A 57405-nucleotide genomic window follows, 5' to 3' on the forward strand; every position below is an offset into this window, starting at 1 on the left:
TTCTTCGTGGTGAATACGAGACCGTGTCCAGTCTCCTTCCAGTTGTCCCCCGCTGCCTTCTTGTCGGCGATCTGCTGGGCACGCTGAGCACGAAGTGCAGTCACACACTCGGCAGGCAGGGCCACGCGGCGGGCCGAGCGCTGGGTCTTCGGTGCGACGATCAGCAGTTCGCCGCCGACCCGTTGGAGCGCCTGTCGGACGGTTAGCACTCCTTCGTAGAGATCCAGGTCCGACCAGCGCAGGCCCAGCAGCTCACCGCGCCGCAGGCCGATGCGGACCGCCAGCTCGTACGCGGCCCACAGCCGGTTGTCACGGGCCGCCATCAGGAGCTGCCGCCCCTCCTTGGCCGTGAGCGGTTCGATCTCGCGCTTCGTCCCCATGCTCAGCTCCACGTTCCGGGCCACGTTGCGCGGCAGTTCGTCCTCACGTACGGCGTGCTGAATGGCGGCGCGCAGGATCACGAGCAGGAAGCGGACGGTCCGATCTGACGGGAGTTTCTTGCAGCACTTGCCGAGGGCGCAGCAGCGCCGCTTGTGCTCCGGGCGGTTCTTGTCCTTGCCCTGGGCGCAGCACTGGCAGGTGGCCGCCGTCTTGGTGAGAAAGGCGCGGATGTCTCGGGCGGTCAGCCGCGTCAGTTTCTTCTTGCCGAACTCCGAGGTGACGTAGTTCCGGACGAGGGACTCGTAGTTGACGTAGGTCGTCCGGCGGACCTTGCCCTTGGCGACGTTCGCCAGCCAGTACGCCAGGTACTCGCTCAGCGTCATCTTGCTGGTGGCTATCGGGAGACCGCTCAGGGAGTCAGCCTTGAGCTTGGTCAGCTTCTCGTGTGCTTCGTCCCAGGTCTTGCCGTAGACGCTGCGCCGCTTGTACGTGCCATCCGTCGTGAGGACGTACGCGCTGCCCTCCCAACGGCCGTCCTTGCGCTGGTAGATGGTGCCCTCGTTGTTGGCGTTCTTCTTCGGCTTGGCCATCAGGCGGCTTCCTGTTCGGTGCGGAGGGATACGTAGGCGTCCACGGCGGCTTCGCTGATGCGTCGGCAGCGGCCGATCTTGAAGGAGGCGAGTTCGCGGGAGCGGATCAGGTCGTGGACCTTCAAGCGGCTGATGCCGAGACGCTCGGCGACCTGGTCCACGGTGAGCACGGCCGTCGTCATGCAGGCAGCAGTCCTTCTTGCTTGAGGCGTTCGGTGTGGGCTCTGTCATGGCGGACCTGGGCGGCGAGGAGTTCTTCGCCGGGGCGGTAGCCGCTGCTGAGGTAGGTCCACGAGGAGGCGGTGACGAGGGTGGTGTTCTCGTCGTCGACCGGAAGGCCGGCCCGGACACGGGCAGCTTCGGCCTGAGCCGTGCGCCAGGCACGGCGTACGTCGCGGAGTGCGCCGAGGGTGGTCGAGTAGGCGCGGGACTTGCTGGAGAAGTGGCCGCGGAAGCCGAGCATGTGGGCCCACTTCCAGAGCTTGAGGTGGGCGAACTCGGGGAGGTGGCCGAGTGCCCAGGCGGTGCGGATCATCTGCCGGGCGTGCTGCTGGACGGCGAGGTTGGTGAGGGGTTCGGCTTGGCCGGTGCCGTCGCAGTCCTCGCACAGGTCGCGGAAGCCGTCGGGGCCGCGTACGTAGCCGCGTCCGGCGCAGGGACGGCATACGAGAGTGCGGTCCACCGCGCCCGCGCCCTCGGCGTTCTTGGTGGCGTACTTGGCGACGTAACCGGCGACCTTGGCGTCCGTGAGTTCGCCGTCCCCCAGGGCCGAGATCTGATCCACCTTGAAGCGGTCGCCCCACCGGATGACCCGTTCGCCGACCGCGTCCGATTCGACGATGAGCCGGGCACGTTCGACCGCCAGGCCGACGGCCACGTGGAGGGCGTCGAAGGTGGCCCAGGCCGGGGGCGCGGTGGTGTGGCCGTCGGGACCGTCGAATCGGACGACCGCGTGGAAGTGGACCAGGCCCCGCTGTTGGTACTCGGCGACTTTGGCGAAGGAGACGCGGAGGGCTGCGTTGAGTGCCTTCTGTGTCATGCCGAGGTGCTCGGCGAGGGCGCGGCGCAGGTAGGTGGTGAAGCGCGCCCACAGGGCCCCAGCGTGGGCGTTCCACAGCACGGCGCCGCTGTAGTCGTAGCGTGCCGGGCGTAGTGGGGTGCCGAGTTCGGGAGCGTCCTGGGTGTGGCTTTCGCCGCAGGAGCAGGGGCGTGGCTTGCCCGCGCTGGTCGTGGGGCGGTTGTGGACGGGGCCAAAGGACGGGGCGGTGAGGGTGACGAAGGCGCGGGGGTGGTCGCGGACGGTTTCGGCGACGTTCTTGCCGCCGGACAATCCGGCTTTGATCAGGTGGTAGGTGTCGGCGGCGTAGAGGCGGGAGCAGGCGGGGCAGCGGGAGGCTCGGCGGTTGCCGCAGGTGGTGAGGAGGCGGCCGGAGGGCTCGTCTTCGGAGTGGTAGGAGCGGACCACTTGCTTGGTGGTCTGGTCGGTGGTGATCGTCCAGCCGTGCAGGTTGACCGGGCTGGTGCAGCCCCGCAGGTCGCGGACCTGTTCGGTGACTCGGTCGAAGTTGTCGGTGTTGGCCAGTTCGACCAGGTCCCGCAGACCGGGGCTGATGACGTGGCGCAGGTCGAGGGGGCGGCGCATGGGTGGCGGGGTGTCCCTTCTGGCACGAGGGTGAGCCCTGCGGGCAGCAGCGATTCAGTGCGCTCGGGCTGCTGCCCGCAGGCATGGCAAGGCGGGCCCAGGGGCGGGCGGTGGTGGGAAGTGGCGGAGCAGCCGGCGGAAGGGGGTGGTGCTACAGAGCGGCGTGAAGCGCGGTGGCCATGGGCAGGCCGATCCCGAGTCGCGTCTTGAGCTGGGCCGCCGTGATCGGTTCGCCGTGCTCGGTGTGGTGGGACGTGGCGATGGAGCGTGCTTCGGTCAGCAGCGGCTCAGGCACCTTGACCGCAGGCGAGGCAGGAGCCGGGGCCACGTGAGGAGCGATCGGGGCCGGGGCCGGAACGGTGAGAGGCACCGCAGGGCGGGGCACTTCAGAAGTTGTCGCAGGCTCCGACTCGATCTCGTCCGGCAGGGCAGCCGGTATGGCGGGGTGCGCAACGGTGTGGAAGGCGCGCAGGAGCTGAGGGCCAACAGCACCCCAGCCGAGGAGGAGCAGCGGGGCCACCGCGTCGACGGCGGCGCGGCCGTAGTGTCCGGCGACGATCGGTTCTGCGACGTTGAGGGCCAGGGTCAGCAGTCCGGAGAAGTGCATGAGTCGGTTGGCGGCCGTCATCTGTTCGGCGGGCAGCCCGCGCAGGGAGAGATAGCGCAGGGCGACCAGAAGGCCGACCACGGAGAGGTCCACCATCGGAGCGATCAGCGGTGCGATCGGGCCGGGGACGCCGAGGCGGAGTGCGAGGGACCAGACGTTGCCGAAGGAGAAGACGAACGCCAGCGCGGCAATGACGATCATGACGGCGGTGATCGTGCGCTGGGTGATCCGGTCTTCTGTCATGAGTTTTCACCCCCTCTCCTGAGGTGTCGGGAACGTGCGAGGCGGTGGGGCGACCTGCTCAGGCGTCGAGCTTCGTCAGATCCACGTCCGTCGTGCGAGGGCCGATAAAAGCTGCCAGCAGGGTCGATGGGTCGATGGTGAGGTTCGCCGTCTCTTCGGCGATGCGAGCCGCTTCCGCGTCGGGTACGTAGGGCGTACGAATGCGGGTGAAGCCGGGTTGCGACTGGTGGTTCATCGACGCGACGCCGACGTAGGTGGGGTCCTGGAGGTTGATGGGGTTGGCGTCCGGCCATTCGCGGATCTCGTCACCGAGAGCGGCCACGGCGGCTTCAGCGGTCTTCTGGGCGAAGCTCAGGCCCACGGGGCACACGTCGCGGATGAAGGTGGGTATCGCGTCGCCCGTGGACTTCTGAGTGGTGAGGATGACGAGCAGTCCCACGGACCGACCCTTCTTCACCAGGTCTTCCACGAGCCGGGCGTTCTCGGCGGCGAGCGCGGCCAGCTTCTTTGTCTGTTGGTCGCTTCCCTTGTGGTCGCGGAAGTAGGTGTGCGCTTCGTCGATGATCAGCACGACCAGGGGCCAGCTCTCGGAAGGACCGATGTCCCACATGGACTTCACCCCGAGTACCTGGCGCACCGATGCCGACCGGGCGCGGCGCAGTTCCACGAGTTGCCGGAACAGCTTGTTGGCCTCTTCCAGGTCATCGCCCACGAAGGCGAACATGCGCTGCACCCAGTCCGCGTAGTCACCTTCGTACGCAGCCGACACCTTGCCGTCCGCGCAGGCGAACTGGACTGCGGGCGAGGGCGCCCAGTCGGCGAGCAGCCGGTTGATCAGGCTGGTCTTGCCGAAGCCGGGGAGGCCGGCCACGGTCACGCCGGGTACCTGGGTGAGGTTCACGGACACGGGTTGCGCGTACTCGTCGAGGCCCAGATCCCACTGGGCTGTCTCCTCCGGAGGCTCACCCGTGGGGTGGTGCTCGGTGGGGAACTTCAGTGGGTCCAGTCGCACACCCCTGATGAGGACCTGCCCGGGCTTGTCCTGGGTGACCGCGACCCGTGTGCAGCGCCAGGCGTCTGCGAGGTGTGGGCCGGCCTTCTGGAATTGCTGGAGACCGACGCCGGGCAGGCACTGTGCCCGCGCGATCACGCCGTACGCGTCGTGCTTCACCTTCAGGGCGGGGATGAGGACGCGCGGCTTGATGGGCTTGCCGTTCGTGTTCGCCAGTGACGCCAGCGCGGTCGGGGTCTTGTCCGTGGCCGACAACTTGAGCATCGGTGCGAGCCGCTTCCAGCCCCACCGCACGCGTATGGCCTGCCGTATGGACTGCCGGGTCATGGCATCGGCGCGAACGTAGCGGACTATCCACCAGGCCGCCCATCCGGCGAGCATGGCGAGCGCCAGGGCGACGACGAGCGGGACTTGACCGAAGATCCCTTGCGTCGGGGCGTTCGGATCCTTCATCTGTGACTCTCCAGCGGGTTGTAGAGGAAGGCCGTGAGGGCCGATTCGAGGGCCGCCCGATCCGCCGATGCGTCGAGGCGGGGGAAGCCGTAGGCGACGAGCAGGGCCGCCACCGAGGTCACGAGTGATTCGGTGAACTGGGCACCCGGCACGGCGTGAGGCAGCGGGTAGCTGCGCTCAGCGCCGGACCGGAAGGCGGTGCCGCTCACGCCGCCTCAGCGGCCGGGGCCACCAGGTCCAGTCGGCCCGCGCGGTAGGCGATGCCGTCCGAGAGCGAGCCGTTGAAGATGCGCGCCCACGGAGTGGCGAACAGCTCCACCGGCATGACCGGGACACCCGGCCGGAGCCCGTTGGGCAGACCGGTTTCCGGAACGGTGATCTTCAGAGCCTCGGCACGGTCCTCCTCCATGAAGAAGAGGGTGATCGTGTAGAGCTTCGCGCCGGTCTCACGGTCGGTGGCGAACTGCGTCTTCTCCTGGTCCGCGTACTTCGGCACCGGCAGGGTGCCGACCATGAACGAAGAGGTGGGGAGCAGGCCAACACGGATGCGTGCCATGGAAGTTGATTCCTCTCGGTTGCGCTCCACCGGGGCGGTGGGGCGTGCTCTCCATTGAACATAGCAGACCTAGCAGAGTCAAGTGAATCGGGTGAGCTAGCTACCAACTGACATAGGCCACCTATGTCAGTGGGGTGTGCTAGGGGTGCTAAGAATCGCTACTCTTGGGCCATGAGCCCCGCGCCAGACAGCCAGCAGGACCGCCGGCCGCCGTATCAGCACGCTGCCGACGAGCTTCGGCGCGACATCTTGCAGGGACGGATCAAGCCGGGCGAGCAGATGCCGGCCATCCGCGAGCTACAGGAACGCTTCGGTGTGGCCAACATGACCATGAGGTCTGCGCTCAACGTGCTGCGGGACGAGGGCCTGATCTACACGATCCATGGTCGAGGAAGCTTCGTCGCAGACCATGACGGTGGGGGTGAGTTCTCTGCGAACTACACCGCGCCAGCTTGGTACTTGTCGAAGAAGGGCGAGAAGCCAGGCCAGGCAGAGCCAGGAGCGGGAAGGCCCGACGACACTGAAGCCGCCGGGACCACCCTCACCGAAATGCTCACAGCGCTACGCGACGAAATCCGTGCCCTCAGCGCTGATCATCAGGAACTGCGCCGTGAGGTCGAGGAGTTGAAGGCAGCTCAGCAACCGAAGCCGTAGTCCTGAGCTGGGCCACTTCCTCCCGCAACTCCCTGGTTTCCCTGCTGAGGCGAACGACCATGGCCCGCATCTCCTCGATCAACGCGACTACTTGATCCGTGTCCCCGACCTGAATGCTGGTCGACCCCATTTCGTTGTCCGGTATGTGCTCGGTCATCGCTCTCCGCTTGCTGCCGTGCCGTCGTTCCGTGCCGCACTTGCTCGAACCGTCGGGGCATGCCCACGGCATCCGCGCCTCTCCCAGGTTGATGGACCGCTGCCCAGCGTGCTGTTCAGAGTTTCTTTACTGGATCAAGGCGGCCCGCCTACGGCGTGCCGCGCGCGCTGGCGGCCACGGGCCGCCGCCGCTCCCTGTCTCCGCCACCGCTGCGGCGGCCCCCGGCCACTCAGCGCGCAGCACCGCCAAGGCAGACAGCCAGGCCAGGAAGCAACTTGCCCAGCCCGAGCACCAGGACGACGAAAAGGAGCAGGCCGAGCCCGGTTCCGAACGACCCCGCCGTCCGGGTGGCCGTCGTTTCGGAACTGGGAAACGTGGCTGATGCCGGTACGGGGTTGCTGGAGACATACGTGACGGGTGCCCGTTCGGCGCACTCGCCGCTGTGGCTGACTTTCGGTGGTACAGGTCAGAACTGTGCTTCCAATGACCGTCTTCAACCGCCGTCCTCTCCAACTCAACAACAGCTGACGGGGGTTGTCGCCGCACCCGAATCCGAGCACGCCGACCACCCCGGTACCATCGGCACCGGGGTCCTGATCAGGGCTTCCACGACCGGACCACCCGGAATGCTGTCCAGGCTGAGGGGTGGTCCGGTCTTTTGTTGTCGGCGTCCGCGCACTCCTGACGCGAGACGGGCCGGGCTTTCGGGATCAGGTCAGGGCTTTGATCACCTCGGAGAGGGCGGGCCGATCCCCCGGTGCATGACTGAGCATCGCGTCGACCAATTCGCCCAGCTCACCGGGCACTTTCACGGGCCGACGTCGACCGTTGGCCACTGCCTCTCGCTGCACAGGTCGCGGAGCGTCGTCCGGGTACTCGACCGCCCGCCAACCCGTGGCGGAGATGAGCAGCGAGGCCCCGAGCGCGTAGACGTCGGCTGCCTGTGTCGGCTCGGCTTCCCCGGTGTCGAGGACGCTGCGCGCGATCTCCGGTGCTTCGTAGTGGACGAGGCAGCCGCGGAACGGGAAGTCGTGCCCCTCGGGCACATGACCGCCGTGGGCAAGGGCGAGGTCGATGAGGTGTGTTCGTTCCGGCCCGATGATGAAGTGGGCGGGCTGCACATCACCATGTGCCCAGCCTTTGGCGTGGAGTTCGGCCAGTGCCTGGACGCATTCCAGCGCCTCGCCGGTGTCCGGTGTGATGGATGAGTCTTTCCTGCGGCAGCGCTCCCACAGCCGGTACAGGTCCGGCCCCTCGTGCCACGGCTGGAAGTTCCATGTGCCGTGCTCCCATTCGCCGTACGCGATCCCCTCGACGCCGAGGCGAAGCAGAACGGCACCCTCGCGCGCGGGCGCGAGCGCAGTCCAGGGCTGGGCGGGCCAGTCGGCCGTAGCCTCGATCGGACGGCCGAGCTTCACGGCGTAGTGGCCCCGGTGGCTCTCCACCTCCCAGACCGTGGAGCCCCGACGGTTGATGACCATGCGCTGAGTCGTGGGCATGAGTGCGTCGAGCACCACGATCGGCAGTTCAGGGGTTGAGCCGGGCAACGTTTCTTCTCCTTCCAGGCGAGCGCGGCCGGCCACGAGTTCGGGCCGACCGCGTCGCTGTTGTCGTGTGCTAGGCCTGACCGTACGGTCGGCCGCAGTCCGAATCGCACTGCGCGAGATTCACGCCGTTCACGGTCCACAGGTCGTCGAAGACCATGAACCCGGCCGCCTTCATGGCGCGTGCCGAGGCGGCGACCATCTCCGGGTCACGAGCGCCTCCACCCGGCTTCGGGTTGTGGTGCAGGAAGCGGCCCGCGTATCGCTCGCACAGCGCGGCGTACTCCTTCGTGTGCAGGATGAGCGCGTGGAGGCCGAGGTCCACGTCATCGGACGGGACCATGGGAACGGTGGCGGTGGCCGCCGTGACCAGGAACGCAATCGCCTGGTCCGCGATCCGCTCCGCGCGCTCGGCCGACTGTTCGTTGTGGATGACCACGAAGCGGGCGAGGCTCTCGAACAATTCCTCACCAGCCACCGCGCGACCGGTCCGCTGATCGTTCGCCGTTGCCGTCATGTGCAATCTCCCGGTGTGAGGTGGTGCGTGACACGTGAATGCCGCCCTGATCGCCGAGCTGGGCTCTAGCAGACGATCAGGGGCAGGCTTGGAGGCCGGCCACGAACGGGGAGTGGGGGAGCCGGGGAACTGGCACACGCCCGGGGCGGCCGGTCTACTGGCTGATACCGAGAGCCGCGCCGATCACCAGGCCGCACGAACCGCTGATGCAGGTGATGAAGAGGAGGCCCGCGTACCGGCCGATGGCGCGCATCACAGCCCACCCAGACTGTTGCCGTTCTTGATGGTCAGACGTGCGCTCAGTTCTTCCCGCGCGCTGAGCGCCACTACGTCGTCCGGAATGGCATCCCACTCCAGGCCGCCACGGATCGGCCGCATCTGCACACGGCCCCCGCACTCACCCATGACGACGCCGATACGGTCCCTGACGCTGTCCTTGGCCAGTTCACCGATGCCTGGTCTGGTCTGCTGATTGCTCGCCATGCACACGAGCATCGCGAACCGGGTACCCCCGCCAAAAGGTCAGGCTGATTACCCAACTTGGGTAACATCGCGACAAGTAGAGAATCAGCGACGTTGCGTAGCCCTCGCAGTGTGGGAGCTTGCCCGATGCCCGACGCCGACCGACCGCAGGAACTGCCTGCCAGGCTCCTCACCGATCCCGAGATGATCAACGCATGCCGGGTACGGGACTTCGGCAGAGTCTTCCGGCTGGTCAAGACCAGGGCAGGCATCTACCCGTCGATGATCGCCAGGCGATGCGAGCTGACCCCGAGCCGAGTCGGTGAAGTGATCGCCGGGCAGCGCCAGTTGCTGCACATGGACGTCGTCGAACGCATCGCGGACGGTTTGCGCATCCCAGGGCACATGCTCGGGCTTGCCCGTCGTGGCTGGGAGACGCCCCAGGCTCTCGTGGTCACCGAGCGCGAGGCACCGCAAGCGTCGGAGCCAGAACAGCAGAACCCCGCGTCTCTGCCGGGGCCGGACGTAGACAGCATCCTGGCTCTGGCCACACGAACGAGCCTCAGCACAGCCACACTTGAAGCGTTCCGATCCTCCATTGAGGACTACTGGCGACGGGACGACCAGCACGGCGGCGAGGCTCTGAGGCCGGCCATCGTCGGTCAGCTCCGGCATGTCGTGGGCCTGTTGAAGGAGAGCCGACCGCCGTCCATCCAGAACGGCTTGTACGGAATCGCGGCCGAGTTGGCACGGCTCACCGGCTGGACCTACTTTGACGCCCGCCAGTACAACCAGGCCCGCGCGTACTTCACCGAGGCCCTGCAACTGGCCAAGGAGATCGACGATCGTCAGTTCATGGCCAACGTCCTGGCCTGTATGAGCTTGCAGGCCACGTACCAGGACAGGCCGGGGGACTCTCTGGCACTCGTGACCGCAGCTCAGGACCAGGCCCGCCCAGCTCTCGGCACCACGCCGCGCGTCATGTCGATGCTGTCCATGCGCGAGGCCTTCGCCCATGCCACCCTCGGCGACCGGGACTCCACTCACCGGGCGATCGGGGAAGCGCACCGCCACTTCGAGCAGATCCAGGCGAATGACCCTGACCCGTCTTGGGTGACCTACTTCGACGAGCTGAAGCTCATAGTGGACACCGGCATCGCTCACGGCCGACTCGGGGAGGCCGCGACCGCTGAGCCCTTGATCGCGGATGCTCTGCGGCGGGAGAACAGCACCAACCAACGTGGCCGCGCGTTTCACGCGTTCTGGCTGGCTCGTACGCAGTTGGACCAAGGGAAGCTTGCCCAGGCGTGCCACACGGCCACGCAAGCTCTGGAACCCGCTTCGGCGGTGTCTTCCGAGCGGGTGTCGGGCCATCTCCGGGAGTTCTACGAGCAGTTGGCCCCGCACAGGCGGGAGCCCGTAGCCCTGGCCTTCGAGGCACGGCTACGGGAACTCCTCCCACCGGTCAGCGGATCGCTTCGTCCATGAGCACGTAGAGGAGGCCGACGAGGGATCCGCTGCTCACGATCTCGCGGCGGTCGATCATCCCGCGAACCTCGCTGAGGGGGATCCACTCGATGCGGTCGGACTCGTTCTTCTCGGTGGGCGGACCGTCGTAAGTCGCGCCGTCCGCACGGAAGACGTGGTGCTGCGAGTCGGTGATCCCGTTGGCCGGCTCAGCGTAGATCAGGGGCTTGATGGGACCGGGGCGCCAGCCCGTCTCCTCCAGGACTTCACGGGCCGCCGCCTCCTCCGGGGACTCGCCCTCCTCGACCAGGCCCATGGGCAACTCCCAGGCCCACGAGTCGGTGATGAAGCGGTGCCGCCACATCATCAGCACCTCTTGGCGGTCGTTGACGACGGCGGCCACGGCCAGGTGCCGGAGGCGAACGACGTGGTACTCCCACCTGCGCCCGTCAGGCTGCTGGACGTCGACCAGACACAGATTCACCCACTTGTTCGTGTAGATCTGTCGCTCGCCGTGGGTCTTCCACTCCATGCCTTCGGCCCCTCTCGATCGGACTCCAGGATCTCAGACCAACACAGCCTGCCATGCAGGATCGATGAAGATTCATGTCAGAGTGACGAAAACCCTCCGATGGGTCGGCCAGGTGCCACCTGTACGCAGCCGCCGCCAGCAGCGGCTGCGTTGCGAACTGGATCAGCACACGTCAATCCCGCCCCTCTACCGTTAGCCTCGCGCTTTCATGAAGCGGGCTGTCCGATAGGCGGTCAGGCAAGCAGAAAGTGCCTCTGACCAGCAAGAATGAGGATTGTCTAGGTCCTTGTTCCCGCTGAAACCAAAGGCACTTTCCAGGTGAAGAAGCCTATCGGGTCCTACCCCCGTGTCCGTATCCGGGAGGACGGCCGGGCCGTGGTCTCGCAGGCCGGTTCGGTCCTGCTGATCGAAACTGTCCGCAAGACCGGTCTTGACCAGGCCTTATCCGCAGCCCTGACCTTGTGGCGGAAGCCGCGGGCCGTCCACGACCCCGGCAAGATACTCGTGGACCTCGCACTGGCGGTCGCGCTGGGCGGGGACTGCCTCGCCGATATCACCCTGCTGCGGTCCGAGCCTGCCGTGTTCGGGCCGGTCGCCTCCGACCCTACGGTCTCCCGGCTGATCGACACCCTTGCCGCCTCGGGCGAGAAGGCGCTGACCGCCATCCGCGCCGCACGTTCCGAAGTCCGCCGACGCGTCTGGGAGTTGGCCGGCAACCGGGCTCCGGACACCGGCGGACAGGTGACCGTGGACCTGGACGGGGTCCTGGTCGTCGCGCACTCGGACAAGCAGGACGCGGCCCCGACCTGGAAGAAGTCCTACGGTCATCACCCGCTCATGGGGTTCGTCGACCACGGTCCGGGAGGGACCGGTGAACCCGTCGCCGCCCTGCTGAGACCCGGGAACGCGGGCTCGAACACGGCCGTCGACCACATCGCAGCCGCCCGCCTGGCCCTCGCTCAACTGCCCAAAAAGTACCGGCAAGGACGGCGGACGCTGATCCGCTGTGATTCTGCGGGCGGCACCCATGAGTTCGTGGCCTGGCTCGCCCAGCGCGGGCGTTGGCTGTCCTACTCGGTCGGCATGGTGATCACCGAGGCCATCCACCAGCACGTTCTTCAGATCCCCGCATCGGCCTGGACGCCCGCGGTCGAGCCGGACGGCGAGGTTCGTGACGGGGCCTGGGTCGCCGAACTCACCGGAGACCTGCTCGACGGCTGGCCGCAGGGCATTCGGTTGCTCGTCCGCAAGGAACGTCCCCACCCCGGAGCCCAGTTGCGGATCACGGATGCGGACGGCATGCGTCTCACGTGCTTCGCCACCAACACCGCCGACCGGCCGATCGCCGAACTCGAGCTCCGTCACCGGTTGCGGGCTCGCGCGGAGGACCGGATCCGAGCCGCCCGGGCCACCGGGCTCCGCAACCTTCCCCTGCACGACACCGCGCAGAATCAGGTCTGGCTGGAGACCGTCCAGATGGCGCTCGATCTGCTGGCCTGGATGCCCATGCTCGCCCTGACCGGCCAGGCGAGACTTTGGGAACCGCGTCGCTTGCGGTTCCGCCTGTTCTCCGCGGCCGGCCAGCTCGTCATCACCGGCCGGCGCCGCCTCCTCCGCCTTGCCCGCCACTGGCCCTGGACCCGCGAGATCACAGACGCCCTCGAACGGCTCGCACTCTTGCCGAACCCCGGCTGACCAGCAGCTTTCCCACCCCTACGAGCAGCATCACCCTCACCCGGAACAGTGGAAACCGGCGTCCACCCGAGACGACACCCGGGCCCCCGGCCTGCCCGGTCTCGGCCATCGACAACGAAATGGGCCGCCGACTTCGTCGACGGCCCATCAAGAAAGATCGAGGTTAGCTCACAGCGACCGGTATGCCTCAGCCTTCCGACATCGCGCGGCCCACCAAAGCCGTCAATGCGTCCTGTGACCGGCTCGGCTAAAGATCTTCAGCGTGATGTGATTAATGGCTTTCAATCGAACTGCATCCAGGTACATTCTATGATGCCGACGTTGAGTTGAAGAGCGATCCGTGGTTGGCGGAGGGGAAGTGCAGGGCATGAGAATTTCCAAGCTGCGGGTCCAGAATTTTAAGAGCTTTGCAGATACCGGTGAGCTCGAACTTGCCGGTATTAATGTTTTGGTGGGACGTAACAACAGTGGAAAATCCGTCATCCTGCGATCTATCCACACGATGCAGGAGAACGGGCATCCAAATCCTGAGCATGTCAGAATTGGCACAGATGCCGCTTCGGTGAAATTTGAGTTCTCTGGCGATTGTTTGGGGGACGCGCTTGAACGGCATTTTGGAGTATCAGCGCCTGATGCGGAAAATGCCAAACTTAATTTTTCATTCCAGCGTACGGATGATATGCACAATGGTCTCTCTTTGAATGAGGATAGAAGGATCACGTTCGGAAGTTCCGTAGCTATGAGTGATGGTAGCCTCGGACGGAAAACCGGCAATTCTGGCGTGCGCGCTATCCGTTCGAGCGAGCCCAGTAATTTTATTTACACCTACTTCTCTAAGCGTAAAGTCGCGCATTTTGAGCGCATTGTTGACCTGACGCGCACCCTGGCGATTGAGAATGATCTGAGGAATCTTGTTGCCAAGGTAACTAGATTGGCAAACCCTGATTACGAAGGTGCGCAAGAGTACGAGGCTCTCTGCAATAATGTGCTCGGATTCCGGATCAGTTCCTATGCTTCGGCTGGTGGTCAGCAGGCAGGAATCCCGGTTGGACGCTTCGACCATATTCCCATTGAGTCAATGGGTGAGGGCGTATCCAGCATGCTAGGTCTTATCGCCGACCTATGTATGGGGGACGGAAACCTTTTCTTGATCGAGGAGCCAGAAAACGATATTCATCCCGAGAGTTTGAAGACTCTCCTCAGGGTAATTGTCGATAAATCCAAGAATAATCAGTTCATTGTAACGACGCACTCGAACATTGTTACGCGCTACCTAGGTGCGGCTGTAGATTGCAAAGTGTTTGAGGTGACGATGAACCATCAGCGGAACACGACGCCCACCTCAGAGATTCAAGAGATCGAGAGGACGGCCGAGGCGCGCATTGAAGTTCTGCGTAGCTTGGGATATGAGCTTTCTGATTTCGACCTCTGGGACGGATGGCTCATCTTGGAGGAGTCTAGCGCCGAGCTTGTCATTCGATACTTTGTCCCCTGGTTTGTTCCAAGGCTTGCACGGGTGCGGACAATTTCGGCAGGTGGAGTTACGAAGGTGGTACCGACCTTTGAGGACTTCCGGCGACTGTTTCTGTTTGCTCATCTTGAGCCGCAGTATAAGGGTCGTGTTTGGGTCATCGTGGATGGAGATGATCCCGGGAAGGAAGTAGTTAGCAACCTTCAAGGCAGTTACAAGACATGGCCCGGCGGACACTTTCGCACATGGACGCACGGAGACTTCGAACATTTCTATCCGTCGCGTTTCTTCGAACAGGTTTTCGAAGTCTTGGCCAAGTCGCACGACGAAAAACGTGAAGCGAAGAAGCGTCTTACGCGCGACGTCAGAAGGTGGTGCGATGAAAATCCCGAAGCAGCTAAAGCGGCATTTAAGGAGTCTGCGGCAGAGGTAATCGAAATGCTCCAAGAAATCGACAAGACCTTGTTTGGGTCGGAAGAATAAGAGGCGTCCGTTATGCGGAATGATAATGCTTTGGACCGAGAAATCGCGCGCGTGCGGACGTTTACTCGCTCCATGCTTGACGAGTACGGCGCTTGGGGGAGCAAGATCACCGTGGGTGAAGTTCAGTATGGTGCCTATGGTGACATTCTTGATTTTCTGAACTTTCGCATGGAGACCGCCGACAGCTGCCTTCTCCTTATTGAGAACGGGAAGGTTGCTGATTCAATTGGGCTGAGTCGTTCGCTGCTTGAGCATTACCTGCTGTTCATTCTCATGTGTCGTGGTCGGAAATATTTCCGCATCCAGGATCTCTCGGCCTCCATGAATGAGCGGGAGTTTAAAGAACGCCTCAAGGAAGTGCAGAATCAGGTTGAGGAATTGCAGGCGAAGGGAGGTGGGCAGTGTCTTGAGGTGAGGAAGGCTCCTCGTGTCAGTCGACGTCTCATGTACGTCTTCGAAGGACTCAAGAGCCAGGACGATCCGGACTTCATGATTCCTGTCCATTACTTTCAATTTCAACAGTTTCGACCGGAGATGATGCGCCTTAAAGATGAGGATTACTTTCAGTATTACGAGCATGAGCCTGAGACAAAGAAAGTTCTCAAGGGGCATCGCGATGAGGCTGCGCTGAACTATAAGTTTTATCTGTCGTATGACGGCCTACTTGAATGTCTAGAGTTGAACGACGTCATTGATTCGGCCGTAATTGCCAGAATTGAGGCTCACTATACATTTCTGGGTAAGTTCCTGCACCCGACGCACAACGCTGCTCGTGACTTGCATGATCAGAACAACGTGTACAGCGGTGGGACCGTAATCGGCATGAGGCAGCCTTACTCGAAGGTTGCAGTATTGCTTGCATCGCTCTATGTCTGCTATACGGTAGCTGGCTTGTTGGATGAGGCTGCAACGCTGATCGAGGGTGCTCCTGAGAAATACATCAGTCGCGCAGGGACGGAGGAGATCCGCAGGCTGACAGTGAGTGTCAGTGAGAGCTTCCCGTACTTCTGGTTCCTGTTCAACGATCCGCCACTGTGGGATCGCTTCAACTATTGCGTTCACCATGCGAACGATGATGAGCTTCGTGCCTGGGGAGGATATACAGGAGTGCCAAAGGAGCGGGTGCCTTTCGATCAGCACATTTACTCTCACCTTGAACGTGCTGTTGGTGGGGCGAGTAATGTGCGATGTGGCGTATATCAATCGCCAATCCTGCGTGGCTGATTAACGATGCGCGAGCGGAAGCTTTGCGGCGAACCGTGGCGGTGCCGCGTAAGAAATGCGTGAATGTGCACGCCAAGACAGGTGGGTCAGCTTCACCGAGATCCCCCTGGAAGCTGTCCTGCGGTGACCCATTGCTCGGAGTTGACGGCAGCTCTGACGGCAACGACGGCACACAGACACATATGATCGCCAACCCGAGCGATGGAGCTCGGAGACCGTTGTCCCTTCCCCTGGTGTCCTGCCCGATCCTACGGATCAGAAGGTTGCAGGTTCGAATCCTGCCGAGTGCACAGCAGACCAGAGGGCCCCGTGGATCACCACGGGGCCCTCTGGCGTTCGTGCTGCCGGTCGTCGTCATCGGCAGGACGAACGCGGCGCACGGGTGTGACGCTGCTCGGGTGAACCTAAGTTGTGGTGCGAGTTTCTTATTAGTAATTCTTTATGGAGTGTGAAGAATGGCGTCGTCTCTGACCGAGGTGACGTGACAGCGGAAAGAAGTGCACGGAAAGCGTGCTCGTTGTCCTGTCTCTCCTGACCGATAGGAAGGTTCCAGTGAACCGTAGGACGAGCCGAATTTCGCATCTGAAGTCCGCGGGAATGGTGTCGGTGGGTGCGGTCGCCGTGGCGCTCAGTATTGTGCCGAGCACGGCGGCCGCCGCCGACGCGATGCAAAAGCCCGGCGCCGGTGGTGCCGCGGCTCAGCCGAGTTCGAACAGCGCGCCTTCGGCGGCCATCGCCGATGCGATCCGCAGGGCCGGCGCGCAGGGTCAGGCGACGCTGTACCCGGACGGCGCCCCGTCGGCCGACGACCGGAACAACCGCCCCCACCCCAAGGGCGAGCGGGGTCCGCAGGGCAAGCCGGGCAAGCCCGGCAGACCGGGTAGGCCGGGTAGGCCGGGCCCGCAGGGTCCGCAGGGCGAGCAAGGTGAGCAGGGCCCGCAGGGTTTCCAGGGCAACCAGGGTGCCGCGGGCACGCTCGGCAGCTCGTACGTCGTCACCGCCAGCAGCCCGGGAACCTCGGGAGGAACGACGTCGGTGAATGTTTCCTGCGGTCTCGGAGACGTGGCCACCGGCGGCGGAGTGTCCTCTACCGGCGGCGGCGCCATCAGGGACAGCTCGCCGCTGGGGGGCACACCCACCACGCCTCCCACGGGGTGGCAGGCCAGCATCAACGGCAACAACCAGCTCAGTGTCTACGCGGTCTGCGCCGACCTGACGCCGTAACTCCCATGTGAGCGGTGATGCGTGGCGAGTGCCCATGAGGCTTCGGCCTCATGGGCACCGTCCGCGTGAGAAAACGTCGATTCAACCGCTGGATTTCATTTGCCGCCGATAAACTCACCCAATCGGAGGCAAGGCCAATCCGGTGCCGGTGACGGAATACCTAGACCAGCAGCGGCCCGCCGCACCGTTCGGCGCCGTCCTTCATTGCGATGAGGTTGGCGACCACGTACGAGATGTTCTTCTCGGAGTGCCACTCGGACGGGAAATAGGTCGCCAGCCGTGAACTCTGGAACCGGGCCTCGATCTCGGGCACGAAGGTGCGGTACTGGTTGTCCGTGTAGTACCAGAAGGAGTTCTCGTTGTAGTACGCGACGTGGGTCGGGTCCTGGTAGGCGCCGCGGCCGTCGGAGCTGGGCGTCGTGCTGAGGAGCATGCCGCCGGGTACCAGCAGCCGGTACAGCTCGTTGATCAGAGGCACCTTCGCGGGCACGTGCTCCAGGAAGTCCACGGCCCGCATCAGACCGACGGAGTCGTCGGGCAGGTCCAGTCTGCCGGGCAGGGTCGCGACGATGTCGACGCCATCACCCGGGTACTGGTCCACGCCCAGGTAACCGGGCGGCTTCCGGTGCGCGGCGCCGAGGTCCAGGGCGAGCAGCCCCCTCCGGTGCGTCCAGGCGAGGGCGTTGGCCTCGATGTACTTGTCGTACAGGGCGACCGTCTCGTGCTGGATGTGCGCGTTGATCTCCGGGGCGCGTTGCGTGTTCGCGGGGTGCATCCGCTGGAGGTACAGACAGCGGGGGATGTGGTGGAAGTCGCCGACGTGGAACAGCCGGCACATCAGATCCTGGTCGTCCAGGACGGTACGGGTGGCGTCGTAGCCTCCCGCCTGCACGTAGGCCTCCTTGCGGAACGCCCGCACGTGGTTGGGCGCGTACCAGATGTAGGCGACGTTGTGCGGAGTCGGCGCCATGGACCTGACCTGAAGCAGCTTGCGGCCGTCGACGCGCACGTCCTCGTAGTGCCAGCCGTGCGCCTCGTTGAACCGGCTGTCGTCCCGTCTGCCGTCCTCGGTGATCTGCGCGGTGTTGCTGTAGACGAAGACGACCTCGGGGTGTGAGTCGAACGCCTTGCCGAGCTCCGCCAGGCACGCCTTCGCCAGCAGGTCGTCGTGGTCGAGTTCCACGAGGATCTCGCCGCGCGCCAGTTCGCACGCCCTGCGCTTGGCCGCTCCGACGCCGACGACGTCGTCCGCGATCTCCACACGGACCCTCGCGTCGGGGCGCTCCGGTCTCCACCGGGCGCCGTTGTTGAGCAGGACGATCCACTCCCAGTCCGGGCAGGTCTGTGCCTGGAGGGTCGCCAGGCACTCGTCGAGGAAGCGGGCCTGGTGGCTGGGGGTGAAGACGGAGAACCTCGGGGTGGCGGTCGACGTCATCTGGTGCTCCCTGCTTGGCTCGATGTCGATGAGGGCTCAGGGCCCGGGGCGGGCCACCGCCAATTTCCGCCGACGTTACGAGTCCGCCTCGACGACCGCGCCGCATGGCAGGCGGTCGGGGCGTACAGACCACCCGAATGTGCCAAGGCCCCGGGGGCGCCGTCCCTCAGCCGCCCAGGACGGGATATCGGGCGAACTGCCCCCTCAAGTACCGGTAGTGAGGGTGTATCACTTCCATAACGCCTGATGGTTGAGATGTGAACTTTGGGGCGGGTGGGTGTGAAGATCCTCTTGGTGGTCGAACGTTTCTTCCTCCCCCACGCGTACGTTCCCGAAAGGGTCGAGAGCCCTCCATGCAGTTGCCGCAGTTGCCAGACCGCGCCGCAGCCGTGCCCCGCAAGCGAGTTCAGGCCATCGCCGTCTCTCTCGCCACCGCGGTCACCATCGGTGGACTCGTCGTGATTCCGGCCGTCACCGCGCAGGCGGCCGTCTCCTGTGCCACCGGTACGTGGACCGAGCAGTTCTTCGCCAACGCCAAGCTGTCCGGTGCGGCCAAGAAGACCGTCTGTGATGCCGCCATCAGCGAGAACTGGGGGGCCGGGCGTCCCGCCGTCTCCGGGATCGCCAAGGACAACTTCTCCGTTCGCTGGACCCAGGTACGGGACTTCGGCGGCGGCGGGCCGTTCAGCGTGACCGCCGCGAGCCAGGACGGCGTACGGATATACGTCGACGGCAAGAAGATCCTGGACACCTGGAAGGACGTCACGCGGACCCGGACCAAGACCGTGGCGCACACCTTCGCCAAGGGGCGCCACACCCTGCGCGTCGACTACTTCGCCGGCCGGGGTTCCGCCAACGTCTCGGTCAAGGTGACGCCCGCAGCCAAGGACAAGGTCAAGCCCAACGCTCCGGTGGGCGTGAAAGCCTCGTACGCCTATCCGACCGCCAAGCTGACCTGGACCAGGAGCCCCGAGGCCGATCTCGCCGGGTACCGGGTCTACCGGTCCACCAGTTCGAACGTGCCGGTCGTTCCCGCCAACCTCATCAGTGGCAGCAAGCTCGTCACCGCCACCTCGTACAACGACAAGCCCGCCGCCACCGGGGCGCGTTACTACTACCGTCTCGTCGCCGTCGACAAGTCGGGGAACGTGTCGGGCGGTTCGTCCGTTGTCAATGTGACGTCCAAGGACGTCACCGCACCCACCGCGCCCACGAACGTCACCGTGACCGCGAGCGGCACCGGCAACACCGTCGCCTGGGGCAGGCCCACCGCCGACACGGTCAAGTACCGCGTGTACCGCGCCACCTCGGCCACCGGCACCGGCGTCACCAAACTCGCCGACACCACGGCGGCCAGTTACAACGACGCCTCCGCCGCCGAGAAGGCCACCTACTACTACGCCGTCGCCGCGCTCGACGCCGCCGGGAACGAGGGCGCCCGCAGCGCCTACGTCTCCGGCACCCGGCCCGACACCACCGCGCCCGCCGCCCCCGCCGACCTCACCGCGACCGGCATGCTCGGCAGCGTCGAGCTGACCTGGACCTCCGGCGATTACCCGGACACGGTGGCCTACGAGGTGTGGTCCTCGGACTCCGCCGACGGGACGTACCAGAAGCTCGTGTCGACCGACGAGGGCTGGTACATGGACATCTCCGCGCCCTATGACTCCGCCACGTACTACAAGGTGTACGCGCTCGACGCCGCCGGGAACGTGTCGGCCGCCGCGACCGTCTCCGGCAGTGCGCTCACCCCGCCCGACACCACCGCGCCGGACGCGCCCGGCGGCCTCGCCGCCGTCGGCGGGGACCGGGAGATCAAGCTGAGCTGGACCGCGCCGGCCACCGAGGCCGGCCCCAGGTACCGGATCTACCGGTCCACCAGCCCGGCCGTGGCGCTCACCGGCGCGAACCTCGTCGCCGCCGGGCAGACCGCCACCTCGTTCACCGACACGAACTTCGACGTCGACGGGGTGACCTACTACTACGCGGTCACGGCGTACGACGCCGCCGGCAACGAGTCCGTGAGCAGCGGCTCGGCCGGGGCCACGACCCTGTACTTCGCCGCCGATCTCGTTGTGGGGAAGGGTGGGTACTCCACCATCCAGGCTGCGCTCAACGCGGCTCCGGCCGGGGCTACGGCGGATGTGACCATCCTGGTCAAGCCGGGGACGTACACCGGGTCCGTGGTTGTCGCCGAAGGCAAGACGCATCTCGTCGTCGTGGGCGGGACGGGCGACGCGGCCGACACCGTCCTCACCCAGGCGCGCGGTGTGAGCGACGGCAGCACCGCCGTCACGATGGAGTCGTCGGCGACCGTCTACGCCGACGCCTCCGATCTGACGGTCAAGAACCTCACCATCGCCAACGAGTACGTCGAGGACCCGACCAGCAGCAACAACCAGGCCGTCGCGCTGCGGACCACCGGTGACCGGCAGGTCTACGACAACGTGCGGCTGCTGGGCAACCAGGACACCGTCTACATCCGCGAGCCCGACAGCCGGGTGCTGATCCGCAACAGCTACCTGGAGGGCGACACCGACTGGCTCTACGGCGCCGGTACCGCCGTCTTCCAGAACGACGAGATCCACTACACCGGCAGCCGGGGCAAGAACGGCGGCTCGATCACCGCCGCCAGTACGAAGGCGGGTTCGGCGTACGGCTTCCTGATCACCGACAGCGACATCACGCTCGACGCCGGGATCACCTCGTACTACCTGGGGCGGCCCTGGCCGCAGTACTCCAGCGACTACCAGCCCCAGGTGATCGTCCGCGGCACCTCCATCCCGAGGACTCCCACCTCGGCGTGGAAGGACTGGGACGCCAGTCATGGTTGGAAGAACGCGCGTTATGCGGAGTACCGGAACACCGGCGTCGGCGCCGACAACAGCGGGACGAACGCGAACCGGCCGCAGCTGAGCGACATCGAGGCCCGGAAGAACACGGCCGCGCGTTTCCTGCGCGGCACGGACAACTGGGACCCGACGGGCACGCTGGCCGCCGAGGACTTCGTCGTCCCGGACGCGCCGACCGGTCTGACGGCCGCGGCCACCGCCACCGGGATCGACCTCGCGTGGACCGCAGCGACGGACAGTGATGTCGCTGGGTACCAGGTGTACCGGCGGGCGCCCGACGGCGACACCCGGGTGATCAGCGGTCAGGCTCCCCTCAGCGGCACCTCGTACACCGACTCCACGGCCGTCCAGGGCAGCGCGTACACCTACTGGGTCGTCGCCATGGACGCCTCCGGCAACCTCTCCGGCGACTCGGTCTCGGCCACCGCGACCGTTCCGGTGCCGGTCGTGGACGAGGCTCCGGGCGCCCCGACCGGGCTCACCGCGACCGGCGCCGCCGGGCGGATCGACCTGGCCTGGACCGCGCCCGCCGACGGCGACCTGGCCGGGTACCGGGTCTACCGGTCGACCTCCGCCGGGGTCACCGCGACCGAGGGCAACCTCGTCGCCACGGGCGTCACCTCGACCTCGTACAGCGACAGTTCGGCCGCCTTCGGGACGACGTACCACTACGCGGTCGTCGCCGTGGACGCCGCCGGGCAGGTCTCCGGGGTCTCCGGCGAGGTCAGCGGTTCCGAACTGCCTGTCGGTACCGACGTGGTGGTCGCGGCCGACGGCACCGGGAACTACAGCACCGTCTCGGCGGCCGTCGCGGCCACGGCCTCCGGCGGTACGGCGGCCGACCCGTTCGTCATCGCGGTCCGGCCCGGCACCTACCGGGAGACGGTCACGCTGAAGAACAAGCCGTACGTGCAGATCGTCGGTACGAGCGGCGACGCGTCCGACACGACGATCGTCCACAACAACGCGGCGGGCCTCACCAACCCGAGCACCGGTTCCGCGTACGGCACCGACGGCAGCGCGACCTTCGCCAACCAGAGCAGCAACACGCGCTTCGAGAACCTGACGATCTCCAACGACTTCGACGAGGCCGCCAACCCCGACCTCATGGCCGCCTACAAGGGCCAGGCCGTCGCGCTGCTCGCCCAGGGCGACCGGCAGGTCTACGACAACGTCCGGCTGCTCGCCAACCAGGACACCCTGTACACCAAGCAGCTCAGCTACGGTGGCGCCCTGAGCCGGCAGTACTTCACCGACTCCTACATCGAGGGTGACGTCGACTTCATCTGCGGTCACGGTACGACGGTGATCGACAACTCCGTCATCAAGGTGCTGACCTCCCGGACCAGCACCCCGATCCTCTCCGCGCCGCAGACCAACTCCGCGGTGGCGTACGGGTTCCTGATCGCCGACAGCCAGATCGTCACCGACGGGGTCAACACCGCCGCCAAGCTCAGCCTCGGCCGGCCCTGGAGCGCGAGCGGCCAGCAGGTCATCCGGAACACCTCGCTGCCCGCGCAGGTCGGCAGCGCCCCGTACAAGAACTGGAGCGACAGCCAGACCTGGGCCGCCGCCCGCTTCGACGAGTACGGGAACAGCGGCGCGGGCGCCGACAACAGCGGGACCAACGCCGACCGGCCCCAGCTGACCGCCGCGAACGAGGGCACCTACACCGTCGCCGCCTATCTGACCGGCACGGACGGGTGGGCTCCGCAGGGCAGTTGACCGTCCGTACGGGTATGGGGCCTCATCGTTCGCGGTGGGGCCCCGCGCCGTTGTCCGGATCGCCGGTCCGCGTCAGGATGACGGCGTGCCGATCTTGCCGCCGTCCGTCCTGCGCGCACTGGAGCGGTTCCACGCCGCCCGTCCCTGGGACCACAACGCCCACTACCACCCGTGGATCCTGCGGCAGTTGCCCCGGCGGTACGGCCGCGCCCTGGACGTCGGCTGCGGCAGCGGCGACCTGGTGCGGCTGCTGGCCGCGCGGAGCACGTCGTCGGTGCTCGGCGTCGACTCGGACGCCGCGATCATCGACCGGGCCCGCGAACTCACCTCCCCGGCCGCCCCGGTCACCTTCGCCGCCGTGGACGCGATGACCGGGCTTCCGGAGGGTCCGTACGAGGTCATCACCTGTGTCGCAGCCGTCCACCACCTTCCGTACGTCGACGCGCTCGCCCTCTTCCGGCGGCGACTGGCGCCCGGCGGGACGCTGGTCGTCGTCGGGCTGGCGCGGGCCGAGAGTCCCGTCGACCATCTGCTGGGGGCTGCCGCCGTGTTGGCGAACCTCGTCATGGCGTGGGTGAGGAACCGGGGGCGGCGGGCGGCGCGCCCGGTGGCCATGACCGCGCGGACGCGGGCCGCGGAGACGGGGTTCGGCGAGGTGGTCCGGGAGGCGCGGCGGGTGCTGCCCGGGTGCCGGGTGCGGCGGCGGCTCTTCTGGCGGTACACGCTGGTGTGGCGGAAGCCGACGGGTAGTTGATCCCTTCTGGCGTTCCCTTCTCCTTCATCTCCTTCTTCTGCTCCGTTTTCGCCCTCTTCCTGTGCCACCGTTGGCCCATGACCGAGACTGGGGTTGCCGTCCATGAACCTGCGTAGTCATCTTCTCCAGCGGCTGCTGGGGCTCGAACCTCCCCTGACCCGCGATCTCGTCGTCCGGCGGGATCTGCGCGTCCCGATGGCCGACGGGATCGAGCTGCTGGCGGACCGGTGGGTGCCCCGGGGGCGTGAGGACGACGGGCTGCCCGTCGCGCTGATCCGGACGCCGTACGGGCGGCGCGGGGTCCAAGGAGGCGGTTCCGTACGGCTGTTGGCCGAACGCGGGTTCCAGGTGCTCGTGCAGAGCGCACGCGGGACCTTCGGCTCGGGCGGGGTCTTCGATCCGTTCCGGAACGAGCGGGCGGACGGGCTCTCGACGCTGGAGTGGGTGGTCAAGCAGCCCTGGTGCGCGGGGTCAGTCGTGCTGGTCGGGGCCAGTTACATGGGGTTCGCCCAGTGGGCCGTCGCCGATTCGCTGCCGCCCGAGGTCAAGGCGATGATCCCGATGGTGACCGAGTCGGCGCTGACCCTGGAGTTCCTGCGGGCGGACGGGTTCTCGCTGGAGACGCCGTTCGAGTGGGGCGTCATGGTCGCCGGGCAGGAACGTCCCTTCGCGGTGCTGCGCCAGATCGCCCAGGCCTCCCGCAACCGGCGTGCCCTCGCCACGCTTCCGCTGAGCGGCGCCGACCAGGCCGCCCTCGGACACCGCTCCGACTACCTCCAGAGCATCTTCGCCCACGACACCGACGGTCTTGGGTCCGGCGTCGACGAGCGTGACGATCAGCTCGACCATCGGCATCGGGTGACGGGCGTGAGTGTGCCGGTCAGTTCGATCGGGGGCTGGTACGACATCTTCCTGCCGGGCCAGTTGCGGGACTTCCGGGCGTTGCAGGAGGCGGGGCGGTCGGCCCGGCTCACCGTCGGGCCGTGGGGCCATCTGTCCCCGCACGGCACACCGATCCGCGAGGCGGTCGAGTTCGGGCTCGCCCACGCGCGCGGGGAGGTGCCTCCGGAGCGGGAACCCGTACGGCTGTTCGTCATGGGCGGCGCGGGGGAGAAGGACGGTGAGTGGCGGGACTTCGGTACCTGGCCGCCGGTCGGGTACGCGCCCCGGCGGTTCCACCTCGCGGCCGATGGTGTGCTCGGCGGCGAACCGGGTGAACGGGCGGCGCACGACACCTATCGGTACGACCCCGCCGACCCCACCCCCGCCGTCGGCGGCGTCCGGATGGGCCGGGGCGCCGGGCGGGTCGCCAACGCGGAGTTGGAGGCGCGGGCCGATGTCCTGACGTACACGACACCCGAGTTGGAGGAGGACGTCGAGGTCGCCGGGGAGGTCGGGGCGGAGATCTGGTTCAGGTCCAGCCTGGCGCACGCCGATGTGTTCGTGCGGGTGTGCGATGTCGACGCGCGCGGCCGGTCGTACAACGTGTGCGACGGGCTGGTCAGTGTCACCGGCGCCGATGAACTCCGCCTCGTCCGCGTCTCGTTGTGGCCCACCGCCTACCGCTTCCGGCGCGGACACCGCATCCGCGTGCAGGTGTCCAGCGGGGCGTTCCCGAGGTTCGCGCGCAACACGGGGTCCGGCGAGCCGCACGGCACGGCCACGGTTCTGCTCGCCGCCGACCAGGAGGTCCATCACGGGGGTGGGAGTCCGTCGGCGGTCGTGCTGCCGGTGCGGAGTGAGTGAGCCGTCCCTCCAGTACGTCCTTCTAGCTTCTGTGCGTCTGGTACGTCCTTCTATGTGTCCGTCTCGCGGATCTCGTCCATGTACGCGCGGGCCAGTTCGCCCTGGCGCGTGAACCAGTCGGTCAGTACGGCGACTTCGGCCGGGGAGTAGTCGGCGATGAGGCCGGCCAGGCGGGCGTAGTAGGGCTCGTAGAGGGCGTGGACCCGGGCGACGGCGGCCGGTTGGGCGGCCACGCGGACCCGGCGGCGGTCGTTCGGGTCGGGGCGGCGGGTGAGGTAGCCCGCGCGTTCGAGGCGGTTGAGGATGCCGGTTACCGCGCCTGTGGTGACGTGTGCGCGTTCGGCCAGGTCGCCGGCGGTGAGCAGGTCCTCGCCCGCCTCCAGGACGAAGGCGAAGCAGGTGAGGTCGGTGACGTTCAGGCCGAGACGCCGGGCCATCTCCTGCTGGCTGAGCAGATGCGTCGCGATGGTGTGGTCCATCGCCGTGAGCATCTGGGCGGGGGACGCGGGCGGGCGGGACGTGCCGGGTGGGCCCTGCGCGTCAGGGATGCCTTGCATCGGGGATTGCCTTAGCTGGTGAGAGGTTTTGTGGTTAAACTGCTTACGGCGTGAGAGATTCTCGATTCTACGTGGGGAGACGCGTACGTGAGCACCTACGACGAGGGACACACCGTCGCCGGCTGGACCGGCACCGCCATCGGGACCGTCGGGTCCTGTGTACTCGGCCTCGGAATCTGTACGACCTCGGCCCTCGCGGTGACGGGCGGGATCGCGGTACTGGTGGTCGCCCTGCTGGTCACCTGGGTGCTGCATCTCGCCGGGTGGGGGAAGGCGCCGGGCGTACGGCCGGTGGGCGAGTGGCGGATGCGGGAGCGGGACCGCTCGGCGCGGGCCGGGCATCAGGGGTGCGTGGGGTGCCGGCTGGCGGGGCGGGGGCGACGGGCGGGCGGTACGGCCGTCACCACCGGCGCCGAAGCTGTTCCGGAACGCGTCTGAATCTCCGCCTCTCTGCGTCTCTGCGTCTCTGTGTCTCCGCCTCTCTGCCTCTCTGCCTCTCCGGCCGTCCGACCTGGTCTTTTCGCTGGCCGAGGGGGCGTTGTCAGTGGCAGCCCGTACTCTCGCAAGGGATGGCACAGGCGTGGAGATGCACGGGGCTGCGATGGTCGGCGGACGGTCCCGTGCTGCGGTGGGACGGCGGGCGCAACAGTGTGCTGACGTGGGGAAAGAGGGTGGCCTTCGGGGTCACGGAGGGGGGCGTACGGACATGTGTGGGAGCGCGGGGCAACGCCTGTCCGATACGGGCGGCGGTGTCGGGGCGGAGTACGGGGGCGCGGTGCGAGGAGTGCGCGCGGCTGGACCGGGCGCACTCGGTCGCCGCCGACACGATCGCCGACGATCCACGCCCCTATCACGTATATCTGGCCTGGTTCGGGCCCGGCATGACCAAGGTCGGCATCACGGCGCTGGAGCGGGGCTCGGCACGGCTGCTTGAGCAGGGTGCGGTCGCCTTCAGCTGGCTGGGGTCCGGCCCGCTGATGGCCGCCCGGCGTACGGAGGAGCTGCTGCGCGCCGCACTCGGGGTCCCGGACCGGATTCCGTACGCCGACAAGCGGGCGGTGCGGGCCGCGTTGCCGGAGACGGTGGCGGAGCGGGCCGCCGAGGTCGAGGAACTGCACGCCCGGGCTGTGGAGCTGGGTGCCTGGCCCGAGTCCCTGGAGCGGGCGCCCTGCCAAGTCGTCGACCACGTCGGGGTGTTCGGGCTGACGGGGTCGGCGCCGGCTGTGGGTGCGGTGAGCGAGCTGGTGGCCGGGGGTGTCGTCGGGGGCGAGCTGGTGGCGGCGGCCGGACCCGATCTGCATCTCGACCTCGGGGACGCGGCTGAGGACGGGCGGGGCGTGGTCGTACTGGACACGAGGCTGATGACGGGGTGGGAGCTGGTGCCGGTCGCGAGCGGTGGACTCACCGTGCCTGTGCGGGAGTTCAAGGGGATGAAGGGGGCGGGGGAGGCGGGGGTGCAGGACGGGCTGTTCTGAGCCCGAATCAGGGGGGTACCGAGCTGAGGAAGGTCTGACATCGGTATGAGGATGAGGTGAGAAGGGGAGGTCGGAGGGGACGAATCGGGCGTGCGGAAGTGGGGTGCGCAACGTCGGATCAGGTTCGCCCAGGAGACGCACAGGATGCCCTCTGGTGGCCTCAGGGGCTTGTCGTCGACGGGTCCGGCGGCCTGTGCGGCCCGGGAAGTGGCAGGTCAGGACGGGTATTGCTGGGGCGGGCGAGGTCGGCCGGGCGGGGCCGTAAGCGACATTTGGGCGGCGGATTCCCAGAGGTTCCCTGAGAGGCGCCTGTGAGTTTCTCAGGAAAATCACAGGTTCCAGAAAGCTTGCTCTCAGAGGACACCGACAAGGTGTCCGCTATGACCACGACCTCGCCCCAGGGGCGCACCGAACTGCTGAGGCCGGACGGGAGCCCCGTCCGAGTGCTTGTGGTGGACGACGAGCTGTCGATCACCGAGCTGCTGTCCATGGCCCTCCGCTACGAAGGCTGGCAGATCCGCAGCGCGGGTGACGGAACGGGTGCGGTGCAGACCGCGCGCGAGTTCCGGCCCGACGCCGTCGTACTCGACATGATGCTGCCCGACATGGACGGCCTCACCGTCCTCGGCCGGCTGCGGCGCGAGCTGCCCGACGTACCCGTGCTGTTCCTGACGGCGAAGGACGCCGTCGAGGACCGGATCGCGGGCCTCACCGCGGGCGGCGACGACTACGTCACCAAGCCCTTCAGCCTCGAAGAGGTCGTGGCACGGCTGCGCGGCCTGATCCGGCGCTCCGGTGCCGCCGACCGCCGCTCCGACTCCGTGCTGGTCGTCGGCGACCTCACCCTCGACGAGGACAGCCACGAGGTGTCTCGGGCCGGAGAGGGCATCCACCTCACCGCGACCGAGTTCGAGCTGCTCCGCTTCCTGATGCGCAACCCGCGGCGCGTGCTCAGCAAGGCCCAGATCCTCGACCGCGTGTGGTCGTACGACTTCGGCGGCCAGGCGAACGTCGTCGAGCTGTACATCTCCTACCTGCGACGGAAGATAGACGCCGGGCGCGAGCCGATGATCCACACCCGGCGTGGTGCCGGATATCTGATCAAGCCCGCCGGCTGATCCGTACTCGGCGTGGGGCGGGCATGTGTTCGCCCTCATAGTCGCGGGTCGGTCGAATCCCCGGCGTACGGGACGGCGCGCGGTCAGAATGTAGGGCGCGTCAATGGTGGTGCCGCTCCGGAAGACGTAGTCGAGCCCGGCAGGAGGGCAGCACGGTGAGCAGTCAGAGGAAGTCGCACAGGCAGCGGAAGGTGAAGCGGCAGAACAAGCCGCGGACGTTGCGCACGCGGCTGGTGGTCTCGGCGGTCACGCTGATCGCCGTGGTGTGCGCCGTGATCGGCACGGTGACGACCATCGCGCTCGAACAGCACCTCGACAAGCAGCTGGACAGCCAGGTCACCGAGGCCTCCAAGCGCGTCGGTGGACCTCCGAACGGGCCGGGTCCGGGCAGTGACAACGCGAACGGCAATCCGCCCAACGGGGTGCCGGAAGGCAACGGCTCGGCCTCCGCTTCCACGCCCTCCACGGGTTCCTCGTCCTCCACGGGCAACAGCACCACCTCCGCGGGCGCCGACAACCAGACCGTCGAAGAACGGCTGACGGAGTTCATGGTGAAGGGCGGCACGCAGGAGAACACCGTCGCCGCCGCCGTCGACTCGAACGGCGGTGTCACCCAGGCGTACGTCGGCAAGATGCAGTCGAGCACGAGCACCAGCACGAGCACCAGCACGACGGGCAGTGACATGGAGGCCGTCAAGCTGAACGAGACGCAGATGGCGGAGCTGGCCTCGGTCTCCCGGGACGGCGGTCTGCACACCATCACCATCGACGGTCTCGGCGAGTACCGCGTCACCTACGTCGACGGCACCCGCGGCAACTTCTACGTCGCCCTGCCCACCGACTCCGTCACCACCACCATCAACACCCTGATCCTCGTAGAGGTCAGCGTCACCGCCGCCGGTCTCGTGGCCGCCGGTATCGCCGGCTCCGTACTCGTCGGAGTGGCCCTGCGCCCCCTCCGCAAGGTCGCCTCGACCGCCACCCGCGTCTCCGAACTCCCGCTGCACACCGGCGAGGTGACCCTCAACGAGCGGGTCGCCGAGTCCGAGACCGACCCGCACACCGAGGTCGGCCAGGTCGGCGCCGCCCTCAACCGCATGCTCGACCATGTGCACGGCGCCCTGCACTCGCGCCAGCAGAGCGAGATGCGCGTACGCCAGTTCGTCGCTGACGCCAGCCATGAGCTGCGTACGCCGCTGGCCTCGATCCGCGGATACGCCGAGCTGACCAGACGTGGCCGTGAGGAGACCGGTCCTGACACCCGGCACGCCCTCGGGCGGATCGAGTCCGAGGCCGGGCGGATGACCCTCCTCGTCGAGGATCTCCTCCTTCTCGCCCGCCTGGACGCGGGCCGCCCGCTCCAGTTCGACCAGACCGACCTCGTCCCCCTCGTCGTGGACACGATCAGCGACGCGCGTGCCGCCGGCCGGGACCACAACTGGCGCCTCGACCTGCCCGACGAGCCCGCGCTGGTGTCGGCGGACGCGGCCAGGCTCCAGCAGGTCCTGGTGAACCTGCTGGCCAACGCCCGTACGCACACACCACCAGGCACGACCGTCACCGCGCGCGTGCAGCGGCGCGGGCCGTGGCTGTGCGTGGACGTGCAGGACGACGGACAGGGCATCCCCGCAGATCTGCTGCCGCACGTGTTCGAGAGGTTCGCGCGAGGAGACTCCGCGCGCTCCCGGACCACCGGGTCGACAGGCCTCGGGCTCGCCATCGTGCAGGCCGTCGCGACCGCGCACGGCGGTGCGGTGACCGTCGACAGTGTGCCCGGACAGACCATCTTTACGGTGCATTTGCCTGCTCTTGCCCCCGAAACAAACTGGCAATCGGACTCACAGGTACAGCACAGTGCCACCACATGGGTGGAACAGGGGGCCTGACGAAAGTCGGTCCTATGCGAACCGACTCTTCTCCCGGCACTCTGCCGGCGCGGGAGCACCTCCCGGCCGGAGACGCCGGTACGCCTGTCCTGGACGTAGTGATCCCCGTCTACAACGAGGAGAAGGACCTCCAGCCATGCGTGCTCAGACTGCACGAGCACCTCAAGCGCACGTTCCCGTACGCGTTCCGCATCACGGTGGCGGACAACGCGTCGACGGACACCACCCCTCAGGTGGCCGCGCGGCTGGAGGCGGAGATACCGGAGGTCAGGTCCTTCCGGCTGGAGCAGAAGGGGCGCGGCCGGGCCCTGCGGACAGTGTGGTCCGCGTCCGACGCGCCGATCCTCGCCTACATGGACGTCGACCTCTCGACCGACCTCAACGCCCTGCTGCCGCTGGTGGCACCGCTGATCTCCGGTCATTCGGACCTCGCGATCGGCTCCCGGCTGGCCCGCTCCTCGCGCGTCGTGCGCGGTGCGAAGCGGGAGTTCATCAGCCGGACGTACAACCTGATCCTGCGTGGCTCGCTCCAGGCCCGCTTCTCCGACGCGCAGTGCGGATTCAAGGCCATCCGGCGTGATGTCGCCCAGATCCTGCTGCCGCTCATCGAGGACACCGGCTGGTTCTTCGACACCGAGATGCTGGTGCTCGCCGAGCGCGCCGGACTGCGCATCCACGAGGTGCCGGTCGACTGGGTCGACGACCCGGACTCGACCGTCCACATCGTCAAGACGGCGACCGACGACCTGAAGGGGGTGGTGCGGGTGGGCAAGGCCCTGGCCTCCGGCTCGCTTCCGCTGGACCGGCTCGCCCGGCCCTTCGGCGACGATCCGCGCGACCGCGACATCAAGGACGTACCCAAGGGGCTGGCCCGCCAGCTCGTCGGGTTCTGTGTGGTCGGCGGGATGTCGACCCTCTTCTACCTGCTGCTCTACAGCGCCTTCCGGGGCTTCGCCGGCTCGCAGATCGCCAACGCGCTCGCGCTGCTGGTCTCCGCGGTCGCCAACACGGCGGCCAACCGGCGCCTGACCTTCGGGGTGCGCGGCAAGGGCGGTGCCGTCCGCCACCAGGCGCAGGGCCTGGTCGTCTTCGGCATCGGACTCGCCCTGACCAGCGGCTCGCTCGCCGCCCTCAACGCGGCGACCAGCGACCCCGGTCACTCCACGGAACTGGCGGTGCTCATCGCCGCCAACCTCGCGGCGACGGTGCTGCGGTTCCTGCTCTTCAGGGCCTGGGTGTTCCCGGACCAGCGCGACGAGCCGGCGGCCTCGACCGTCGTGGCCTCGCACACGCCGAGTTCGCCCACGTACCAGGCCTACACCACGGGCCAGTACACCAACGCTTCGTACAACAACTCGCAGTACACGAACGCTTCGTACGGCAACTCCCCTTACCCCACTGACCAGTTCCGCGCCGGTGATGTCGCGGACCGCACCTGGGGGGACCCGACCATGCGGCTCCAGCCGGTGCGCCCGCACGACAGCCAGGATCCGAGGAACCCGCGATGACCACCGCTCACTTCGACCAGACGACCTATCCGCCGCCGGATTCAACTGCTGTGCAGCAGCAGGAAGTTGCCGACACGGCCGTGCCGGCGCCCTCCTCCGGTGAGCCCAAGCAGCCCTTCGTGCACAGACTGTGGCGAGGGCGGCCCGAGGACAACCGGTGGGTACGGCCCGCGTTCCTCGCCACGCTGCTGGTGATCGGCGCGCTGTACTGCTGGAACCTGACGGCTTCCGGATACGCCAACTCCTTCTACTCGGCGGCGGTTCAGGCCGGCAGCCAGTCCTGGAAGGCCTTCTTCTTCGGCTCCCTCGACTCGGCCAACGCGATCACCGTCGACAAGCCCCCGGCCTCTCTCTGGCCGATGTCGCTGTCGGTCAAGGTCTTCGGCCTCAACTCCTTCGCGATCCTGTTCCCGCAGGTCCTGATGGCCGTCGCCACGGCGGGTGTGCTGTACGCGTCCGTGCGGCGCCGGTTCAGCGCCACGGCCGGTTTCCTCACGATGGCGGTCTTCGCGCTGACGCCCGTCGCCGCGCTGATGTTCCGCTTCAACAACCCGGACGCGCTCCTCGCGCTCCTCATGGCCGCCGCGGTCTACGCGACCCAGCGCGCAATGGAGAAGGCCGAGACGAAGTGGCTGCTCTGGGCGGGTACGGCGATCGGTTTCGCCTTCCTGGTCAAGACGCTCCAGGCCTTCCTGATCCTGCCGGTCCTCGCCCTGGTCTACGTGATCTTCGCGCCGACCAGCGTGCGCAGGCGCATCGGACAGGTGCTGGCCGCCGGTCTCGCGATGGTCGTCGCGGGCGGCTGGTGGGTCGCGATCGTCGAACTGTGGCCGGCGTCCTCGCGCCCCTACATCGGCGGCTCGCAGAACAACTCGTTCCTTGAACTGACCTTCGGCTACAACGGACTTGGCCGTATCAACGGCGAGGAGACCGGCAGCGTCGGCGGTGGTGGCGGTGGCGGCAGCAGCGGCCAGTGGGGCGAGACCGGCTGGGACCGGATGTTCAGCTCCAGCATCGGCGGCCAGATCTCCTGGCTGATCCCGGCGGCGCTGATCCTGCTCGTCGCGGGCATCTGGGCCGGCCGCAAGGCCACGCGCACGGACGGCGTCCGCGCCGCGCTCCTCCTCTGGGGCGGCTCGCTGCTGATCACCATGGTGGTCTTCAGCTTCATGCAGGGCATCTTCCACGAGTACTACACGGTCGCCCTCGCCCCCTACATCGCGCCGCTGATCGGTATCGGCGCGGCCCTGCTCTGGCGGGAACGGGACAAGATGTGGGCGTCGCTGACGCTCGCGGGTGCCATGACGGCGACCGCGGTGTGGGGTTACGTCCTCCTCAACCGCTCCTCCGACTACCTGCCCTGGCTGAAGTGGCTCGTGCTGGTGGGCGGCCTCGTCGCCGCGCTGGGCCTGATCTTCGTCAACCGCCTCGGGCGTCAACTGGCCCTCGCGGTCGTCGGGTTGAGCTTCGTCACGGCGCTGGCCGGTCCGACGGCCTACTCCCTCACCACCCTCAACGAGGGCCACACCGGCTCGATCGTCACGGCCGGTCCGTCCGTCCAGGGCGGTCGCGGTGGCCCCGGCGGTGGCGGCGGTATGGGCGGCGGTCCTGGTGGCGGCGGTGGCGGTTTCGGCGGCCAGCAGGGTCAGCAGAACGGCAACGGCAACACCCAGCAGGGCGGTGGCGGCATGGGCCAGCCCCCGACCGGCGGCAACGGCGGCGGGTTCCCCGGCGGCGGCAACAGCCAGAGCCAGGGCAACGGCAACACCCAGGGCCAGGGCAACCAGCAGGGCGGCATGCCCGGCGGTACGACCGGCGAGGGTGGCGGCATGGGCGGCGGCGGTGGCGTGGGCGGTCTGCTCAACGGCGCCAGCGTCACCAGCGAGGCCAAGGCCCTGCTGGAGAAGAACGCCAGTGACTACACCTGGGCCGCGGCGGCCATCGGCGCGCAGAACGCGGCGAGCTACCAGCTGGCCACCGGTGACCCGGTGATGGCGATCGGCGGCTTCAACGGCACCGACCCGTCCCCGACGCTGGCCGAGTTCAAGAAGTACGTGGCGGACGGCAAGATCCACTACTTCATCTCCAGCGGCTCCGGCGGCGGTGGCATGGGCGGCAGCAGCAGCACGACGAGCACGTCGTCCCAGATCAGCTCGTGGGTCGAGAGCAACTTCAAGGAAGTGACGGTGGGTTCGGCCACCTTCTACGACCTGACGCAGCCGACGAGCAGCAGCTGATCAGCATCCGCTGAGGTTCTTTTCCAGGGTGGTGGCCCGGGGCGATCTCGCTCCGGGCCACCGCTTTGTTATTTGTTGTACGCCGTACAGGAACTGTTCTACGGTGTACAACATGTCTACGTCCCCCCAGGGCCACCCCCAGCGCTGGCTGATCCTCGGTGTCATCTGTCTCGCGCAGCTCACCGTGCTGCTCGACAACACCGTCCTGAACGTCGCGATCCCCTCCCTCACCCGGGAACTGGGCGCCTCCACCTCCGACATCCAGTGGATGATCAACGCGTACTCGCTGGTCCAGTCGGGCCTGCTGCTCACCGCCGGGAGCGCGGCCGACCGCTACGGCCGCAAGAAGATGCTGGTCGCGGGCCTGATCCTGTTCGGCGTGGGCTCACTGGTCGCCGGCCTTGCCGACAGCACCGGCCAGTTGATCGCGGCGCGGGCCGGGATGGGCGTCGGCGGCGCACTGCTGATGACGACCACGCTCGCCGTGGCGATGCAGATCTTCACGCCCGAGGAGCAGCCGAAGGCCATCGGCATCTGGGCCGCGGTCAACTCCCTCGGCTTCGCCACGGGCCCGCTCATCGGCGGTTTCATGCTGAACCACTTCTGGTGGGGCGCGATCTTCCTGATCAACATCCCGGTGGCGGCGCTGGGCCTGGTGGCGGTCGTGGCACTGGTCCCCGAGTCCAAGAACCCGACCGGCGACCGCCCTGACCTGCTCGGCGCGCTGCTCTCGACGATCGGCATGTCCTCGCTCGTGTACGCGATCATCTCCGGCCCCGAGCACGGCTGGACCTCCGGCCGCGTACTGGCTCCGGCGACGGTCGCGGTCGTCGTCCTGGGCGCCTTCGCGTACTGGGAGAGCCGTATCCCGTACCCCATGCTCGACATGCACTTCTTCCGGAACCGCCGGTTCACGGGCGCGGTCGCGGGTGCGGTGCTCATCACGTTCGGGATGGGCGGCTCCCTCTTCCTCCTCACCCAGCACATGCAGTTCGTGCTCGGGTACGGCCCTCTGGAGGCCGGGCTGCGCACGGCGCCGCTCGCCCTCGCGATCGTCGCCCTCAACTTCACCGGCGTGGCGGCGAAATGGTCGGCCAGGCTCGGCACCCCGCTCGCCATCGGCCTTGGCATGACGGCGATGGCGGCGGGCCTGGTCTCCATCGCGACGGTTGCCTCCGGCGGTTACGCGGGTACGTTGCTGGGCCTGCTGCTGATCGGGACGGGAGCGGCGGTGGCGAGCCCGGCGATGGCACACGCGATCATGAGCTCGATCCCGCCGGAGAAGGCGGGCGTCGGGGCGGGGATCAACGGCACGGTGGCGGAGTTCGGGCAGGGACTGGGGGTCGCGGTGCTGGGCGCGGTGCTGAACTCGCGGTTCGCGGCGCTGGTTTCGGTGGCGGCGGGGTCCCTGCCGGGGGCGTTGGCGGAGGCGGGGTCGGTGGCGGAGAGGGTGCGGATCACGGAGGCGTTTGCGTCCGGGTTGGAGACCAGTCAGTTGGTGGGGGCGGTGGCTGTGTTGCTGGGTGGGGTTGTTGCGGCGGTGTTGTTGCGTCGGGCGGAACGGGCAGAGTCTGAGGTGGGTGTGGACGTGGTCGCCTAATAGCTCGGGGGGTTCTGTTCGATTGCGGCTGCGGCAGCGTCGTGGTTGATCGCGCAGTTCCCCGCGCCCCTGAAAGGGGCGCCTAGCATGGCCTGTGTTGGAAGCTGACGAAAGGTACGGCCATGGTGAGGGCAGCCGAGAGGCCGGCGCGGACCAGTGTGTGGCTCGAAGGGAAGGCGCGTCGGAGTAACAGTGGCCGGGGTGGGCAGCCCTCCGGGCTTGACCGGGACCGGATCACCGAGGTGACCGTGCGGCTGCTGGACGCGGAGGGGCTGGCGAAGTTCTCGATGCGGCGGCTGGCCGCCGAGCTGAACGTGACGGCGATGTCCGTGTACTGGTACGTCGACACCAAGGACGACCTGCTCGAACTCGCCCTCGACGCGGCCTCCGCCGAACTGCGTCTGCCCGACCCGGAGGCCGAGGGCGAGGACTGGCGCGACCAGTTGCGCGTGCTGGCCGGCGAGTACCGCTCCCTGCTGGTCCGCCACCCCTGGGTGTCGCCGCTGGCCGGTACCTACCTCAACATCGGCCCGCACTCGCAGGCCTTCTCGCGGGTCGTCCAGCGCGTGCTCCGCCGCACCGGCCTGCCAGCGCGGGGCCTCACGGGCGCCATCGCCGCCGTCTTCCAGTTCGTGTACGGATTCGGCACGGTGGAGGGCCATTTCATCGCCCGCTGCGCGGACGCCGGCATGACCCAGGACGCCTACTTCCGGCACGCCATGAGCGCTGTCGGTGCCGCCCCGGAGACCGCCGAGTTCATCCAGGAGTCGGCGGACATGATGGCGGCACGGGGCGGCGGCACGGTGGAGGAGATGCGGGAACGGGATTTCGACTTCGCCCTGGAGCTGCTGGTGGCAGGAATCGAGGCGATGGTGAAAACCAGCCTTTGAGGGGCGCGGGGCTGTATCTGATCTGCGGCTCCGCCGCGTGGGCGCGACCGGCCACACACAACCCGCACCCGCAACCGAACAGAACCCCCAACCCAATGGGCGCCCCGCTACTCCTGCGGAGCAAGCCGCGCAGGGAACCCACCGGTCGCCACAGGCCCCCACTTCACCGGAGTAACCCGAATAATCGACTTACCCTGCTTCACCATCGCGGCGCGATACTCGTCCCAGTCCGGATGCTCCCCCGCGATGTTCCGGTAGTACTCCACAAGCGGCTCGACAGCCTCCGGAGAGTCGATGACCTCCGCCGTCCCGTCGATCTGCACCCACGGCCCGTTCCAGTCGTCGCTCAGGACGAGCAGGCTGACGCGCTCGTCCCGCTTGGCGTTGCGCGTCTTGGCGCGCTCGGGGTACGTCGACACGACGACCCGCCCCGAGTCGTCGACCCCACAGGTCAACGGCGAGGCCTGCGGGGAGCCGTCCGCGCGCCGGGTGAGAAGGATCGCCCGGTGCCGGGGCCGTACGAAGTCGAGCAGCTCTTCCAGGGACACGGAGGTGTTCGTAGCGATGTTCGGTGCCATACGGCCAGCCTAGGGGCAGAGGGGCTTCGGGACCTGTCCCCACTGGGCCTATGTCCAGTGCTGAGGCAATGGGAGTCGGGGTGTTCACCCGACCGGACCCGGACAGGCCAGTTCGGGCGCGCGACGGCTTCACCTCCGGGTAGAGCGCCGCCCCACGTCGGAGAGGAAGTCCGCCCAGGCTGCGGGCCGGAGGGTGAGGTGGGGGCCGGAGGGGGTCTTGGAGTCGCGTATGTGGATGGTGGTGGGGGGCGTGGCCATCTCGACGCAGGCGGAGCCCTGTTCGCTGTAGGTCGATTTCTGCCAGGTCGGTTCGGTCATGGTCCGTCTCTCAGATGTCTTGGGCCCTGCGGCGGATGAGGTCGAGCGAAGGCGCGGGCTTCAGAGCGACGGCCTCCATGCGGTCCAGGACGAGCCGGTACAGCTCCAATCGTCCTGCTCCATCGACGAGTTCGCTGCCGTGTGCGGTGTCCACCTCGACTGTGTCGAGGGCGGGGACCGGGCCGTAGAAGTAGTCGACGGCGTGGCCGGTGGTCGGAAACGAGGTGCCGTCGAAGGGGATGACGCGGACGGTGACGGCGGGCTGCTCACTGATCTCGGTGAGGTGACGCAACTGGGCCCTGGCCACCTCGCGCCCGCCGAACTGCATGCGCAGGGCGGCTTCGTGGACGATCGCCGTGTACGGCGGTGGCTGCTCGCGGTAGAGGATGCCCTGACGCTTGTGCGGTGGGAGATGCGGTACTCGATCTCGTGGGGGCGCAGGACCGGAACCGCTTCGCGGAACAGCGCGCGGGCGTGTTCCGGTAAGGCAGTCAAGTCACGCCGTCGGCAGCGCGTCCCCTTGCACCGCCTGAACGTCGATCTCCACCCGCAACGTCGTACCGATCGCCGCGATCCCCGCCCGTACCACCTGGTTGTAGTTCATGGCGAAGTCCTCGCGCCGCAGTTCGGTCGTCGCCCGGAAGGCGGCGCGCGTGCCGCCCCAGGGGTCGGCGCCGGTGCCGAGGTAGGCGAGGTCGAGGTCGACCGGACGTACGACACCGCGCATGGTCAGCTCGCCGTGGACGATCCAGCGGTCGGTCCCGGCGGCCGGGGTGAGCCCCGTCGAGTGGAACGTGATCTCCGGATGCCGCTCGACATCCAGGAAGTCGGGGGACCGTAGGTGATCGTCCCGCGTCGCGTTCCCCGTATCGATCGAGGCGGCCGAAATGACCGCCTCCACCCGGGACTTGGCGACCTCGTCCGGGGCGATCTCGATCGTGGCCGTGAATTCCCTGAACCGGCCGTGCACGCTGGAGATGCCCAGGTGCTGGGCGACCGCCCCGACCGACGAGTGGGCCGGGTCGACGGTCCACGGCCCCGGCGGCGGCAGTTCGGCGCCGCCGCCGAGCCGGGCCAGGGTGACCGTCCCGACCTCGGTACGCCCTCCCCCGGAGGGGGTACCCCCAGCCGTCACGATCGCGCTGGACGCGGTGGGCGCGTACCCGACGGCCGTCACGATCACGGTGTACGCGCCGGGCGCGAGCGGGGTCGTGTCGCGCACGACCCCGTCCGCGTCGGCCCCGGCCCGCAGCACCTGCTGCCCGGTCATGTCGGTCACGGTGACGACGGCGTGCGACACCGCCCACCCGTCCCGGGTGAGAATCCGTGCGTTGAGGCCCATGTCCCGCTACTCCCCGCCCGGGTGGGCGAGTTCGATGTCGTGGCCGTCGGTCCCGTTGCCGGTGACGGTCAGGGCGGTGGCCGCCGGCGGGTAGCCGGTCGCGATGACCGTGTACTCGCCGCTGTCCAGATCCGTGAAGGCGTACGCCCCGTCCGCACCGGTCGTCGACGTGCCGACCACGTTGCCCGCCGCGTCGACGAGCGTGACCCGCGCGTCCCCGAGCGGCCCGTGCGGCGCCCGTACGACACCCTGGACGTGCGCCCCGGACGCCAGTTCCACCTCGACCCGGGTGACCCCGGCGCCGCCGACCTCGACGGGCAGCGCCCGCGGCCGGTACCCGGCGGCGTTCACGGCGATCGTCACGACACCCGGCACCAGGTCGGCGAACGTGAACTCGCCCTGCTCACCGGTGGTCCCGGTGGCCAGCACATCCCCGCGCACATCGGTCACGATCACCATCGCGTCCTTGACGGGCGACCCCGACTCGGTGGCCCGCACCAGCCCGCTGAGCCCGCTCGTGCCGCTGAGCAGAATGTCGTACGAGACCGGCTCGCCGTTCACTACGACGGTCGAGGCCTGCGGCTGGAACCCGTCGGCGGAGGCGATCAGGACGTACGAGCCCGTGCCCGGCGCGTCCAGCGCGTAGCCGCCGTCGCCCTGCGCGACCGCGCGGCCCAGCTGCCGTCCGGAGAGGGAGATCAGCGTGACGGCGGCCTGCGCAACGGGCGCGCTCTCGGCACCGCGCACGTGACCCCGTACGGGAATCCCCCCAGGGGCGGGTTCCTCGGCGGCCTCGACAGCGACCGTGGCGACGGCGACGGCCGCCGGCTCCGTCTTCGCGACCGGAGTGGAAGGGGCACCCTTCTCCTCGACAGCGGACTCCGCCGCCTGCGCCAACGCGCCCTTCGTCCGCAACGGGACCTCCTTGATGAAGACGGAGAAGACGAGCGCGAGGAGGGCGGCCGGGGCGGCGTAGAGGAAGACGTCGCCGATGCCGTGGCCGTACGCGCCCTCGATGACCGTGCGCAGCGGCGCGGGCAGGCTGTCGAGGTCGGGGATGGTGTTGGAGGTCGAACCGGAGAGCGCCGAGGCGTACTTCGGGTCGAGGGTGGCCAGGCCGTCCTTGAGGTGGTCGGCGATCCGGTGACTGAGGACCGCACCGAGCGCCGAGACGCCGATCGCGCCGCCGAGGGAACGGAAGAAGGTGACGACGGAGCTGGCGACGCCCAGGTCGGAGGGGTCGACCTGGTTCTGCGTGCACAGCACCAGGTTCTGCATCATCATGCCGACGCCGAGCCCGAGCAGCGCCATGTAGATGGCGACGTGCCAGTACGGGGTGTCGTAGCGCAGGGTGCCGAGCAGGCCGAGACCGGACGTCACCAGCACACCGCCGGCGAGCAGCCAGGCCTTCCAGCGTCCCGTACGGGTGATGACCTGGCCGGAGACGGTGGAGGCGACGAACAGGCCGCCGATCATCGGGATCGTCATGACGCCGGACATGGTCGGCGACTTGTCGCGGGCCAGCTGGAAGTACTGGCTGAAGAAGATGGTGCCCGCGAACATCGCGACGCCGACGAAGAGCGAGGCGAGGGAGGCGAGGGTGATCGTGCGGTTGCGGAAGAGGCGCAGCGGGATGATCGGCTCGCTCGCCCTCGACTCGACGAGGACGAAGATCCCGAGCAGGGCGACCGTGCCGCCGAGCATCGCGCCGGTCTGCCAGGACGCCCAGTCGTACTTGTCGCCGGCGAAGGTCACCCAGACGAGCAGGAGGCAGACGGCCGCGGTGATGAAGAAGGCGCCGAACCAGTCGACCTTGGCCTGACGCTTGACGACGGGCAGATGGAGGGTCCGCTGGAGCACGATGAGCGCTATGACGGCGAAGGGGACGCCGACGTAGAAGCACCAGCGCCAGCCGAGCCAGCTGGTGTCGGTGATGACACCGCCGATCAGCGGGCCGCCGACCATCGCGGTCGCGAAGGTGGCGCCGAGGTAGCCGTTGTAGCGTCCGCGCTCACGCGGGGAGATCATCGCGGCGAGGATGATCTGCGCGAGGGCGGACAGACCGCCCATGCCGATGCCCTGCACGGCACGGAAGCCGATGAGCATGGCGGCGTTCTGGGAGAGGCCTGCGGCGGCCGACCCGAGCACGAAGATGACGAGCGCGAACTGGATCAGCAGCTTCTTGGAGAAGAGGTCGGCGAGCTTGCCCCACAGCGGGGTGGACGCGGTCATCGCGAGCAGCGACGCGGTCACGACCCAGGTGTAGGCGTTCTGGCCGCCGCCGAGGTCCTTGATGATGTCGGGCAGGGCGTTGGAGACGATCGTCGACGACAGGATCGCGACGAACATGCCGAGCAGCAGTCCGGTCAGCGCTTCCATGATCTGCCGGTGCGACATCGGCGCGCCGTCGGCGGAGCCGTGGGAGCCTCCCCCGTGCTTGGCGTGAGCCCGCACACCGGCTGGTGTGGTCGTTGCCATTGAGTAATCCGATCTCCGGACGGCGATACCCCAAAGGGGAGAAAATCGGGCTACGGCCGTCCGGCTGACGTCGCGGAGTCTTGGTGTCTCCGGAACCCGACATTGAGTAGGACGCCGGGGACCCTTCGTCAGGCACCCGGAAGTGTTGCTGCGAGCATGCGAATCAGATTCTTTTGCCTGGTCGGTCCCCGCCGGACGGCTGCCGCACAGCCGCACGACGCGGGAGGGGAGGACCGGGGCATGGACGTGGTCCACGAGCGATGCGCCGGAATCGACATCGGCAAGGCGGACGTGAAGGTCTGTGTCCGCGTCCCGGGACCGGGCAAACGCCGCCGCAAGGAGATCCGTACGTTCCTGACGATGACCGCCGACCTGCTGGCCATGCGCGACTGGCTGATCGCCGAGGGCGTCACGGTGGTCGGCATGGAGGCGACCGGCGCGTACTGGAAGCCGGTGTTCTACCTGCTGGAGAACGACATCGAGTGCTGGCTGCTCAACGCCCGGCACATGAAGAACGTCCCCGGCCGCAAGACCGACGTCGCGGACTCCGAATGGATCTGCAAGATGGTCGAACACGGCCTGGTGCGGCCCTCGTTCGTGCCACCGCCGGCCATCCGCCAGCTGCGGGACCTGACCCGCTACCGCACCGAGGTCATCCGCGAACGCACCCGCGAGGCCCAGCGGCTGGAGAAGCTCCTCGAAGACTCCGGGATCAAACTGTCCGCGGTCGTCTCGGACCTTCTGGGCAAGTCCGCCCGCGCGATGCTGGAAGCACTGATCGCCGGGGAACGCGACCCGCACGTCCTCGCCGAGATGGCGAGGGCGAGCATGCGGGCCAAGCGTCAGATCCTCGCCCAGGCACTGACCGGCCAGTTCACCGACCACCACGCCTTCCTCGCACGGACCATGCTGGACCGCATCGACGCGGTCACCGCGACCGAGGCCCGCCTCAGCAAGGAGATCACCCGCCGGCTCGCCCCGTTTCACCGCCAGATCGAGCTGCTGACCACGATCCCGGGCGTCAGCACACGCTCGGCCGAGATGATCCTGGCCGAGACCGGCGCGGACATGGCCCGCTTCCCCTCGGCCGCCCACCTCGCCTCGTGGGCCGGAATGTGTCCGGGCAACCACGAGTCCGCCGGCAAGCACACCTCCGGCAAGTCCCGGCCCGGCGACCCGTGGCTGAAGAACGCGCTCGGACTCGCCGCCACCGCCGCGGCCCGCAGCAAGAACACCTACCTCGCGTCCCGCTACAAACGCCTCGCGATCCGCCGCGGGAAGAAGCGGGCCCTGGTCGCCGTCGGCCACACGATCCTGACCTCGATCTGGCACATGCTCACCAACAACGCCGAGTACGCCGACCTCGGAGCGGACTACTTCCTCCAGCGAACCGGCAGGGCACGCCAGACGCGGCGCCTGGTCAGCCAGCTCAACATGCTCGGTTATCAAGTGTCCCTCCAATCAGCGGAACCGGTCTGAACTGCGGCGTTGGGGGATTTTCGAATCAGCTTCCTTGTCTGTTTCCGCGCGTGTACGTCTTCTGCGTGTACGTCATCTACGTGTGCTGCGTCGTCTGGTGGGCGTGGGAGTTGGCGTGGGCGCCGAAGCTGTCCCGGAGCCGCGCCATGAGCCGGACGAGCTGTCCGACCTCCTCGTCGCTCCAGTCGGCGAGCCGGTGGGCGAGCAGTTCGGTGGTCCGCCGCGACAGCTCGCCGATCTGCGCGTGCCCCGAAGGGGTCAGCCGCAGAATGCGGGAGCGCTTGTCGGCGGGGTCGGGCAGCCGTTCGATCCAGCCGCGTCCGGCGACGTGGGCGACATGGCGGCTGGTGACGGACATGTCGACGGCGAGCAGCTCGGCGAGCCGGCTCATCCGCATGTCCCCGTGCCGGTCGAGCAGCGTCAGCACGGCGGCGGAACCGCCGGGACACTCGGGCGGCATGATCCGCCCCAACTCCCGCTTCACGGCCCCGAAGGCACTGAACTGACGCACCAACTCCTCGTACTGCGCCTGCTCGGCCATCACACCCCCTGAGGTCTGCCTCTGTCCCTTTATTTGTTGCTTGGGGCAACCATAAGAAAGATTGGTTGCTACAGGCAAATGAAATGGGGAGGAGGCGGACTAAAAACTTGGCAAAGGCAAGTATTGGCGAACGTAAACGCGCAGGTGGGAGCGGTGAGGGAGGGGCCCCACTTGGGTGAGCCCCGCCAGGTTCGCTAGGGTCTCCCACCATGGCCAACACCCAGGGCCCCGAGGGCAACTACGACCCCGCGGGCAGCACCCAGATGTTCCGAGCGTTCGTCGACGAAACCCCCCAGGGCGGCAGCCGCCAGGCCCCGGCCCCGGCGGGCCCCCGCATCGGCCTGATCATCGGCGTTGTCGTCGCCGTGGCGGTCGTCGCCGCGGTGGCTTGGCTGGCGCTGAAGTAAGGAAGGGCGGGGCGACTTCCTCGCGCGGGACAGCGACGTCCCGCGCTTTGTCGTGTCTGCGGGGCGGTGGGTTGCTTCAGTCCGCCAGGGCGGGGGCGGTCCGCGATCGGCCGACTGGTCTGTCGGCTCGGTGGCACGAGCAGTCGCAACGGTCGCTGAGCAGGGGTGGCCCGGCGGGGGACTGCCAGGGCAGGCGGTGCTCGACCGTTCCGGAGCACTGCCCGTGCAGATCCGCGTGCTCGGCGTGGAGTGTGGCCACTTCGCAGGGCGGCTGTAGCTGACGCGGAGTGCGACCTCGGCCGGTCATCGCTCCTCCGGGGTGTCGCACGCGCCGATCGCATCGTCCGGGTCGAGGTCGAGTTCGGTGGCGCCGGCCTCGGGCAACCGGGCACCTCGGCTGTCCGCGACGCGTTTCACGTCCCGCAGGGACTCGCTCATCCGGGCCAGCGTGAACCGGAGTTGGTCTGCGGTGACCCTGTCGTCGTCGAGCAGATCGGCGGCATGGTCGAGGAGTTCCGCCGCCATGCCGAGCTGTACGGCCTCGATGCCGTCCGCTACGCGCCACAGGTAGCCGGTTCCGTCGCTGGACAGGAAGCACGGATTCCCTTCTGTGTTCGACCATGGCAGTAGCCGGGGTGCGGGCGGTGCGGTGTGTGACCGGAGTTCAGGGGATCGTCGTTGCTGCGAAGAGGACACAGAGAACCACCGCCTTGGGCGAGAGGCTTGCACGGTCCCGTTAACCTTACTGGTATTCGCGAATGGCACCAAGGTGGACCTGTGGTAGCTGTCCTGTACGAGTCGCTTACGGTACGAAGGAGCAGCTGCACGAGAAGGCCGCCGACGAGGGGAGTACGTCGTGGGTAGTGGGGACGACTGGGTGAGCACCTCGATGCCGTATCTGTCGCCACGGGCGAACGGGCAGGGCGACGCCTGGAGCGAGGAAGCCGCTGCGAAAGGGCGCAGGGGAACCCAGCGCATCGTCCACGCGGGGGAGGTTCCGGCCTCCGACGAGGTCTCCGGCCTGCTCGGTGTCGCCGAGGGCGAGGCAGTGGTCGTACGGCGTCGTGTGATCGAACTCGACGGGGAGCCCTGTGAGTTGACGGACACGTACTACCCCGTGCACATCGCCGGAGGCACCGGGCTCGCCGGCGTCGCCAAGATCCCGGGTGGAGCCGTCACCTTGCTCGCGCGCCTCGGGTACGTGGGCGTACGGGTACGTGAGGACGTGACGGCCGGACTGCCGAGCGCGGCGGAACAACAGGCGCTGCGCGTCGGCCCGGACGAACCCGTCCTACGGCTTACCCGGGTCACCCTGGACGCCGAGGACCGCCCCCTCCAGGCCGACCTGATGACGATGCCCGCCGACCGCCAACGCCTGCGCTACGAACTGCGGATCGGATAGCCGTGCCCCGTACCGAGACCGGCGCCGACGACCGGCGCTCCCTGCACGAGCGGATCGCAGCGGACCTGCGCGACGAGATCATGAGCGGAGAGCTGGCGCCCGGCGCCAAACTCCCGTCCACGACGCAGCTGAAGGACAGGTTCGACGCGTCGAGCGCGACGGTGCAGAAAGCCCTGCAACTGCTCAAGGACGAACGGTTGGTCGTCGGCCGGGCCGGTGCCGCCGTGACCGTACGCGAGCACCGCCAGCGCACGCTGCGCCCGGCAGCCGCCTCCATGACAAGGGCCGAGGCCGGGCAGCCGTATCCGTGGCTCACCGAGATCGCGAAGCACGGTTCCCAGGCGCACAGCACCCTCCTGGAGGTGACGGAGAAGGTTCCACCGGCCGATGTCGCGGCTGCCCTCGAACTCGCACCTGGCGCGACGGCCGTCCTGCGCCGCCAACTCCTCGCCATCGACGACGAACCCCTTGAACTCGTCGCCTCCTACTACCCCACCGACCTCGCCCGAGGCACCGCACTCGCCGAACCCCGCAAAATCCGCGGCGGTACGCCGACCCTGCTCACCGACCTCGGCCACCCACCGCACCACAGCATCGACCGAGTCTCCGCCCGAGTCCCGACCCAGGAACAGGCCACGGCCCTACGCCTACCCGGAAACCTGCCCGTCCTGCGCACCTTGCGCGTCGTCCATGGCGCCGACGAGCGCCCGGTCGAGGTGACTGTGATGGTCAAGGCGGGGCACCTGTACGAGCTGGAGTACGAGTTCACTTCACCCTCCTGACTGGAACCAAACGTCCAAAGAAGACCTGCCGAGTGGAGGGTCAGTCGAACGAGAACCGCCCCTCGATGTGTTGCCGGTCTCATTGGGAGCACCCGTTCCTGCCGGTAGACGGTTTCAAGAACCGTCAGAAGTCTCGCCGTATCGGTCGTGTGTCTGTTCGGATTTCCTAAGCCTGCGTTGAGACGATCCGCAGCCTCCATCTGATCCGGAACGGTTCACATGGTGGTGCCTTCACCGCACGGATCGCGTTACTTCCCTGTCGGACCGCTCAGTTCCGGTAGCGCGGTGAGCGCGGACCGGCAGACTTCGGCCTGTGCATCGGTATAGGCCAGCAGGTAGACAGTGCGGATCCGGGAGGTTGGATGGGCCTGGAAGTAGCCCACGACAGCGGACGCTAGCTCTTCAGCCGTCCTCCCCAGATCGCTATTGCCGCCCCCGGTCCCCAAGAGGGGCAGCACGACGGAGTACAACCTTTCCCCGGCCTCGTTCAACCGATCCACCTCGCCTAGGAGATTCCGAATGCATCGGTCTAGATCCATGACCTGCCGGAATCCCGATGCCGGTTCCCCCTCGACCGCCGCGACATGGGCGATGCGTTTGACCCCATGGCTCTCGCGGAGCTCACCCGGCCCGGTGACCAACACCTGACCTGCGGCGACGTGGGTTTGACCAGCCATCCGCTCGGAGAGTTCCTGGGCGATGCGGTCCGCCACTAGGTGACCGCCCACGTCTCGGGTGCCTCCGTGATAGCGGATGGTGGCGGAGATCGTCGGCTCGGTGATTCGGGACATCTCCATGCGAGTGTTCTCGGGATTCACCCACACGTCCACGCCCAGCACATTCACCAGATTCCCAGTGATTATGCCGAGCTGGTGTCGGCGGTCGCCCTTGATCCCAGTCTCGCAGCGGGTGCTGCGAGCCGGTGACAGTGTTGCGTTATGCGTGGCCATGAGGGTGTCCAGGCGCATCCGGAGCCGGGTGCTCTCTTTCGCGGCGGCCTTCAGAGCACTCGCGGTTTCGTCTTGCGGTCTCGTTCTGGAAAGCCAGGCGTACGAAGCCAGCATGAAGAAGCCGGCGAACCCGGCGGCGCCGCCGAGGCCGAACCCCATCGCCCGGCCTTCCGAGACTGAGTCCGGAAAGATCGAGTACAGGAAGAGCGCGCTCGCCAGTGAGTAGAGGAGTACGGAGGGCAACTGCAGTGCGTACTGCCTCCCTTGCCCCCTCGGCCCGGAGGCCCAGACCTGGAGCCCGATACCGGTCGAGATAAGACCGCCCGTCACTGCCAACACCAGCAAGTTCATCCGTGGCGCATCCTCCCCTGCCGCGACCCGTGGGATCGCCGCGACCTTCAGGCTCTTGGCTGTCCTTCAATACCACAACCACCTCGCTCGCAGCTGGCGAGAGCTTCTCTGAATAGAACGTCACGACCCGTTCTTCGTGGGACGATTGGGGCGACGGTTGCGCTCGCCATCAGTGTCGATGTGCCCTGCGCGGCGACCGGAAGGAGTTCACTCGTTGTCAGACCTTCAGTCCCTGCTGACCACAAGACAGCTTCGCTTCCTCAAGACGGCGGCTAGGAATGGTTCGTACCATGTGCTGCTAGGCGCTGGCGCGACTTACGGAGCCCGTAACCAGCGCGGCGAGGTCCCCATGGCGCAGGGCCTGGTGAAGGCGCTGGCCGAGGAGTACCCGCACGTTCCGATCAACGTTGCGAAGGACACGTTGATGCGGGCCTACCAACGTTCGGTGCTCGGCTCGTCAACGGAAGCCGTCTGGCGGTTCCTCAAGAAGGTGTTTGGAGATGTTCAGCATGCTGAATGGTTCACCGACCTGATCAGTCTCCCGTGGAAACGTGTCTGGACCCTGAATGTGGACGACGCGGCAGAACAGGCGTACCGGTCAAGCCCACTTGCCCGCTTTCGCGCAGCGCGGACTATTTCCTGGGACGAGGAGTTCTCGGAGACCGGCGACTTGGAGATCATCCATCTCCACGGCCACATCATTGGCTCGAAGCCGCGCAAGCTGATCTTCTCGCTGTCGGAGTACCAGTCCGCCGCTCAGGGGCGTGTCGTCTGGGATCATGTACTCGCGTCGACCATCGGCTCGTACCCCCTTGTCGTCGTGGGTGCCCGCCTGTTGGACGACCCCGATGTCGAGCGGCTCCTCACCAGGAACCGACCGAGTGCGGATGCGCCGTCCATCGTCGTGGATCCGCGGATCTCGGACGAGAACGAGTGGGAGCTGAAAAGGTACGGCTTCGTGGTGTACAAGGGCACAGCCGAGGAGTTCACCAAGGACTGGTTCACTCAAGTTGGGTTGGACAGCGATTCCCTTCTGGAACTGGCACAAAGCGAACAACTGAGCGTCCCTCAGGTTCAGGAGCTTCAGAGCAATCATGCCGGACCGCGGCCGAAGTCCCATCGCTACCTCGACGGTGACGAGCCCCTCTGGTGTGACGTCGTTGACGACCTGGTGGCACCACTCTCCTGGATGAAGGACGTCTCCCAGGATATTCGGGAATGGGCTGCCTCGGAGAGTCACGACCCGAGGATCCACCTCATTTACGGAGCCCGCCTCGCCGGAGTGTCAAGCGGCCTCTTGTGGATCGCGAAGGACGTACGGTCAGCGGGCGTCCGGTCTTACGTTTTCGACCGGTCGAGCCGATTTGACGTACAGCGGCTGGTCGACAAGTTCAGCGGTCACGGACCTTCCGTCCTCTTCATCGACGGGGCTGCTGACTTCGCCGATGACATCGACCAACTCATTACCGAGGCCGGGTTGGAAGGCACGGCGGAGGTCTATGTCGTGGCAGCGGAGCTCCCCGGCAGGAACCTACAACTGGAGGCTCGGCTCGAGGGGGTGTATGAGAAGAGCGTGATGGCATCTGTGTCGACCCGGCTCCAGCGCCGCGATGCCGAGACGCTCGTCGCCAAGCGCGAAAAGCTTGGCCGGCTCGGCATGTTGGAGGAACTGGACAGGAAGCAGCGGGTCAGCCACTTCAAGAACCGCGACGTTTTCTCGGCGATGATGGAGCTGGAGCACGGCATCGGCTTCCGCAAGCGGATGGAGCTGGAGATCTCCTCGCTCGACGCTGACTGGAAGAAGTCGCTGATCCTCCTGCTCTCAGTTGCCAGTCGCGGCCGCAATTCGGTCAGCCTGCTCGAGTGTGCCAAGGCGCTTAATGTTTCGTCGGATACCATCGTCCGAGCCACGCAGCGGAGCATGGAGTCCTTCATCGAGATCCAGGGCGACGTTCTGGTGGCCCGCCAGCGCGATGTCCTCATGGATCACATCGTCAAATCACTGGGAGACGGGGGCGCTCTCGCGTCCCTCCGGGAATGCATCCAGAACCTTTCCCCTCTTGTGAATCAGGACAGCCTGCGCGCACGCAACAGGGCAGCGATGTTCGTCCGTTACGCGATGACCCAGAAACTCTTGACTAGCATCTTCCCGAACGATGACGTGGAGAAGTTTTACGACGATCTGCTTCCCCAGTTCGGCGGCTGGAACGCCCGATACTGGGAGCAGCGGGCGATCCACGCAAAACACCAGAACGACTGGTCGCGCGCCGAGTCGTTCGCTGAACGGGCCGTCAACCTGCTGGACGACGCGTTCACCCGGACCACCTGCGGCACCATCCTGATCAACAAAGCCAATTTCTTCGCCAGCCAGAGCGACAACAAATGGCAGGAATTCCACCAGCGCGGGAAGAAACACTTCGATGTGGCCCTCGCTGCAGACAGGGCGAACCGCGTGACTGCCTTCGCCTATCTAGAGTCGGTGATGTCACTCGCGGAGAGCGCCACGGAGTGCAACGTCCCGGAATGGTCCACCCCGATCGCCGAGTTGCTCCACGAGTGGAAGCCGATCTATAGCGGTCTGCGCTTGGTCCTCAGAAACGACCTGGCCCTCGACTCTGTCCGCCGAGCCGAAGCGCTGTCCCGCCGATGGGAAAACCTGTCGGAGTAGTGCCTCCTTACTGAAGGCCCAAGGTGTCGACTCCCGACGGAATCGACACCTTGGGCTCGTGTCGGAGCGCGTACCCAGCACTCCCGGCTCCTTAGTGCCGCATCAGGCAACGTTCGCCTCGTTCCCGTCAGACTGCTCGGATGTTCGTCAGACTCGCGGGAGAATTAGAAGACTTCCCTAGTTTCCTTGGCCTGGCGGCCCAGGTTGAGCACTGGTTCGGTCCGATGGTCGAGGATGTCGCTCCATGACGCCGTGCGCAAGCACATGCGTCGGTCTACGGCGCTCGTCGCTGTTTCCTCGGGGCCGGATCTCCTCGGCGGGCTGCTGTTTGGAGCGAAAGCGTCGACCCACCACGTTCACTGGCTTGTCGTCTCGGAGCAGGCACGGGGGAGTGGTGTTGGTCGTGCACTGACGTCGGACGCGATGCGTAGGTGGGTGCAGGGTCCGGGGGCAGTATCGAGGTTGTCACTTTCGGCGTCGAATACCCTGGTGCTTTCGTTAGCGGCGCGCGTGTCTTCTACGAGCGTCTCGGCTTCACGCCTGCCGAGGCTGTCGGTCCAGGGCCGGAAGGCGGTTCCCGGCAGATCTATCGCCGGGCCGTCACCTGATTCACGCGATGTTGGCTCTGGCGACCACGGTTCGTAGGTGCTGGTCGTCAGCGTGGCGGTTCCGCCAGATGATGTAGCGGCGGATCGTGCTGCCCTGCTTCTTATGGCTGGTGTGGTCGGTGCTGTCGAGGGTGAAGTAGTGCAGGGCGGTGAACTGGGCCTCGATGCGGTTCAGCCAGGAGGAGTTGGTCGGGGTGTAGGCGATCTCTACGTTCTTGGCCTCGGCCCAGTCTGCCCCCCGGCGGCATCGCTTGGTGGTCAGGGGCGGGGAGGAGATGCACACGATCGCCAGGCGGACCGTCGGCGGGTATGGGTGCTCAGGTAGCGGCAGAACTTCAGGAATTTCGATCGGTTCTTGGTCCTCTTAAGTGGTGGTAGAGCTTGTCCTTGCCCAGGTCGAAGGCGGCGAACAGGTGCCGCGCCGTGCGTGCGGGTGTAGGTCGCCTGAGTCCCTGTGCCAGCCGCCCGTGCAGCCTGTTGCCGACCCGGGTGCGGCTGAAGGATCAGTGGGCCGAACTCGTCCAGGCAGAACACCACTTCTGGCTCCCGTCGCCGGGCGTGACCTCGCCATCGATGACGGCCCCGTTGAACTCGTCGCCTCCTACTATCCCACCGACCTCGCCCGAGGCACCGCGCTTACCGCACTCGGCCACCCACCGCACCGCAGCATCGACCGAGTCGCCACCCAGGAGCAGGCCACGGCACTGCGTCGGCCGGGAACCTGCCCGTCCTGCGCACCCTGCGCGTCGTCCACAGCGTCGACGAACGCCCCGTCGTGGTCCTCACGTTGGTTGATGTCTTGCAGAATCTGGTCCAGAGTCCTGGACTTTGGCCAGAGTCCTAGACTTTGAGACGAGGTTCTCGCGTGCGGCGTTGATGGCCTTCTCCAGGGCGTCGTTCGGGATGAGCACGGGGGCACCTCGCCCCGCTGCACAGTGAGCGTCAGGTCAAGCGTCTGGTGCTTGCGCAGCCGGAAGGTCGGCGTCGACTTCCGCTCCAGCCAGTCCGGTTCGTCCGCCGCGCTCGCCGCGCGGATCGGAAGCACCAAACTGCAGAGATCGGGCGGGCAAGGGTCGTCCGGCGCCGCGGGGAGTGCTCACTCGTACGTGTGCAGTGCGCGCCGGTCCGTTTTCTGTCCGAAGGGACGGGAGAGGATCGGCGTACTCCCGGACGTGATCGCGCGTTCGGCTCCCGCAGGGAAGGCGTCACATGGCTCAGGGGACTGTGAAGTGGTTCAACGCGGACAAGGGGTTCGGGTTCATCGCGCCGGACGACGGCACGCCGGACGTCTTCGTGCACTTCTCGGCGATCGACATGTCCGGACACCGCTCGTTGGATGAGAACCAGCGGGTGGAGTTCACGACATCGCAGGGCCCCAAGGGCCCGCAGGCCGAAGAGGTCCGCCCCATCTGACCCCCCGCTCCGCCGGTCACCGCTCAGCCGAGGCCAGAGGCCCGGCCCGGGAAGAAGTCGGCGCTCTGGACGTACTCCATCGCCTTGGTGAACTCCGGGTCGCCGATACGGCGTTCCATCTCCTGCGGGCTCAGGTCCTCCACGCGGGTCTGGATCCAGTACAGGTTGCCCAGCGGATCGCGCACCCGGCCGACCCGGTCGCCGAAGAACAGGTGGGTGACCTCGGTGACCGAGGTGCCGCCGGCCGCGACTGCCCGACGGTGCACGGCGTCGGCGTCCTCGACGTAGAGGCGGAGGAAGCCGGGGGTCGGCGGCCACTCCGGCCGCGCGTCGAACATCATCACCACCGAGTCACCGATCCGCACCTCCGCATGCTCGACGCTGCCGTCCTTGCCGGTCAGGCATGCGAGTTCCTCCGCGCCGAACGCCCTCTGCATGAAGTCGATGAGCCGCACCGTGTCGCGCGAGATGATCCATGGCGTCACGGTGGTGTAGCCCTGGGGAACCGGGTTCACGGACATCTGGCCGCCTCCTGGAGTGCGAGTGCCTCAACGGGGCGCTGACGCTAGCCCGCAACCAGGTCAGATGCTGTCCTGGAAGATGCCCGGAAGACGTCCGCCGGCACTGCCCTGTGCCGGGACGCGGCTACTCGGTCACCAGGAGGTACGTGACTGCGAGGGCCGGGACGACTGCTGCTCGGCCTGGGCGGGCTGAGCGGGGATCGTCCCGCGCGGTGCGGGTACGGATGCGGGGGCCGCCCGGTCCCAGTCGTCGTCCGTGAGCATCATGTCCGGGTCGAACATGACGATGACGGCGGCGACCAGGAGCACGGCGAGCGGGCCGGCGAGCATGGCCAGGAGGAACGACAGCAGGTCGGTGGACGACTGGGCGGTCGCGGAGTGGCCCGTGAGGTGGACGGAGACGGCTGCCATGCCGGTGTAGTGCATGCCGGTCACGGCCACGCCCATGACCAGGCTCGCGCCGAGGCTGGCCCACAGGGCGTGGATGGAGACCGCCGCCCACAGAGCCGCCGTGGCCGCCGCGACGGCGATGACGACGGACAGGATCACCGTCGTGGTGTCGTACCGGAGGGTGCCGCTGGTGTGGATGGCGGCCATGCCGAGGTAGTGCATGACCGCGACCCCGAGCCCGGTGACCGTGCCCGCCGTGGCCAGGGTCGCCGGGGAACTGCCCCGGTAGCCGACGAGGAACACGCCGACGGAGACGAAGGCGATGGCGACCGCGAGGCTGAGGAGTGTCTTCGTCGTGTCGTAGCTGACCAGCGCGCCCTGCACGTTGAAGCCGATCATGGCGATGAAGTGCATGGTCCAGATGCCGCAGCCGATCGCTGTCGCGCCCAGGGCCAGCCAGCGTGCCCTGCGGTGCGGGCGGCGCAGCGACCGTGTCGTGCAGCGCAGCCCGAGCGCCGCCCCGAGGCAGGCCATCAGGTAGGCGGCGACCGGGGTCACGGCGCCGTAGTAGAAGTTGGAGACGTCGGAAGCGGCGGAGGTCATGCGGGTTCCCTTCACGTGCGTCACGGCCGGCGGCACCGCAGCATCTGCCCTGCTGGGGAGGCAGGGCACGGGGAACCGAGCGGTCAGTTCAAGCCACCTGGCCGAGTTGTGCACGATTCAATCACGGGACACGCACACTTCCTACACATAGAGGGTTCATCGGTTGGCGAATCGATACTTCGGCACTCTTCGCCACTCTTCACCGTTCTTCGCCGCATACCGGTGAAGGTCCCCTACGCCCACTCGACCCCGACGACCCGCGTCTCGACGTGCATCCCCCAAGGCACCCGCCACGCGTCGACGCACACGGTCCAGGACTGTTCCCTCGTCTCCCCCGCTCCGATCGGCGTAGGAAGCGCCACCTTCGACTCGATCGTCGCCCAGTCGATGCCGAGCAGGTCGATGATGTGCGTGCCGAAGGTCACCGTGCCCGAACGGACCGGTGTGCCACCGGTGTTGTGGAAGGTGAGCGTCACCTTCTCGCACCAGCGTCTGTCCGTTGGCGTGAGTACGGGCGCGCTCGTGATCAGACGGGCAGGACCGACGGGCGGCGACGGTACCGGTGTTGGTACCGGCGTCGGTGTTGGTGTCTGCGTCGGCTTGGAGGGCGCGGGTATGGCCGACGAGGAACTCGTGCCCGTACCGGCGGAGTTGCCGCTTGCTTCTCCAGGAGTCGGCGATCCGGGGCCTGTTGTCGACGCGCGTGGCCGACTCTCCTGCGCCGAGGGAGACTTGGGCGGCCCGGATTCCCGCTCCCGTCCCTCCAGCGGTACGAACGTCACCTCCCCGGTGGGAGCGACCGCCGTACCGCCGCTCGCCGGGCGCTCGACCGCGACGTACCCCTCGCCCTGTCCGTCGCCGCCTCCGCACGCCACCAACAGCCCTGCCAGGGTGCAGGTCGCGATGGCCGCCGAGGTGGTCAGGGCGATGGTGCCCCGGCGGTCATGCGTCGTACGGGTCGGGCGAAGCATCGCGACATCGTCGCTGATGCTCCGTCAGAAGTGAACCCTCAGGAGGCCCCTCAGTGGGGCCTCGTCGGAGCCTCAGTCGGAGATCAGGCCTTCGCGCAGCTGGGACAGGGTGCGGGTCAGGAGGCGGGACACGTGCATCTGGGAGATGCCGACCTCCTCGCCGATCTGCGACTGGGTCATGTTGGCGAAGAAGCGCAGCATGATGATCCGGCGCTCGCGCGGCGGGAGTTTGGCCAGCAGCGGCTTGAGGGACTCGCGGTACTCCACGCCCTCCAGCGCCGTGTCCTCGTAGCCGAGGCGGTCCGCCAGGGAGCCCTCGCCGCCGTCGTCCTCCGGGGCCGGGGAGTCCAGGGACGAGGCCGTGTACGCGTTGCCGACCGCGAGGCCGTCGACGACGTCCTCCTCGGACACGCCCAGGACCGCGGCGAGTTCGGTGACCGTCGGCGAGCGGTCCAGCTTCTGGGCGAGCTCGTCGCTGGCCTTGGTGAGGGCCAGGCGCAGCTCCTGGAGGCGGCGCGGGACGCGCACCGACCACGAGGTGTCCCGGAAGAACCGCTTGATCTCGCCCACGACCGTCGGCATCGCGAACGTCGGGAACTCGACGCCGCGTTCGCAGTCGAAGCGGTCGATCGCCTTGATCAGACCGATCGTGCCGACCTGGACGATGTCCTCCATCGGCTCGTTGCGGGAGCGGAAGCGGGCCGCCGCGTACCGCACGAGGGGGAGGTTCAGCTCGATGAGGGTGTCCCGGACGTACGCACGCTCGGGGCTGTTCTCGTCGAGGGCGGCGAGCCGCAGGAACAGGGAACGGGACAGGGTGCGGGTGTCGATGGCTCCCGTGGCCGGCGGAGCCGGCGGGAGGGCCGGGACGGCCGGGGCTGCCTCTGCCTCGACCTCCACTACGAGGGCCGGGACGTCGTGAAGCTCGGCGGGCGCCGACTCGCTCTTCGTGAGCGTGAGCACCTTCGAGCTGCCCTGGTCTGCGGACATGCCACCCCCTTTGGGTCGCGGACGGTCGCGGCGGACGCTCCCGTCTGAGGAACGCAGCCTTCACCTGAATACCGGAGCCGAAGCCACGGCAAACGCTCTTCCGGCAGAATGTCACATGTCGGCAACACGCTGTAGTGACATGTCGACATGTAAGACACGAATCAGCCCTGGAAAGAGGGGGTCTGACGGTTTTTCACCCCAGAAATGGGAGGAAGTGAGTCACTGGGCGATTCGCTCTCCCAGGTGACGTCTCGATCCTGTGTCCGGTTGTCCCCGGACCGCCCCCGTGGTGACTCGTGTGACTCCTGCGGTGACGCCCGCGGCCACTCCCGCGACTATGCCTCGATGCGGTTCGCCGAACGCAGTCGCGCGAAGCTGCGGGCCAGCAGCCGGGACACGTGCATCTGGGAGACGCCCAGTTCCGCGCTGATCTGCGACTGGGTGAGGTTGCTGTAGTAACGCAGCAAAAGGATCCGCTGCTCGCGCTCGGGGAGTTGGACCAGGAGATGGCGGACCAGATCGCGGTGCTCCACGCCGTCCAGCGCCGGGTCCTCGTAGCCGAGCCGGTCGACCAGACCGGGCAGGCCGTCGCCCTCCTGGGCCGCCTCCAGCGAGGTCGCGTGGTACGAGCGGCCCGCCTCGATGCAGGAGAGCACGTCGTCCTCGCTGATCCGCAGCCGCTCGGCGATCTCGGCGGTCGTCGGGGTACGCCCGAACGCCGTCGTCAGATCCTCGGTCGCGCCGTTGACCTGCACCCACAACTCGTGCAGCCGGCGCGGTACGTGGACCGTGCGGACGTTGTCCCGGAAGTACCGCTTGATCTCGCCGATGACCGTCGGCATCGCGAACGTCGGGAACTGCACACCCCGGTCCGGGTCGAACCGGTCGATGGCGTTGATCAGCCCGATGGTGCCGACCTGGACGACGTCCTCCATCGGCTCGTTGCGGGAGCGGAAGCGGGCGGCCGCGTAGCGCACGAGCGGGAGGTTCGCCTCGATGAGCGCCCCTCGCACGCGGTTGTGCTCCGGCGTACCCGGGTCCAGCATCTTGAGCTGGCCGAAGAGCACCTGGGTGAGCGCCCGGGTGTCCGCGCCGCGGCTCCGCGGTGGGGCGGGCTCCTGGGGAGCGACCTCCAGGGGAGTGGCCTCCTGTGGCACGGTCTGCTGTGGTGCGGCTTCCTGGGGTGGCGCAGTACTGGCCGACACGGTCAACGCCACCTCTTCATCGGTCAACTCATCCGTCAAAAGCGGTCATAGCATCACAAGACATGTGCACTGTGTGCAAGCACCCCATAACACCGTGTTGAGTGAGGTTTGGTGCATAAGGCGCGAAAAGGCCCCGCACCGTTCCGGTGCGGGGCCAGTTGCGTGCTCGGCCTAGAACTCGTAGTCGGCGATCACCCACGTGGCGAACTCGCGCCACTGTGCCGCGGCCGCCTGATGGGCCGGGTGCTCCAGGTACCGCTTGAGCGCGTCCGTGTCGTCGACCGCCGAGTTGATCGCGAAGTCGTAGGCGACGGGGCGGTCGGTGATGTTCCAGGCGCACTCCCAGAAGCGGAGTTCGCCGATCTGCCCGGACAGGGCGCGGAACGCCTCGACACCCGCCCCGACCCGCGGTTCGTCGCGCTGGACGCCCTCGTTGAGCTTGAAGAGGACCAGATGGCGGATCACATGTACTCCCTGGCTGCTGCGTCCTGCTACTTGGCGCCGTCGGCGATCCAGGTCATGAAGTCCCCTATGGCGCTGGCCGCGTTCGAGATGCCCTCGAAGGCTATCTGGACGTAGTCGGCCGCCTTCGACGGGTCCGTGATGATCACGTACAGCACGAAGACCACGAGTACATAGACGGCGATCTTCTTCGAATTCACCGCCACCGCGGCCTCCCCTCAGACCCGACTGACCCTGCCCGCTATCTGC

51 protein-coding genes and 2 pseudogenes (1 of these 53 only partly in view) are annotated in these 57405 nt (G+C 67.3%); 24 read left to right on the forward strand and 29 right to left on the reverse strand.

Annotation, left to right across the window (positions count from 1 at the left end; translation table 11 throughout):
- The 7 genes from xerC to OG787_RS24750 all read right to left on the reverse strand — a co-directional run.
- Nucleotides 1–971, reverse strand: the 5' portion of a protein-coding gene (xerC, locus tag OG787_RS24720; RefSeq protein WP_405536410.1) for a tyrosine recombinase XerC. The gene continues 256 nt to the left of window position 1, outside the view; only the first 971 of its 1227 coding nucleotides appear in the window; the start codon lies at nt 969–971; its stop codon lies beyond the left edge, outside the window.
- Nucleotides 971–1153, reverse strand: a complete 183-nt coding sequence (locus tag OG787_RS24725) for a helix-turn-helix domain-containing protein (RefSeq protein WP_405536411.1) — start codon at nt 1151–1153, stop codon at nt 971–973. Before OG787_RS24725 ends, xerC begins: the two co-directional genes overlap by 1 nt.
- Entirely contained in the window at nt 1150–2613 is a 1464-nt protein-coding gene (locus OG787_RS24730; RefSeq protein ID WP_405536412.1) for a replication initiator, read from the reverse strand. Before OG787_RS24730 ends, OG787_RS24725 begins: the two co-directional genes overlap by 4 nt.
- A gap of 151 nt (nt 2614–2764) precedes the next feature.
- Nucleotides 2765–3463: a DUF2637 domain-containing protein gene (locus OG787_RS24735; RefSeq protein WP_405536413.1), complete on the reverse strand. Its 699-nt coding sequence runs from the start codon at nt 3461–3463 to the stop codon at nt 2765–2767.
- Between the two features lie 58 nt (nt 3464–3521).
- Entirely contained in the window at nt 3522–4928 is a 1407-nt protein-coding gene (locus tag OG787_RS24740; RefSeq protein ID WP_405536414.1) for a cell division protein FtsK, read from the reverse strand.
- On the reverse strand, nt 4925–5137 hold the full coding sequence (locus tag OG787_RS24745; protein WP_329273879.1) for a hypothetical protein: 213 nt from the start codon (nt 5135–5137) through the stop codon (nt 4925–4927). The genes OG787_RS24740 and OG787_RS24745 overlap by 4 nt, the downstream gene beginning before the upstream one ends.
- Nucleotides 5134–5484: a hypothetical protein gene (locus tag OG787_RS24750; RefSeq protein WP_006381100.1), complete on the reverse strand. Its 351-nt coding sequence runs from the start codon at nt 5482–5484 to the stop codon at nt 5134–5136. Before OG787_RS24750 ends, OG787_RS24745 begins: the two co-directional genes overlap by 4 nt.
- 171 nt (nt 5485–5655) lie before the next feature.
- Between OG787_RS24750 and OG787_RS24755 the strand changes: the two genes are divergently transcribed.
- Nucleotides 5656–6138: a GntR family transcriptional regulator gene (locus OG787_RS24755; protein ID WP_405536415.1), complete on the forward strand. Its 483-nt coding sequence runs from the start codon at nt 5656–5658 to the stop codon at nt 6136–6138.
- A gap of 867 nt (nt 6139–7005) precedes the next feature.
- On the opposite strand, the gene OG787_RS24760 is transcribed toward OG787_RS24755, so the two are convergent.
- The 3 genes from OG787_RS24760 to OG787_RS24770 form a co-directional block, all read right to left on the reverse strand.
- The gene (locus OG787_RS24760; protein WP_405536416.1) at nt 7006–7842 is read right to left on the reverse strand and encodes a protein kinase; all 837 of its coding nucleotides are present in this window, start codon (nt 7840–7842) and stop codon (nt 7006–7008) included.
- 70 nt (nt 7843–7912) lie between these two features.
- Nucleotides 7913–8356: a glycine-rich domain-containing protein gene (locus OG787_RS24765; RefSeq protein WP_405536417.1), complete on the reverse strand. Its 444-nt coding sequence runs from the start codon at nt 8354–8356 to the stop codon at nt 7913–7915.
- 252 nt (nt 8357–8608) lie between these two features.
- On the reverse strand, nt 8609–8851 hold the full coding sequence (locus OG787_RS24770; RefSeq protein WP_405536418.1) for a hypothetical protein: 243 nt from the start codon (nt 8849–8851) through the stop codon (nt 8609–8611).
- A gap of 114 nt (nt 8852–8965) precedes the next feature.
- Here OG787_RS24770 and OG787_RS24775 point away from each other — a divergent pair, with 114 nt between their 5' ends.
- Complete coding sequence (locus OG787_RS24775; RefSeq protein ID WP_405536419.1) at nt 8966–10306, forward strand: helix-turn-helix domain-containing protein; 1341 nt, start codon at nt 8966–8968, stop codon at nt 10304–10306.
- Here the strand turns inward: OG787_RS24775 and OG787_RS24780 are convergent.
- Nucleotides 10284–10817 carry an NUDIX hydrolase gene (locus OG787_RS24780; protein WP_405536420.1) on the reverse strand — a complete coding sequence of 178 codons (534 nt, stop codon included), beginning with the start codon at nt 10815–10817 and terminating at the stop codon, nt 10284–10286. The two genes, OG787_RS24775 and OG787_RS24780, sit on opposite strands and share 23 nt — an antisense overlap.
- A gap of 318 nt (nt 10818–11135) precedes the next feature.
- On the opposite strand from OG787_RS24780, the gene OG787_RS24785 reads away from it, so the two are divergent.
- The 4 genes from OG787_RS24785 (at nt 11136) to OG787_RS24800 (ending at nt 16914) form a co-directional block, all read left to right on the forward strand.
- Entirely contained in the window at nt 11136–12512 is a 1377-nt protein-coding gene (locus OG787_RS24785; protein ID WP_405534056.1) for an IS1380 family transposase, read from the forward strand.
- Between the two features lie 367 nt (nt 12513–12879).
- Complete coding sequence (locus tag OG787_RS24790) at nt 12880–14466, forward strand: ATP-dependent nuclease (protein WP_405536421.1); 1587 nt, start codon at nt 12880–12882, stop codon at nt 14464–14466.
- 72 nt (nt 14467–14538) lie between these two features.
- Complete coding sequence (locus tag OG787_RS24795) at nt 14539–15690, forward strand: hypothetical protein (RefSeq protein ID WP_405536422.1); 1152 nt, start codon at nt 14539–14541, stop codon at nt 15688–15690.
- Between the two features lie 621 nt (nt 15691–16311).
- On the forward strand, nt 16312–16914 hold the full coding sequence (locus OG787_RS24800) for a hypothetical protein (protein ID WP_405536423.1): 603 nt from the start codon (nt 16312–16314) through the stop codon (nt 16912–16914).
- Between the two features lie 160 nt (nt 16915–17074).
- On the opposite strand, the gene OG787_RS24805 is transcribed toward OG787_RS24800, so the two are convergent.
- Nucleotides 17075–18349, reverse strand: coding sequence for a glycosyltransferase (locus tag OG787_RS24805; protein ID WP_369029050.1), 1275 nt, complete (start codon nt 18347–18349; stop codon nt 17075–17077).
- Nucleotides 18350–18702: 353 nt separating this feature from the next.
- On the opposite strand from OG787_RS24805, the gene OG787_RS24810 reads away from it, so the two are divergent.
- The 3 genes from OG787_RS24810 to OG787_RS24820 all read left to right on the forward strand — a co-directional run bounded on the left by OG787_RS24810 (nt 18703) and on the right by OG787_RS24820 (nt 25426).
- Entirely contained in the window at nt 18703–22926 is a 4224-nt protein-coding gene (locus tag OG787_RS24810) for a pectinesterase family protein (RefSeq protein ID WP_405536424.1), read from the forward strand.
- 85 nt (nt 22927–23011) lie between these two features.
- On the forward strand, nt 23012–23680 hold the full coding sequence (locus tag OG787_RS24815) for a class I SAM-dependent methyltransferase (protein WP_405536425.1): 669 nt from the start codon (nt 23012–23014) through the stop codon (nt 23678–23680).
- 102 nt (nt 23681–23782) lie between these two features.
- Nucleotides 23783–25426 (forward strand): CocE/NonD family hydrolase, encoded by a 1644-nt coding sequence (locus tag OG787_RS24820; RefSeq protein WP_405536426.1) that lies wholly within the window; start codon nt 23783–23785, stop codon nt 25424–25426.
- 50 nt (nt 25427–25476) lie between these two features.
- On the opposite strand, the gene OG787_RS24825 is transcribed toward OG787_RS24820, so the two are convergent.
- Nucleotides 25477–25983: a MarR family winged helix-turn-helix transcriptional regulator gene (locus OG787_RS24825; protein ID WP_369029046.1), complete on the reverse strand. Its 507-nt coding sequence runs from the start codon at nt 25981–25983 to the stop codon at nt 25477–25479.
- Between the two features lie 87 nt (nt 25984–26070).
- Between OG787_RS24825 and OG787_RS24830 the strand changes: the two genes are divergently transcribed.
- The 8 genes from OG787_RS24830 to OG787_RS24865 all read left to right on the forward strand — a co-directional run bounded on the left by OG787_RS24830 (nt 26071) and on the right by OG787_RS24865 (nt 36697).
- Nucleotides 26071–26421, forward strand: coding sequence for an HGxxPAAW family protein (locus OG787_RS24830; RefSeq protein ID WP_405536427.1), 351 nt, complete (start codon nt 26071–26073; stop codon nt 26419–26421).
- A 131-nt stretch (nt 26422–26552) separates the two neighbouring features.
- Nucleotides 26553–27458, forward strand: a complete 906-nt coding sequence (locus OG787_RS24835; RefSeq protein ID WP_405536428.1) for a DUF2797 domain-containing protein — start codon at nt 26553–26555, stop codon at nt 27456–27458.
- A gap of 380 nt (nt 27459–27838) precedes the next feature.
- Entirely contained in the window at nt 27839–28576 is a 738-nt protein-coding gene (locus OG787_RS24840; RefSeq protein WP_235476918.1) for a response regulator transcription factor, read from the forward strand.
- A gap of 155 nt (nt 28577–28731) precedes the next feature.
- Nucleotides 28732–30462 carry an ATP-binding protein gene (locus OG787_RS24845; protein ID WP_369029043.1) on the forward strand — a complete coding sequence of 577 codons (1731 nt, stop codon included), beginning with the start codon at nt 28732–28734 and terminating at the stop codon, nt 30460–30462.
- 14 nt (nt 30463–30476) lie between these two features.
- Nucleotides 30477–31970, forward strand: a complete 1494-nt coding sequence (locus OG787_RS24850) for a glycosyltransferase (protein ID WP_405536429.1) — start codon at nt 30477–30479, stop codon at nt 31968–31970.
- A complete protein-coding gene (locus OG787_RS24855) occupies nt 31967–34207 on the forward strand; it encodes an ArnT family glycosyltransferase (RefSeq protein ID WP_405536430.1) in 2241 nt (746 codons plus the stop codon). Before OG787_RS24850 ends, OG787_RS24855 begins: the two co-directional genes overlap by 4 nt.
- Before the next feature lie 112 nt (nt 34208–34319).
- A complete protein-coding gene (locus OG787_RS24860) occupies nt 34320–35807 on the forward strand; it encodes an MFS transporter (protein ID WP_369029040.1) in 1488 nt (495 codons plus the stop codon).
- A 122-nt stretch (nt 35808–35929) separates the two neighbouring features.
- Nucleotides 35930–36697 (forward strand): TetR/AcrR family transcriptional regulator, encoded by a 768-nt coding sequence (locus tag OG787_RS24865; protein ID WP_369029039.1) that lies wholly within the window; start codon nt 35930–35932, stop codon nt 36695–36697.
- A 107-nt stretch (nt 36698–36804) separates the two neighbouring features.
- On the opposite strand, the gene OG787_RS24870 is transcribed toward OG787_RS24865, so the two are convergent.
- The 5 genes from OG787_RS24870 to OG787_RS24890 form a co-directional block, all read right to left on the reverse strand.
- The gene (locus OG787_RS24870) at nt 36805–37275 is read right to left on the reverse strand and encodes a PPOX class F420-dependent oxidoreductase (protein ID WP_369029038.1); all 471 of its coding nucleotides are present in this window, start codon (nt 37273–37275) and stop codon (nt 36805–36807) included.
- A 129-nt stretch (nt 37276–37404) separates the two neighbouring features.
- A complete protein-coding gene (locus OG787_RS24875) occupies nt 37405–37593 on the reverse strand; it encodes a DUF397 domain-containing protein (protein WP_405536431.1) in 189 nt (62 codons plus the stop codon).
- A gap of 10 nt (nt 37594–37603) precedes the next feature.
- The gene (locus OG787_RS24880) at nt 37604–37981 is read right to left on the reverse strand and encodes a DUF5753 domain-containing protein (protein ID WP_405540574.1); all 378 of its coding nucleotides are present in this window, start codon (nt 37979–37981) and stop codon (nt 37604–37606) included.
- 108 nt (nt 37982–38089) lie between these two features.
- Nucleotides 38090–38935 carry a YceI family protein gene (locus OG787_RS24885; protein WP_405536432.1) on the reverse strand — a complete coding sequence of 282 codons (846 nt, stop codon included), beginning with the start codon at nt 38933–38935 and terminating at the stop codon, nt 38090–38092.
- A 6-nt stretch (nt 38936–38941) separates the two neighbouring features.
- On the reverse strand, nt 38942–41413 hold the full coding sequence (locus OG787_RS24890) for an MFS transporter (RefSeq protein ID WP_369029034.1): 2472 nt from the start codon (nt 41411–41413) through the stop codon (nt 38942–38944).
- A 240-nt stretch (nt 41414–41653) separates the two neighbouring features.
- On the opposite strand from OG787_RS24890, the gene OG787_RS24895 reads away from it, so the two are divergent.
- On the forward strand, nt 41654–42892 hold the full coding sequence (locus OG787_RS24895; protein ID WP_405535161.1) for an IS110 family transposase: 1239 nt from the start codon (nt 41654–41656) through the stop codon (nt 42890–42892).
- A 76-nt stretch (nt 42893–42968) separates the two neighbouring features.
- Here the strand turns inward: OG787_RS24895 and OG787_RS24900 are convergent, their stop codons facing one another.
- Nucleotides 42969–43433, reverse strand: coding sequence for a MarR family winged helix-turn-helix transcriptional regulator (locus OG787_RS24900; protein WP_369029033.1), 465 nt, complete (start codon nt 43431–43433; stop codon nt 42969–42971).
- Nucleotides 43434–43642: 209 nt separating this feature from the next.
- Between OG787_RS24900 and OG787_RS24905 the strand changes: the two genes are divergently transcribed.
- Complete coding sequence (locus OG787_RS24905) at nt 43643–43840, forward strand: hypothetical protein (RefSeq protein ID WP_369029032.1); 198 nt, start codon at nt 43643–43645, stop codon at nt 43838–43840.
- 303 nt (nt 43841–44143) lie between these two features.
- Here the strand turns inward: OG787_RS24905 and OG787_RS24910 are convergent, their stop codons facing one another.
- Entirely contained in the window at nt 44144–44536 is a 393-nt protein-coding gene (locus OG787_RS24910) for a hypothetical protein (RefSeq protein WP_405536433.1), read from the reverse strand.
- 193 nt (nt 44537–44729) lie between these two features.
- On the opposite strand from OG787_RS24910, the gene OG787_RS24915 reads away from it, so the two are divergent.
- Both OG787_RS24915 and OG787_RS24920 read left to right on the forward strand, forming a co-directional pair.
- Nucleotides 44730–45242: a GntR family transcriptional regulator gene (locus OG787_RS24915; RefSeq protein WP_405540576.1), complete on the forward strand. Its 513-nt coding sequence runs from the start codon at nt 44730–44732 to the stop codon at nt 45240–45242.
- Nucleotides 45239–46024, forward strand: coding sequence for a GntR family transcriptional regulator (locus tag OG787_RS24920; protein ID WP_405540578.1), 786 nt, complete (start codon nt 45239–45241; stop codon nt 46022–46024). Before OG787_RS24915 ends, OG787_RS24920 begins: the two co-directional genes overlap by 4 nt.
- 248 nt (nt 46025–46272) lie before the next feature.
- Here OG787_RS24920 and OG787_RS24925 read toward each other — a convergent pair whose 3' ends face one another.
- Nucleotides 46273–47325, reverse strand: a complete 1053-nt coding sequence (locus OG787_RS24925; protein ID WP_405536434.1) for a macro domain-containing protein — start codon at nt 47323–47325, stop codon at nt 46273–46275.
- Between the two features lie 214 nt (nt 47326–47539).
- Here OG787_RS24925 and OG787_RS24930 point away from each other — a divergent pair, with 214 nt between their 5' ends.
- Both OG787_RS24930 and OG787_RS24935 read left to right on the forward strand, forming a co-directional pair.
- Nucleotides 47540–49993: an SIR2 family protein gene (locus tag OG787_RS24930; protein WP_405536435.1), complete on the forward strand. Its 2454-nt coding sequence runs from the start codon at nt 47540–47542 to the stop codon at nt 49991–49993.
- Between the two features lie 140 nt (nt 49994–50133).
- A pseudogene (locus tag OG787_RS24935) lies at nt 50134–50601 on the forward strand (GNAT family N-acetyltransferase).
- Between the two features lies 1 nt (nt 50602).
- On the opposite strand, the pseudogene OG787_RS24940 reads toward OG787_RS24935, so the two are convergent.
- Nucleotides 50603–51182, reverse strand: a pseudogene (locus OG787_RS24940) (transposase); the annotation flags it as partial.
- A gap of 628 nt (nt 51183–51810) precedes the next feature.
- Here OG787_RS24940 and OG787_RS24945 point away from each other — a divergent pair.
- Nucleotides 51811–52014, forward strand: coding sequence for a cold-shock protein (locus OG787_RS24945; protein WP_369029031.1), 204 nt, complete (start codon nt 51811–51813; stop codon nt 52012–52014).
- A 23-nt stretch (nt 52015–52037) separates the two neighbouring features.
- On the opposite strand, the gene OG787_RS24950 is transcribed toward OG787_RS24945, so the two are convergent.
- The 7 genes from OG787_RS24950 to OG787_RS24980 form a co-directional block, all read right to left on the reverse strand.
- Nucleotides 52038–52535 (reverse strand): VOC family protein, encoded by a 498-nt coding sequence (locus tag OG787_RS24950; protein WP_405536436.1) that lies wholly within the window; start codon nt 52533–52535, stop codon nt 52038–52040.
- 132 nt (nt 52536–52667) lie between these two features.
- Nucleotides 52668–53528 (reverse strand): MHYT domain-containing protein, encoded by an 861-nt coding sequence (locus OG787_RS24955; RefSeq protein ID WP_369029029.1) that lies wholly within the window; start codon nt 53526–53528, stop codon nt 52668–52670.
- A gap of 233 nt (nt 53529–53761) precedes the next feature.
- The gene (locus tag OG787_RS24960; protein ID WP_405536437.1) at nt 53762–54499 is read right to left on the reverse strand and encodes a hypothetical protein; all 738 of its coding nucleotides are present in this window, start codon (nt 54497–54499) and stop codon (nt 53762–53764) included.
- Between the two features lie 72 nt (nt 54500–54571).
- A complete protein-coding gene (locus OG787_RS24965; protein ID WP_235476933.1) occupies nt 54572–55489 on the reverse strand; it encodes an RNA polymerase sigma factor SigF in 918 nt (305 codons plus the stop codon).
- A gap of 335 nt (nt 55490–55824) precedes the next feature.
- On the reverse strand, nt 55825–56706 hold the full coding sequence (locus OG787_RS24970; protein ID WP_405540579.1) for an RNA polymerase sigma factor SigF: 882 nt from the start codon (nt 56704–56706) through the stop codon (nt 55825–55827).
- 159 nt (nt 56707–56865) lie between these two features.
- Nucleotides 56866–57159, reverse strand: coding sequence for a Dabb family protein (locus OG787_RS24975; RefSeq protein WP_405536438.1), 294 nt, complete (start codon nt 57157–57159; stop codon nt 56866–56868).
- Between the two features lie 26 nt (nt 57160–57185).
- Nucleotides 57186–57362, reverse strand: a complete 177-nt coding sequence (locus OG787_RS24980) for a hypothetical protein (protein WP_369029026.1) — start codon at nt 57360–57362, stop codon at nt 57186–57188.
- Nucleotides 57363–57405 lie beyond the last annotated feature (43 nt).

This window comes from Streptomyces sp. NBC_00075 (assembly GCF_045041225.1).
Classification (GTDB): Bacteria; Actinomycetota; Actinomycetes; order Streptomycetales; family Streptomycetaceae; genus Streptomyces; species Streptomyces adonidis.

Excerpts from the sequence above, each read along its gene's own strand:
- OG787_RS24885 (WP_405536432.1), bottom strand. The coding sequence starts at position 38,935 with ATGGGCCTCAACGCACGGATTCTCACCCGGGACGGGTGGGCGGTGTCG.
- OG787_RS24855 (WP_405536430.1), top strand. The coding sequence starts at position 31,967 with ATGACCACCGCTCACTTCGACCAGACGACCTATCCGCCGCCGGATTCA.
- OG787_RS24775 (WP_405536419.1), top strand. The coding sequence starts at position 8,966 with ATGCCCGACGCCGACCGACCGCAGGAACTGCCTGCCAGGCTCCTCACC.
- OG787_RS24840 (WP_235476918.1), top strand. The coding sequence starts at position 27,839 with ATGACCACGACCTCGCCCCAGGGGCGCACCGAACTGCTGAGGCCGGAC.
- OG787_RS24900 (WP_369029033.1), bottom strand. The coding sequence starts at position 43,433 with ATGGCCGAGCAGGCGCAGTACGAGGAGTTGGTGCGTCAGTTCAGTGCC.
- OG787_RS24740 (WP_405536414.1), bottom strand. The coding sequence starts at position 4,928 with ATGAAGGATCCGAACGCCCCGACGCAAGGGATCTTCGGTCAAGTCCCG.
- OG787_RS24865 (WP_369029039.1), top strand. The coding sequence starts at position 35,930 with ATGGTGAGGGCAGCCGAGAGGCCGGCGCGGACCAGTGTGTGGCTCGAA.
- OG787_RS24860 (WP_369029040.1), top strand. The coding sequence starts at position 34,320 with ATGTCTACGTCCCCCCAGGGCCACCCCCAGCGCTGGCTGATCCTCGGT.
- OG787_RS24875 (WP_405536431.1), bottom strand. The coding sequence starts at position 37,593 with ATGACCGAACCGACCTGGCAGAAATCGACCTACAGCGAACAGGGCTCC.
- OG787_RS24960 (WP_405536437.1), bottom strand. The coding sequence starts at position 54,499 with ATGCTTCGCCCGACCCGTACGACGCATGACCGCCGGGGCACCATCGCC.
- OG787_RS24945 (WP_369029031.1), top strand. The coding sequence starts at position 51,811 with ATGGCTCAGGGGACTGTGAAGTGGTTCAACGCGGACAAGGGGTTCGGG.
- OG787_RS24950 (WP_405536436.1), bottom strand. The coding sequence starts at position 52,535 with ATGTCCGTGAACCCGGTTCCCCAGGGCTACACCACCGTGACGCCATGG.
- OG787_RS24870 (WP_369029038.1), bottom strand. The coding sequence starts at position 37,275 with ATGGCACCGAACATCGCTACGAACACCTCCGTGTCCCTGGAAGAGCTG.
- OG787_RS24765 (WP_405536417.1), bottom strand. The coding sequence starts at position 8,356 with ATGACGGCAACGGCGAACGATCAGCGGACCGGTCGCGCGGTGGCTGGT.
- OG787_RS24725 (WP_405536411.1), bottom strand. The coding sequence starts at position 1,153 with ATGACGACGGCCGTGCTCACCGTGGACCAGGTCGCCGAGCGTCTCGGC.
- OG787_RS24735 (WP_405536413.1), bottom strand. The coding sequence starts at position 3,463 with ATGACAGAAGACCGGATCACCCAGCGCACGATCACCGCCGTCATGATC.
- OG787_RS24890 (WP_369029034.1), bottom strand. The coding sequence starts at position 41,413 with ATGGCAACGACCACACCAGCCGGTGTGCGGGCTCACGCCAAGCACGGG.
- OG787_RS24795 (WP_405536422.1), top strand. The coding sequence starts at position 14,539 with ATGCTTGACGAGTACGGCGCTTGGGGGAGCAAGATCACCGTGGGTGAA.
- OG787_RS24965 (WP_235476933.1), bottom strand. The coding sequence starts at position 55,489 with ATGTCCGCAGACCAGGGCAGCTCGAAGGTGCTCACGCTCACGAAGAGC.
- OG787_RS24730 (WP_405536412.1), bottom strand. The coding sequence starts at position 2,613 with ATGCGCCGCCCCCTCGACCTGCGCCACGTCATCAGCCCCGGTCTGCGG.
- OG787_RS24820 (WP_405536426.1), top strand. The coding sequence starts at position 23,783 with ATGAACCTGCGTAGTCATCTTCTCCAGCGGCTGCTGGGGCTCGAACCT.
- OG787_RS24850 (WP_405536429.1), top strand. The coding sequence starts at position 30,477 with ATGCGAACCGACTCTTCTCCCGGCACTCTGCCGGCGCGGGAGCACCTC.
- OG787_RS24770 (WP_405536418.1), bottom strand. The coding sequence starts at position 8,851 with ATGCTCGTGTGCATGGCGAGCAATCAGCAGACCAGACCAGGCATCGGT.
- OG787_RS24755 (WP_405536415.1), top strand. The coding sequence starts at position 5,656 with ATGAGCCCCGCGCCAGACAGCCAGCAGGACCGCCGGCCGCCGTATCAG.
- OG787_RS24750 (WP_006381100.1), bottom strand. The coding sequence starts at position 5,484 with ATGGCACGCATCCGTGTTGGCCTGCTCCCCACCTCTTCGTTCATGGTC.
- OG787_RS24915 (WP_405540576.1), top strand. The coding sequence starts at position 44,730 with ATGCCGTATCTGTCGCCACGGGCGAACGGGCAGGGCGACGCCTGGAGC.
- OG787_RS24895 (WP_405535161.1), top strand. The coding sequence starts at position 41,654 with ATGGACGTGGTCCACGAGCGATGCGCCGGAATCGACATCGGCAAGGCG.
- OG787_RS24805 (WP_369029050.1), bottom strand. The coding sequence starts at position 18,349 with ATGACGTCGACCGCCACCCCGAGGTTCTCCGTCTTCACCCCCAGCCAC.
- OG787_RS24835 (WP_405536428.1), top strand. The coding sequence starts at position 26,553 with ATGGCACAGGCGTGGAGATGCACGGGGCTGCGATGGTCGGCGGACGGT.
- OG787_RS24780 (WP_405536420.1), bottom strand. The coding sequence starts at position 10,817 with ATGGAGTGGAAGACCCACGGCGAGCGACAGATCTACACGAACAAGTGG.
- OG787_RS24925 (WP_405536434.1), bottom strand. The coding sequence starts at position 47,325 with ATGAACTTGCTGGTGTTGGCAGTGACGGGCGGTCTTATCTCGACCGGT.
- OG787_RS24905 (WP_369029032.1), top strand. The coding sequence starts at position 43,643 with ATGGCCAACACCCAGGGCCCCGAGGGCAACTACGACCCCGCGGGCAGC.
- OG787_RS24810 (WP_405536424.1), top strand. The coding sequence starts at position 18,703 with ATGCAGTTGCCGCAGTTGCCAGACCGCGCCGCAGCCGTGCCCCGCAAG.
- OG787_RS24825 (WP_369029046.1), bottom strand. The coding sequence starts at position 25,983 with ATGCAAGGCATCCCTGACGCGCAGGGCCCACCCGGCACGTCCCGCCCG.
- OG787_RS24790 (WP_405536421.1), top strand. The coding sequence starts at position 12,880 with ATGAGAATTTCCAAGCTGCGGGTCCAGAATTTTAAGAGCTTTGCAGAT.
- OG787_RS24955 (WP_369029029.1), bottom strand. The coding sequence starts at position 53,528 with ATGACCTCCGCCGCTTCCGACGTCTCCAACTTCTACTACGGCGCCGTG.